This is a genomic window from Cobetia sp. BMC6 (genome assembly GCF_029991385.1).
Taxonomy (GTDB): domain Bacteria; phylum Pseudomonadota; class Gammaproteobacteria; order Pseudomonadales; family Halomonadaceae; genus Cobetia.
In genome coordinates, this window is the sequence record NZ_JAKUMF010000004.1 from 57672 (window position 1) to 113584 (window position 55913).

A 55913-nucleotide genomic window follows, 5' to 3' on the forward strand; every position below is an offset into this window, starting at 1 on the left:
GTCTATCGCCTCAAGAAAGCGGATGGCGAAATCATCAACAAGCGTGTGACGTTGACCTTCGCAGGCGATTCACTCTCCAACATCGACAAGAGTGGCGACATCGACCAGGAAACCGTCATCGTGCCGGACCTGGACATCGACCCTCGCGCGGCACAGCCTAACCGTGCTGAATCCAAGGCAGGCGCAGCCGACCTGCCTGAAGAGCGCTGATCACTGTCCTATTCACTCAGTGACAAGCCGGAAAAACAGCGGGGCACCTCTCAAGGTGCCCCGCTGTTTTTGATTCTCGCCGGCCATCGTCTTACTGGCCGGCGCGAGCAGCCTTGTCGGCGCGCCGTTTGCGCGCAAGCTTGGGGTCGGTGATCAAGGCACGATAGACCTCGACACGATCCCCGGCGTCCAGCACATGCTCATCGGGCTTGCGCAGCGCCTTGCCGAAGATACCCAGGTCCGCCTCGAGAAACACCTCGGCGGAAATCGTCGGAAAGTGCTGCTCCAGGCGCGCCATGCGCACGGCCTCGCGCGCCGTGGTGCCGGGGGCGACCGCCAGCGAGACGATCTTCTGCTTGTCGGGCAGCGCATAGGCCACCTCGACCGTGATTCTGTCTGTCATGTCTGCTCCTTTGCTCTCGCCACCTTATATACACCTCCTGCGCGGCGTTCCACCCTGGCCAACGGCCATGTGTCAGCGCTGGGTATAGATCTGGTCAGCGCGGCGCGTGAAGGCCTCGACCATCTGAGCGGCGACCTGGCTGAACAGCTTGCCGAACGCCATGCCCAGCAGACGATTGCTGAACTCGAAGTCCATCTCCAGTGAAACCTTGCAGGCGTCTTCGCCCAGTGGCGTGAACAGCCAGGTCCCCTGCAGACGCTTGAAGGGGCCATCGACCAGATTCAGCTCTATCCGCTCGGGGGCATACAGGTCATTGCGCGTGACGAAGCTCTGCTGCATGCCTGCCTTGGACAGGGTGAGCCTGCCCTTGAGATGGTCCTCATCACGTTCCAGCAATTCCGCGTTGCTGCAGCCGGACAGGAATTCGGGATAACGCTCGAAATCATTGACCAGATCGAACATTGCCCGGGCCGAATGCCGCACCAGGGCAGACCGGTTGACCGTAGGCATCTAGCTCTCCGCTGACTTGGATACGCAGCATGCGTATCATGAACAATGGGCCGGCGCACGAAGTGCCGTCTGGCCTTGAATGGTAACACGCCTCCCCCCATCCAGAAGGATGTGCCATATCCACACTGGATGACGGCAGGCGCACACGACAAATGAGGCAACATGGGCAAGAAAAAGAAACCCGAACAGGGCGGCAACCTGATCGCCCAGAACAAGAAGGCACGCCACGAGTACCACATCGAGGAAACCTTCGAAGCGGGTCTGGTACTGGCAGGCTGGGAAGTGAAGGCGCTGCGCGCAGGCAAGGGCCAGCTGACCGATACCTATATCGTGATCAAGAATGCCGAAGCCTGGCTGCTGGGTTGCCACATCCATCCGCTGGAAACCGCCAATACCCACGCGGTGGCGGACCCGCAGCGCACGCGCAAATTGCTGTTGCACAAGAAGCAGATTGCACGCATCTTCTCGCGCACCCAGGACAAGGGCCACACCTGTGTGCCGGTCAAGCTGTACTGGAAGAATGCGATCGTGAAGTGCGAGATCGCGCTGGTGGAAGGCAAGAAGCTGCACGACAAGCGTGCCACCGAGAAGGACCGCGACTGGAACCGTCAGAAAGCCCGTATCCTGCGCGACCGCTGAGGGCAGCGTGAGGGAGCTCACGCCAGCAAGCTACTGTCAGGCCAGAAATTTTCCTGAACACTTGAACTGGCGTAGCACAGTCCCCACCTGTTATGATGAAGACGTAGCAACGCAGTAAAGTGGTAACACTGTTATGGGGGCGTTCTGGCATTCGACGCTGGTGGCAAACCCTGAGGTGCATGCCGAGATCGTAACGTATCTCGTAAATAAAACGTTGCAAATATATAGTCGCAAACGACGACAACTACGCTCTAGCTGCATAAGCTGCTCCTGAAACCGTTGCGCCTGTTCAAGGTGGATGGAGAACGAGCCCGTATAAACAGGATCGTCTTGGCCGACGTCTCTAAGGTCGAGATTAAAACTCAGAGAATCGCATCGCTGTAGCCTGTTCATTGGCGGCAGTGGTGTTAAATCAAAAAATGAAACTAAGCATGTAGAGCCGAAGGCGGAGTGCCGGCGGACACGGGTTCGACTCCCGTCGCCTCCACCATATCCGTGACAGAAAGGCCTCCCTTCGGGGAGGCCTTTCTGTTTGTGGGCGATCTGTTCTGGTTGGCATTTTCCGTCAGAGGCAGAACGCCCTCTCAAGTCACCCTCTCAAGCCGCCCTCTCAGTCCTTCTCAAGCCCCTCTTTCAGGCCTGCACAAGGCCCGGCAGCGAGCTACGCAGGCGTCACAGCGTCCGCCGCCCCCGGGCTCAGGTCGCGCTGCCGCTCAGGCGCTCGCTGGTGCGCCGCACGCCAATCAGCAGCGGCGTGCCGGTGTCCGGATCGGGAATCAGGCGACACTCGACCCCATAGAGCTTGCGCACCAGCTCCGGCGTCACCACCTCGGCGGGCGCGCCGCTGGCGATCACCTGGCCTGCGTGCATGGCCACGATGTGGTCGGCATAGCGGCAGGCGCTGGCCAGGTCATGCACCACCATCACGATGGTCTTGCCCTCTTCATGGGCCAGACGCTGGATCAGCTCGAAGACTTCGATCTGGTGACCGAGATCCAGCGCCGAGGTCGGCTCATCCAGCAGCAGCAAGGGTGTCTGCTGCGCCAGCGCCATGGCGATCCAGGCGCGCTGACGCTGCCCACCGGACATCGAGGCAAGCTCACGGTCCGCCAGGCTTTCGATATCAGCGGCTGCCATTGCCTCGGCCACCAGACGCTGATCCTCCTCAGACCACTGGCTCAGCGCGCCCTGATAGGGCTGGCGGCCAAAGCGCACCAGCTCATGCACCGTCACCCCCTCGGGCGAATGCGTCTCCTGGGGCAGCAGGGCGATGCGCTGCGCCACCTCGCGCCGCTTGTAGGCGTGAATGTCCTTGCCCTCCAGCAACACCGCGCCTGACTCAGGCAGTTGCAGACGAGCCAGCCCTGCCAGCAGTGTCGACTTGCCACAGCCGTTGGGCCCGACGATCGCCGTCACCTTGCCGTCGGGCAACCCCAGGGTCAGCGAATCGATCACGGTGACATGCCGCTGGCGCGCGCCATAGCCGAGCGACAGCTCATTCGCTCGCAGGGTGTCGGTGGTAGCCGCGTCGTGGCGATCGGCCGGGGAATTCATCGCTCGCGGATCAAGCATCGTCTCAGCGCTCATGGCGCACTCTCCTGAAACATCATCGGCCGCTGGAACATCATCAGCCGCTGAAACATGTCGTGCGACGCTGAGCGGCAAGGGCTGGCCCTGAGCCGCTCAGCAGGATAATAGGGGCAACGGCTAGCGCGGGCTGCGCAGCAGTATCCACAGCAGATAAGGGCTGCCGACCACGGCCATCACGATACCGACCGGGATTTCCAGCGGCGACAGCAGGGTACGCCCGGCGAGGTCTGCCAGCACCATCACCAGCGCGCCGGCCAGCGCCGAGGCCAGCAGCGGTACGCCCTTGTGGCGCGACAGGTAGCGTGCGATCTCGGGGCCCACCAGCGCCACCATGCCTACCGGCCCGGCCACTGCGACGGCCGCCGCCGTCAGCACGACCGACAGCCACAGCGTGATCAGGCGCACACGCGACACCGGCTGTCCCAGTCCGATCGCCACGCGGTCGGTGAAGCGCAGCGTATTCAGCCCGCGCCCCAACCAGAGAGCGATCGACACGCCGATCAGCAAGGTCAGCCCTAGCCAGGTGAGCGAATCGGCATCACGCGCATTGAGGCTGCCAACCGTCCACGGATAGGCACTGTTGGCGACATCGATGGAGACTCTTGCCAACATCAGCTGCGTCCCGGCACCGAACAGCGCCCCGACCCCGATGCCGGCGACCAGGAAGCGATACCCGCGCGTGCCGATGCCGCCGGAGAGCCCGAAAGCCAGCGCAGTGGCGATCACGGCACCGCTCAGCGCCATGACCGGCGGCGCCAGCGAGATCCCCATCCCGACCACGGAGGCCACCGCGAAGGCGGTCGCGCCATTGTCGATACCGATGATGCCCGGCGTCGCCAGACGGTTACCGGCCAGGGTCTGCATCAGACAGCCCGCCAGCGAGAAGGCAGCACCCGTGGAGATGCCGGCCAGCAGTCGTGGCAGACGCAGCTCCTGCACCACGAAGACGGTAGCGAACTCGCCGTGCCCGAAGGCCGCCTTGAAGGCATCCCACGGCCCAAGGCCGGCACTGCCCAGCATCAGCGAGGCGACACTGGCCATCAGCAGTGCCAGCAACAGTATCCCGGCCGCCAGCAACGGCGCACGCAACAGCAGCAGGGACAGCTTGCCATGTCGCCACCAGAGCGTGCCGGTGGGGGCCGAGCGAAGGAGATCAAGCGGTGAAAGTCTAGACATCAGCGATTCCAAACAAGGCCCTGTCAGGACAACGCCTGACAGGGCCGGTCGATTCAAGCAATGAGGCGATGGCGCCGGCATGCGCACCAGCCTGGCCTCCATCATCGTTCACGCCGCAAGCGCCAGAGGCACCAGCCACTACAGGGTGGGCAGACGACGGGCACGCACCACGGCAATCAGCACGGGCGCGCCCATCAGGGTCGTCAGTACCCCAAGCGGCAGCTCCGAAGGCGGCACGACCAGTCGCGAGACCACATCGGCGCTCAGCAGCATGGTCACCCCAAGCGGCAGGCACAGCCACAGCGTACGCCGGACATCGGCGCCGCACAGCGCACGCGCCACATAGGGCACGGCGAGGCCAACGAAGGCCACTGGTCCGGCCAGTGCCGTCGCGGCACCGACCAGCAGAGCCACCACCAGGATCGCGACCTTGCGCACGCACTTGGGATGATGGCCCAGGCCACTGGCGACCTGCTCACCCAGCACCATCGCGGAGAGCGGCCGCGCCAGCCACAGCGTCAGCAGCAGCGAGATCAGGATACTGGGCATGCTGCTGTAAAGCGCCTCCAGCGAGCGTCCGGCCAGACTGCCGATCACCCAGAAGCGGATCTCATCGGCCGCGCGCTGATCGATCAGCAAGGCCAGAGACGTCAGCGCCACCAGCAGGCTCGACAACGCCGCACCGGCCAGCACCAGTCGTACCGGGTCCTGACGTGCGCCGCTCATTCTCACGGTGCTCATCACGAACAGACACCCCATCAGCGCACCACTCTGCGCCACCATCACGTGCATGCCGGCCGCTTCCATCCCCAGCAGCAACGCCACGGCCACGGCAAAGGAGGCCCCGGCACTCACGCCCAGCAAGCCCGGCTCCGCCAGCGGGTTGCGTGCTACCACCTGCATCAGGGCGCCGCCACAGGCGAGCATCATGCCGACCACCATGCCAATCAGGGTACGCGGCGCGCGCAGCTCGAGCACCACGAAGCGCGCCTGATCACTGCCCTGTCCGGCCAGCACCTGCAGTGCCTGCCAGGGGCCGATATCGCCAGCCCCCCACAGCAGGCTGGCCAGACAGGTCAGCAGGGCACTCAGGCAGGCCAGCGGCATCGCCTGACGCAACGCAAGACGCCCGGAGACCTTGTGGGTCATCCGGGCGGCATGTGCGCGTGGCCTGCGGACCTGTGGAGAGGTCTCTTCAGCCTGCATATCCCCTCCCGCGTCGCGGTTGCGGGTGGTCCCCTGCCTGCGCAGGGGTCAAACGTCGTGCACCGACATGACTGCGACTAGCCATCATCGCGCGCCCGGTCGATATCCTTCAGCAACGCTTCCGCTGCCAACGGGCCGCTGGCGCTGGTCCACAGCTGGCCATTCACGCCGACCAGGCTGTCGCGGTCCGCTGTCTCGAGGCGCTGGAAGGCCGGTTGTGCCGCCAGGGCGTCGACCGCGGCATCAGAGGAGTCGTCCAGGGTGGCGAGGAAGATGGTCTGCGCATCGATGCGTGCCATGTTCTCGTCACTGAGCGGATCGGAATGCGGACGACCCGGCTTGACCAGATCACCGCCGACCAGCTCATAGCCGCTGGCCGCCATCAGGCCGGTCGCGAACAGCTGATCGGACATCGCCATCAGGCCACCCGGCATGCGACGCACCAGACTGGCGGTTTCCGGGGTGGTCATCTCGGCCTTCAGACGCGCGGTGTGCGCGTCGATGGCGGCCAGACGTGTCTCGAGTTCCGCTTCGGCCGTCTCGCCCAGCGCCTCGGCATAGACGCGACTCTGCTCCTTCCAGCCCTGCTGGCTCAGCGCCGAAGCGCTCGGCACGATGGTCGGTGCCAGACGCGACATCAGCTGGTATTGGGTCTTGTCGAGGCCCGGCGGTGCCAGGATCAGGTCCGGCTTGAGCGCCACGATCGACTCGAGATTGAATTCACGCGGCGTGCCGACGATCTTGATGTCCGGCACCTGCGGCTGGATATAGCTCGCCACGCCATCACCGCCGCGCGTGGTCACGGCACCCAGCGGCGTCACCTGACTGGCGACGGCCACATCCAGCGCGCCTTCGTACAGGGTGACGACACGCTGCGGCGTGCCCTCGATATCCAGCTCACCGTAGGCCGTCTCGACACTGCGTGCCTCGGCAGACAGGGAAGCCCCCATCAGCGCTACCGCCAAGGTCGCCATCAGGCCCTGTTTGAACCATGCAGGACGGGTCATGCCACGAGCAGTAAAAGCAGTCGACGAGACGGTCATGCAGTACTCCGAAATGAAGAAAAGGATCTCGCACTCAAGCGAAGGCAGACGTGACCCTGCGCAGGACGATACCGCAAGGCCCTCTGTGCGCATGACGATCACACCTGAACGACGAATAATAATCAATCGCAACAATACCGACTCGCCTTGCGACTCACCACACCAGTTCATGCAACGCGACATTGCAATATCCTGCGTGGCAGCAGGTCACGCCTCTCCTCCGAGGAGTGCCTGAAGACCTTGAAGGTTGGCGGCGCCTGCCGCAGGCTGGGCGCAAGAATGTCTCTGGCGGAGTCCCCACAGGGGTTGGGATAGCACCAAGTGCCCCGATAACTGAAGGATGGACTCTCGCTCGGCGTGCGCGCAGGACGTGCGAGACGCCCCTTCAACATCTATCTGACAGAACCTCGCGTTATCGATGGGATGCTTGCGAGCCTCTGATGTACCTCCGGAGCCTGCTCTCACTTTCTACCCCGATGCCTCACACACTCACCGACATGGAGAAGCCATCTGTGGCGATTCCGACACCCCCGCACTCCCCTCCCGCCCTTGCTGCCTCGCGCCAACCGGACTCATGGCGACCTGCCTGGCTGATGTCCGGCCTGATGATGCTGTTGATGGTGCTGAGCCTCGGGTTCAGCAGCCTGTCCCTTGCCGCCCCGTCCGAAGACGGCAGCGGCGAAGGCGCGACATCCTCCTATGAGAGCCTGGCCACGCTGCTGGAAGACCCCAGTCAGCGCGAGGCCCTGATCGAAGGCCTGCGGCAGCTGGACAGCAAGGCGAGTGAACAAGCCGTCGAGGTGGCGGGGGAAGACGTCACCCTGAGCGAGGACTCGCCGTCACTGTCGCGCCAGCTGGCCGCCATCAGCCAGGACCTGGTCGCGGATCTCTCCGCCACGCTGGACCGCATGCTGGGCACCCTCGATGGCCTGGCCAACGAGGACGCCGACGAGTTCGACTGGAGTCGCTTCACCAGCGAGGCCATCAGCCTCGGGCTGGTCGTCATCTCGACCATCGCGCTGTTCCTCGTGCTGCGCAGACTCGCCAAGCCGCTGTTCTCGCGCGTCGGCCAGTGGTCACTGGATGGCCAGCACCGCAGCCCGCTGCTGCGCACCCTGCTGGCGGTGCTCGTCGCGGCGGTGGTGGACATCGCGGTCATCGGTCTCGCCTTCCTCGGCGGTTATCTGCTCGCCATCTTCGCCTATGGCGAACAGGGCGTGATCGGTCAGCGCGAGTCGATGTTCCTGAACGCCTACCTGGTGATCGAGCTGTTCAAGGCCCTGATGCGCATGCTGTTCTCCTCCGGCTACAAGGGGCTGCGTCTGCTGCCGATGCCAGATGACGTGGCGCGTTACTGGAACCGCTCACTGGCCATGCTGGCCGGCTTCATCGGCTACGGCATCCTGGTCGTGGTGCCGATGGTCAACAACAACCTGGCACCGGCCGTCGGCAGCTTCGTCAATCTGCTGATCATGGCCATCACCCTCATCTGGGCCATCGTGGTGATCTCGCGCAATCGCATCATTCTGCGTGACCGCCTGCTCACTCAAGCCCGCGAGGCGAACAACGCGCTCATCGCCGTGTGTCTGCGCATTCTGGCACGCACCTGGCACCTGATCGCACTGGCCTACTTCGCCACCCTGTTCATCATCTCTCAGACCACGCCGGAAGAGGCGCTGCCGTTCATGATGGGAGCGACGCTCAAGACGCTGCTCGCCATCGGCGGCGGTGCTCTGCTGTCGCGCGTGGTGACGCAGCTGATCGGCAAGCGCATCCAGATCTCCGACAAGCTGCGCGGCCAGCTGCCGCTGCTCGAGAAGCGTCTCAACTCCTACATTCCCACCGCGCTGCGCATCATGCGCGCCATCATTCTGATCGTGGTAATCGGCATGGTGCTGAATGCCTGGCACATCGTGGCGCTCGGCGAGTGGCTGGCGACCGATGCCGGTGCCCTGCTGCTGTCGCGCATCTTCCATGTGCTGTTCATTCTCGCCTTCGCCATCGCGATCTGGGTCGGTATCGCCAGCCTGATCGAGCACAAGCTCAATCCGGACACCGGCAAGGGCAAGCCGTCCTCGCGGGTGGAGACCCTGCTGGCGCTGTTCCGCAATGCCATCGCCATCGCGATGATCGTCTTCACCGCGATGATCGTGCTGTCCGAGATCGGCATCGACATCGCGCCGCTGCTGGCCGGCGCCGGGGTACTGGGTCTGGCGATCGGCTTCGGCGCCCAGAAGATGGTGCAGGACATCATCACCGGGGTGTTCATCCAGCTGGAGAACGCCATCAACACCGGCGATGTGGTCACCGCCGGTGGCGTGACCGGCACCGCGGAACGCCTGACCATTCGCTCAGTGGGTATCCGCGACCTGTCCGGCACCTTCCATATCGTGCCGTTCTCGTCGGTGGATACCGTCTCCAACTACATGCGTGACTTCGCCTACCATGTCGGCGAATACGGCATCTCCTATCGCGAGAATGTCGACCACGCCATCGTGCACCTGCGTGCGGCCTTCGATGAGCTCGAGGCAAGCAGCTATGGTCCGGAGATCCTCGAGCCGGTCACCATCGCCGGCGTCTCGGCCCTGGCCGACAGCTCGGTCAACATCCGCGTGATGATCAAGACCACCCCGGGCAACCAGTGGGCCATCGGCCGCGAGTACAACAAGCTCGTGAAGCAGCACTTCGACGCTGCTGGCATCGAGATCCCGTTCCCGCACATGACCATGTACTTCGGGCAGGACAAGGACGGTGGCGCGCCGCCGGCCAACGTGCGCACCATGCAGGCGCCGTTCGTGATCGATGGCTCCGCTGCCGGTCAACCGAAGACCCCCGAGCAGCGCGAGGCAGCCGCCAAGGTCGCCAAGCGTCGCGAGGAGAAGCCGCTGACGCGTCATGCCACCGAAGACGGCGAAGTCGTGGATGCCGAGGAACAGCGCATCCGTCAGACCACCCAACCGGATGCCGACGGCGACTGATCGAGCGCCTGCACTATCCCGACACGGCTATCCCGACACGGCTGCCTGCGCAGGCAGCCGTACTGAAACGAAAACGCCCCCGAGCCACTGGCTCGGGGGCGTTTTCATGTGTGGGCATGAAACGCTGCCTCACACCTCATGCAAGGCGCTGGCTCAGGAGCCGGTGCCCCACACGCTGGACAGCGAGCTCAGCAGCGTCGAGCTGACGCCTTCACCGCCCATGTAGCTGAGCAGCACCGGCGCGAACTGGGAGACCATGCTGCTGTCCATGCCCAGCGCGGAGAAGGCGCTGTCCAGAGACGCGCTGTCATCGACATTGCCGACGGTGCTGGCCAATGCCGTGGCATTGTCGTTGCCGCTCAGGCTCGCCAGGCTGGAGAGCGTGGACAGCGAGCTGCTGCTGGTCAAGCTGGACAGCTGCGGCACATCAGTGGACAGCTCGGAGGTCGCGCTGGTACCAAGCTGGGACTGGGCCAGAGCCAGCATGGCAGCGGAGCCACCCAGCGCCTGAGTGGAGGACACACCCAGCTGGGAGGTCAGGCTGGACATCAGGTCGGCCGCCGGCAGGGACTGGCCGGTCTGGCTGCTCAGCATGCTGCTGGCGAGGCTCATCATGGAGCTGGACGAGCTGGAAGAGCTGGCGGCGTTGCTGGAAGAGCTGTTACCGGTAGCGGCACAACCGGCCAGTGACACGGCCAGTACAGAGGCGCCCATCAGGGCCAGGGACTTATGCAACATGCAGACTCCATCATCGCTTGGGGAAACGGACCGGACCCGGCCCGTAGATGCGCCACGTGCATGGGCGCATCCGACACGCAGAATCATCGCACGGAGGAAACGCTTCCAGCCAGCGCCACACGCTCACGCTCTGGCCGTGAGGGCCCGGACGCATCGTTGCCGGGTCAGCAACGAGAAATCCGGAGCCGTCCATGCCCATGCCCGCATGCACCCACCGACACTTCACAGCGACGTGCTGGAAGGGCGACAACCTGGATGAGAATGTCCACAGCGCCCGTCATGCGGGCAAAAAGAAGGGCATCCCGTCACACGGCGTGTGAACCAGGATACCCCGGAGAGAAACCTGCATCACCGGCCGACAGCGCGGCCGGTGCAATTGGGCAATAGCTTTCATCAAACAAGGAAACATCGTGCAAGCCGCCGAGTGTCTTGTCCGCCAGCCTGCATGACGCCTGTCATGCCTTGGTTGGCACCAGGCGGCCGGCACTCGACGGCCGCTCCTCAGACGTTGTCCTTGCTCGGCTGCGGCAGGGCCGGCAGTGAGCGATCCAGCAGCTCGACGCTCTGACGGTAGTAGAGCTGACTCTTGTTGTGCTCGCCCAGGTTGGCGAACAGACGCGCGAGTTCAGCACACACCGTACCGCTCGGACGCTGGCGCTGGCTAGCCTCGAAGTACTCCTGAGCCTTGCCCCAGCTGGCGTTGCGCAGGGCCAGTCGGCCCAGCGACAGCAGCAGATCCGGATCATTCGGACGCTCCTGCAGCCACTTCTCGGCATACACCAGCTGACGCGGTGCATCCACGTCCAGCAGGCCGTAACGCAGCACCAGACGCGAATCCCAGCACTCCTTGAGGGAGTGACGCAGCAGACGCTCGGCCAGGCCTTCCTGGCCACCGGCGATCAGCGCCTCGGCGTAGAGCGCGACCAGATTCACGTCGGTGCGCAGGTGGTCCGGCATGTCGGCCCACAGGTTGCGCACGCGCTCGATGTCCTCCGGATTGCGCGCGGCCTGCTGGATCAGCGCCACATAGGCACGCTGTTCCAGCTCCTTCTTCTCCTCGGGGGAGATGAGGTCCTGCTTGTCGAGACGCGGCATCAGACGACGTAGACCATCCCAGTCATTGACCGCCAGATAGGCCTGCTTGAGCAGCTTGAGCACCTGCGGGTGCTCGCCCAGCTGCTTGTCGAGACGCGTCAGGGTCGCCAGCGCCTGTTCATGCTGCTGGCGGTCCAGCATCAGCTGCGCCTGCACCAGACCCACTGCGCTCTCGGAGCCCTGGGTGGACTCATGCGCCCGCTTGAGCAGCGTATCCGCCTGCTCGAAACGTCCCTGATAGTGCGCGGCCAGGGCAGCGGACAGGTAGTTGACCAGCGGCGTGCTGGAATCTTCCGCCGAGTGGGTCAGCGACTTCTCGGCCCGCTTCCAGCGGCCTTCGGCCAGCGCCACCAGGCCCCGTACGGTCTTGCGCGTGGCATTGCGGTGCCGGGTACGGCTGTTCCATACCTTGAGGCGGGAGAACGGATGCGCGAAGCGCGACAGCAGGCGCAGACCGAAGTGCAGCACCACGAAGCCCGCGAACAGCAGGATCAAGCCGAACCAGAAGGAAGTCTGGACCGAGGTATCGCCGACGCGAATCAGCCAGTAGCCCGGGAAGGCCTGCATCAGTTGCCCGAACAGGGCACCGATGGCCAGCCCGATGATGATCAGCAGTATCAGGACTCTCATGCGTTGCCACCCCCTTGCTGGGCGCGACGCTCGATCAGCTCACGCAGCTTGCTCAGAGAGGCGGAGATGTCAGGCAGCTCCGGACGGATGGTCTTGCTCTTGAGCTCTTCCAGCTTGGCGACGGCATTCTGCACGCCATCGGTCTTGGTGTCGTAGTAGCCATTGACCAGCGTGATGGCCTTGTCGATGGCGGCCTGGTAGAGCTTCGGCTCTTCCTTGAGCAGCGCCAGCTGCGCCTGCTCCAGCACCAGACGCACGTTCTGACGCAGGTAGGATTCCTGCTCCGGCGTGATCAGGGCTTCCAGTGCCTCGTCATGACGACGCACCGTGACCAGATCCTTCAGCTCGTTGCCGAAGCGGGCCAGCTGCTGCTGCCAACCGCCTGTCGGCGCTGCGTCGTTCTCGACCTTGGCGGCGATCTCGGCCACGTCCTGCTTGAGCGGCAGACGCGCCAGCTGTTCCTGCTCGGCAAGCAGCGCAAGATAGATACCGCTGCGATCGACGCGCGGCACGCTGTCCAGGCTGGCCAGTTCGGACTGGATGGCCTTGCGCACCGGCAGCAGCGCCGGGTTGTTGGCCGCCGCGATGCGCGCATCGGCGTTCTCGAGCAGCGCATCGGCACCGTTCACGTCACGCTCCAGCTGCAGACGCTGGTTGGCGAGGCGCAGCAGGTACTCGGCTTCCGCATAGTGCCAGTCACGCGCGTCGGTCTGCTGGGACTTGCTGAGCTCCTCGAGCACCTTGTTGAGGGCCTGCTCGGTGTCCTGGCTTTCGCTGGACAGACGCTTGTCGAGCTCGCTGACGCGGGATTCGTTCTTCTCAAGCGTGCTCGACAGACCCTCGACCTTGCTGGAGACCTGACCGACCTGCTGGGTCACGCTCTCGCTGACCTGCTTGTCGAGGCCCTGGGCATCCGGCAGCGCATTCAGACGCTGCCAGCCGAACCACGCCAGCACCGCGACCACGATGGCCAGCAGGATGACGAGAACCAGCGCGATGCTGCCGGCCTTGCTCTTCTTGCCCTGAGACTCGCCGGGCGGCGGCGTGCCGGGAGCCGCCGTGGCACCCAGGCCTGCACCACCGGCGCTGGCCGTCTTGCCAGCCGGCGCGGAGGACTTGCCGGGAGACGCCTTGCTGGAAGAGGCCTTGCCAGCACTCGGCTTGGCGGCAGACGCCTCCTTGGCGGGTTCGCTACGCTCCGGAAGCGGCGATTTTGCGCCGGAAGGCGTCGATGCGTTGTCGTCTGAAGTCTGGCTCACGGGCGTGGACTCACTGGCAGTGGAGGATGAGGTTGAAGAGGAGGAGCTGCCCTGCCCCTTGCTACGCCCACGACGATTGCGCCCACTTCGCGAGCGGCGCTCGCGCGGGGCATCAGCCGTGTCGGATGACGAGGGAGAGGACGAACGGGAGGCCTCGGCGCCAGGGCGGCCAGAGGCAGTGTCATCGGCGGAAACGCCGGAAACGGAAGAAGCATCTGATGCGCGAGCGGCAGCATCCTTGTCGCCCGACTTGCCGGGCGTCATGCCGGCAGAGCCGTTATCTTCCTGATCGTGTTCTCGGTTGCTCATCTACGCTTGCCCTTTTCCGGATTCTTGGGAATCGATGGCCTCACGCGGACCAGGCGCAGTGGCGCCGGTCACTGCATGGCGAGTCTTGCTGATGGGGGCGCAGGCGCGAAGTACTGCCTGCGTCAGGGCCCCGGGTGAAGCGTCCTCGGCGACCGTCACGCGCTCGAAACCATGAGCGTGTGCCAGTGTAGCCAAACGGTGGCTCGACACGATTAGCGGTTGGTGCAAGGCCTGCGGCGTCACCGACGCCATCACCGTCTCGAGCAGTTCATTGCTGGTCACCACCATTGCATCATACGCGCCCGCCGCCAGACGGCCAGCCTGTTGCGGCGACAAAGCCAACGGAAGGCGTCGATAAAGTGCCAGACGCGTGACCTGAGCGCCCCGTGCCACCAGCGTTTCTTCCAGCAACGGACGCCCGCCTTCACCGGCCACCAGCAACCAGCGCTGACCCGCAAGCGCTCTGAGCGACGGCAGCGACAGCAAGGCTTCGCTGGTGGTACCGACCGGCGCATCGCGTTCGGCATGCTCACCGCGCGTGGCGCGCGGCGGGACACGCACCGACACGCCCAACCGCGAATGCAGCACTTCGGCAGTGGCCGCGCCGACGGCATAGAAGCTGATGCCTTCGGGCAGCTGCGGCCACCACTCCTCCAGCCAATCGGCCAGATAACCGGCGGCCTGGGGCGAGATCACGATCACGCCGCGATACAGATCGACATCGATGATAGCCTGGCGCGCAGCGGGTTCCAGTGGCAAGGCCTCGAGCGCCATCAGCTTGAGGCACTCCACCTCGCAGCCGGCCTCGCTCAGCATCGCATCGAGAACCGCTCCGCGCGAGCCCGGCCGCGTCGTCAACACCTCAAGACGCGACGCCTTTGCCATCGCTGGCACCTCAGCCACGAGCGTCGCCGTAGACCGCCGCCAGAATCTCGCCGGCGCCCTGGGAGAGCAGGTCTTCGGCAACGGCGACGCCCAGCGCTTCCGGTGCATCGGACGGGCCACGCGCCTCGGCGCGCAGAATGACCGTTCCGTCGGGATTGCCGACCAGCGCACGCAGCCACAGCTGACTGCCGCCTTCCTCGAGCACGGCATAGCCGCCGATCGGCACCTGACAGCCACCTTCCAGATGCGTGTTCATGGCGCGCTCGGCCAGCACGCAACGGCTGGAGTCTTCATGGGCCAGCGGCTCGAGCAGCGCAAGAATCTCCTCGTCCTGCAGGTTGCACTCGATGCCGAGCGCGCCCTGACCACAGGCTGGCAGGCAGGTCTCGGCGTCCATCTCGGCGGTGATGCGCGCATCCAGCTCGAGGCGCTGCAGGCCGGAAGTGGCCAGGATGATGGCGTCGAACTCGCCGGCATCCAGCTTGCCGAGACGCGTCTGGACATTGCCGCGCAGGCTCAGCACTTCCAGGTCCGGGCGTGCCGCCTTGGCCTGCAGACCACGACGCAGGCTGGAGGTGCCCAGGCGCGCGCCCTGCGGCAGGGCATCGAAGTTGGCACAGGTGTTGGACACGAAGGCGTCTGTCGGGGCGTGACGCTCGAGAATCACCGCCAGTCCCAGCGACTCCGGGAAGTGCATCGGCACGTCCTTCATGGAGTGCACGGCGATATCGGCGCGACCGTCGAGCATCGCCTCTTCCAGCTCCTTCACGAACAGGCCCTTGCCACCGATCTTGGCCAGCGGGGTATCGAGAATCTTGTCACCACGCGTCGACATCGGCACCAACTCGACGCTCAAGCCAGGATGCAGGGCCTCGAGTCGCGCCTTGACGTGTTCGGCCTGCCACAGGGCGAGCAGGCTCTTGCGGGTCGCGATACGCAGAATCTCACGGCGGGGCACGGCATTCTCCTTGCTGGCGCGCAACGCACGCCATCTGATTCGAAGTTGTTGAGCAAACCTGACTGACGGACAGCGCTGCCCTCTGATGACACTTATCATAAAGCCAGTCACCTCAGGGGGAAAATCCGTGGCACGCTTTCCTGCGATCCGCCGGACTGGCCGCGGCCCCTCGCCCACGCGCAGGAGTCTGGTACACTCCAAGGTCAACGATACCGGCTGCGCGACCGTGCACCGGACGCCGAACTCTGGACACGTCACCACAATTCGAGATCCCGATGAGCGAATCTACCAATCAGTCCTGGGGCGGCCGCTTCAGCGAGCCGACCGATGCCTTCGTGGCACGTTTCACCGCCTCCGTCGATTTTGACCAGCGCATGGCGCAGCACGACATCCAGGGCTCCATCGCCCATGCCACCATGCTGGCCGGTGTCGGCGTGCTGAGCGAAGAAGAACGCGACGTCATCATCGCGGGACTGAAGGAAATCAGTGAAGAGATCGCGCGGGGCGAATTCGAGTGGTCCGTGGCGCTGGAAGACGTGCACATGAACATCGAGGCACGCCTGACCGCCAAGATCGGCATCACCGGCAAGAAGCTGCACACCGGCCGTTCACGCAACGACCAGGTCGCCACCGATATCCGCCTCTATCTGCGTGACGAGATCGACGCCATCGACGCCGAACTGACGCGTCTGCGCGAAGGCATGCTGGGACTGGCCGAGCAGGAAGCCGACACCATCATGCCGGGCTTCACTCACCTGCAGAGCGCCCAGCCGGTCACCTTCGGCCACCACCTGCTGGCCTGGCAGGAAATGGTCGCGCGCGACCAGGACCGCCTGCGTGACTGCCGCGTGCGCATGAACGTGCTGCCGCTGGGCGCCGCGGCGCTGGCCGGCACCACCTTCCCCATCGACCGTCATGTCACCAGCGAGCTGCTCGGCTTCGACCGTCCGACCGAGAACAGCCTCGATTCGGTCAGCGACCGTGACTTCGCCATCGAATTCACCAGCTTCGCCAGCCTGTTGATGATGCACCTGTCACGCATGAGCGAAGAGCTGGTGCTGTGGACCAGCGCCCAGTTCGACTTCATCGACCTGCCGGACCGCTTCTGCACCGGCTCCTCCATCATGCCGCAGAAGAAGAACCCGGACGTGCCGGAGCTGGTACGCGGCAAGACCGGCCGTGTCTATGGCCACCTGATGAGCCTGCTGACCCTGATGAAGTCCCAGCCGCTGGCGTACAACAAGGACAATCAGGAAGACAAGGAGCCGCTGTTCGATACCATCGATACCGTGCGCGGCAGCCTGCGCGCCTTCGCCGACATGATCCCGGCGATCCGCGCCAAGTCCGAGAACATGTACGCCTCGGCCAGCAAGGGCTTCGCTACCGCGACCGACCTGGCGGATTACCTGGTGCGCAAGGGCGTCGCCTTCCGTGATGCCCACGAGATCGTCGGCAAGTCCGTCGCCTTCGGCATCGAACAGCAGCGCGACCTGTCCGAGATGACCCTGGAAGAGCTCCAGCAGTTCTCCGACACCATCGAGCAGGACGTCTTCGACGTGCTGACGCTGGAAGGCTCCGTCGCGGCGCGCAATCACATCGGTGGCACCGCGCCGAACCAGGTCCGCGCTGCCGTACAGCGTGCGCGTGACGCCCTGGCCTCGCGCGCCTGATCATCCTCTTTCGGGCCTGGTCGCCACCCATGGCAACCGGGCCTGCATCGCTCTATCGCTTGCTGCCAGGAGGCCGCCCGATGCGTCATCTGATGAGCCAGTCCGCCCGTCATACACTTCGCACCTTCGCGGCGCTGCTGCTGGGCGCTGGCCTGCTGGCCGGTTGCGGCCAGAAAGGCCCGCTCTATCTGCCGGCGGACGCTGACGCCGGTGGCCAGCGCGCCGAAGCTCCCGCGCCGGCACCAGACGCCTCCGAGGCAGAGAACACCGCCGCTGCCGGGATTTCCGGCAGCGACGCCTGAGCCCCCTTATTCATCTCCGGCGGGTGATGCCCGCCGGCGCGACATCTTGCAGGCCGGACCATGGATCACTTCGTTTATCAGGATGGCGTGCTGCACGCCGAAGACGTCTCGCTCGCCACGCTGGCCGAGCAGTTCGGCACGCCGTGCTACGTCTACAGCCGTGCCACGCTCGAGCGCCACTTCAAGGCCTATCAGGATGCGCTGGGCGACCACCCGCATCTCATCTGCTATGCCGTGAAGGCCAATTCCAACCTGGCGGTGCTCAATGTACTGGCACGTCTGGGCGCCGGCTTCGACATCGTCTCCGCCGGAGAGCTGGAGCGCGTCATCAAGGCCGGCGGCGACCCCGCCAAGGTGGTGTTCTCCGGCGTTGCCAAGCAGGCAGGCGAGATGGAGCGTGCGCTGGAGCTGGGCATCAAGTGCTTCAATGTCGAGTCGCTGCCGGAGCTTGAGCGCCTCAACGCTGTCGCGGGCCGTCTCGGACGCGTCGCGCCGGTATCACTGCGCATCAATCCCGACGTCGATGCCGGCACCCACCCGTACATCTCCACTGGCCTCAAGGCCAACAAGTTCGGCATTCCGGTCGAGCAGGCGCTGGAGGTCTACGAGATCGCCAACGCCATGGAGCACGTGCAGGTAGTCGGTGCCGACTGCCATATCGGCTCCCAGTTGACCGAGCTGGCGCCCTTCCTCGATTCCCTCGAACGCCTGCTGGTGCTGCTGGATCGCCTGCGCGAACGCGGCATCGTCATAGAGCACCTCGACCTCGGCGGCGGCCTCGGCGTGCCCTACCAGAGCGAGACCCCGCCGGAGCCCTTCGCCTACGCCAGCGCCCTGCTGGAGCGTCTGGCCCGCTATGAGCACGGCAGCGAGATGACCCTGCTGTTCGAACCGGGTCGCTCCATCGCCGCCAACGCCGGCGTGCTGCTGACCCGCGTCGAGTACCTCAAGCCCGGAGAAGAGAAGAACTTCGCCATCATCGATGCCGGCATGAATGACCTGATCCGCCCGTCGCTGTATCAGGCGTGGCAGAACATCGTCACCGTCGACACGCGTGAGACGCGCAAGACCGCCAGCTACGATGTGGTCGGCCCGGTCTGCGAGACCGGTGACTTCCTCGGCAAGGACCGCGAACTGGCCATCGCGCCGGGCGACCTGCTCGCCGTGCGCTCTTCCGGTGCCTACGGCTTCGTGATGGCCTCGAGCTACAACAGCCGCTGTCGCCCTGCCGAGGTGATGGTCGATGGCCCCGAGATGCACCTGGTGCGTCGTCGTGAGCGCCTCGAAGAACTGTGGACCGGCGAGCAACTGCTGCCGGAAGGTGATGCCTGATGCTGGTAAACTTCACCAAGATGCACGGACTGGGCAATGACTTCATGGTCATTGACCTGATCTCGCAGCGCAGTCGCCTGCGCGATGCCGATATCCGCCGTCTGGCGGACCGCAACTTCGGCATCGGCTTCGACCAGCTGCTGGTGGTCGAGCCGCCCCGCGACCCGGACATGGACTTCCGCTATCGCATCTACAATGCCGATGGCAGTGAAGTCGAGAACTGCGGCAACGGGGCGCGCTGCTTCGCGCGCTTCGTGCGTGAACAGCGCCTGACCACCAAGCGCGAGATTCGCGTCGAGACGGCCGGCGGCCCGCTGACTCTGGTCGTCGCCGAGGATGGGCGGGTGCGCGTCGACATGGGCGCGCCGCGCTTCGCCCCCGCCGCGCTGCCCTTCGAGGCCGAGGCCGACCTGCCGGTGCACACCCTGGACGTCGACGGCGAGACGCTGGAAATCGGCGTCGTCTCGATGGGCAACCCCCACGCGGTGCTGCTGGTCGACAGCGTCGAACAGGCCCCGGTGCTGACGCTCGGCCCGCTGATCGAGGCGCATCCGCGCTTCGCCAAGCGCGTCAATGCCGGTTTCCTCGAGGTCGTCACGCCGCACGAAGCGCGCTTGCGTGTCTTCGAACGCGGTGTCGGCGAGACGCTGGCCTGTGGCACCGGCGCCTGTGCGGCGGTCGCTTCCGGCATTCGCCGTGGTCTGCTGGCAAGTCCGGTCAATGTCACGCTGCCAGGCGGCACCCTGAGCATCGAATGGGCTGGCGACGGCCAGCCGGTGTTCATGACCGGTCCCGCCGAGACCGTCTTCGAAGGCCGCATCATCCTGTAGATCGCCAGCCCCAGCCGAGTGACGCTGCCGACGACATGGCCGACAGCGTCTCGCTACCAACCGTCCGCAAGGAGCCCCACATGGCCGAGTCACCCGTGTCACGTCGCCCGCGCACGCTGGACCCGGATCGGGTCGCCGAATGGCTGGCCACGCACCCCGACTTCTTCGAGGGGCGTGAAGGGTTGCTGCAACGCATGCGGGTGCCACACCCGGAAGCGCGCGGCGGCAGCATCTCGTTGCTGGAGCGGCTGGTACATGATCTGCGCGGGCGGACCGATCAGGCAGAAGAGCGCCTCGAGGAGCTGTTGACCGCTGCGCGCGACAACGAGAGTCGCTATCAACGTCTGCGTCAGCTGGTGCTGGATCTGCTCGATGCCGAGTCCGATGATGCGCTGGCCGAGACGCTGTCTACACGCCTCAGCGAGCTGTTCGACATCGCGGCCGTCTGCCTGTGGCAGCGCGATGCCGATGCTTCGGCACAGCCGCCGCGCCGAGCGCTTGAGGATGCGCGCGGCGAGCAGTTCGAGCGGCTGCTCGAGGGTCGTGCCAGCCGCTGCCTGGCCATGCCACGCACGCGCTGGGAAGCTTTGCTGCCCGATCATCAGTGGCCACTCGGCACCGACTGTGCAGACCTCGTCGATGCAAGCCAGGCCGATGCCACGCGCGGCTCCGCCGTCATCGTGCGCCTGACCCGTGGTGAGTGCCTGGGCTATCTGGTGGTGGCGAGTGCCGACGCCGAGCAGTTCCGTGCCGGTCTCGACACCCTGTTTCCCGAATACCTCGGTGACGTGCTGGCCCGCTGCCTGGGCCGCGATGCCCCGGGCCAGCCGCCTCTGCGCTCCTCGAGCCGTGACGACCAGGCCAGCCGATGAGCCGCCTCAAGTCAGCCCACGGCGCTTCAGCCGTCGATATATCCACCGATGGCACCTCAGCGAGCGACGCCGAGCGCCTTGCCGCCGAGCAGACGCTGTCCGCGACCTGCCGGGAATTTCTGGCAGAGCTTGCCCTCGACAGCAGCCACGCGACCGTCAGCGCCTACGCGCGTGATCTGCAGGCGTTGACCGCCTTCATGCTGCGCCCCGCAGCGGACAGCAGCGCCGCTGGTGAAAAGGACGCGGCGCCCCTGCCGAAGGATTGGCAGGCGCTGGACGTACCGACACTCAGGCGTTTTCTGGGTGCCGAGCGCAGTCGTGGCCTCGCGCCACGCTCATTGGCGCGGCGGCGCGCGGCGATCAGCCGCTTCTGTGGCTGGCTGGTCGAGCAGGATGTGCTGCCACACAACCCGGCGGGGCTGGTGCAGACCCCGCGCCTGCCGGACCACCTGCCACGCCCGGTGGATATCGACAGCCTGGCACGCTTTCTCGACTGCCCACATGACGGCACGCCACTGGCGATCCGCGATCAGGCGATGCTGGAACTGCTCTACGGCGCGGGCTTGCGTCTCTCGGAGCTGGTCAGCCTCGACCTCGACATGCTGGAAACCCGCCGCCTGCGCGTGCGCGGCAAGGGCGACAAGCCCCGCCAGCTGCCGATCGGCTCACGCGCCCGCCAGGCGCTGGATGCCTGGCTGATGGTGCGCGGCCAGCTCGCCGCCCAGGACGAGCCGGCATTGTTCGTCGGCCAGCAGGGCCGCCGCCTCGGCCAGCGTGGGGTTCAGCTCAGGCTGGTGGCGCAGGCGAAAGAACGCGGCCTGCCCGAGCATCTGCACCCACACCGCCTGCGCCACTCCTTCGCCAGTCATCTGCTCGAATCCAGCGGCGACCTGCGCGCCGTGCAGGAACTGCTGGGACACGCCCACCTCTCGACCACCCAGGTCTATACCCGCCTCGACTGGCAGCAACTGGCCAGTGCCTATGATCAGGCCCACCCTCGCGCCCGCCGCCAGCGCGGATCAGAGACGGCAACATCAGACACTGCCACCACCTTCCCCACTGATGCCCCGCTCAAGGATGACACCCTGTGACGCCTGCCAACGCACCTCGTCTGACGGCCTTGACCTTTGATCTCGATGACACCCTTTGGGCGAATCGCGCGGTGATGGAGCGCGCCGAGGCCGAGCATTACGCCTGGCTGGATGGCGAGATCGGCCATGCCAACGACTTCCCCCTCGAGGAATACACCCGCCGCCGCATGGCGCTGGGGCTGGAGCACCCGCTACGCCGCGGTGATTTCACCTGGCTGCGCCGCGAGGCCATGCACGCCATGCTGCGTGATGCCGGGCATGATGATGAGCAGGCGGGCCACTGGTCACGCGCCGCCATCGAGCGCTTCCTGGCGCTGCGTCACGAATTGACGCCCTTCCCGGAAGCCAGCGAACTGCTCGACTCCCTCGCCCACGATTACCGCCTTGGTGCCATCACCAATGGCAATGTCGACTTGGCTCGCCTCGCGCTGGACCATCACTTCGAGTTCAGCATCGCCGCCGGCGAATGGCTGGCGCCCAAGCCGGATGCACGTCCCTTTCTCGCCGCCATGGCACGCCTGGGCAGCCGCCCCTCCACCACCCTGCATGTCGGTGACTCATGGAAAGAGGATGCATTGCCTGCCGCGCGCCTGGGTATGCAGGCCGCCTGGATCGACGTCAAGGGTCAGGGTGCCCCGGGCCCCGTCCCGGCAGGTGTACATGTCATCTCGCACGTTCGCGAGCTGCCGGCGCTGATTGCGCGCCTGAATGACTGAGTGAGGGAGTAACTGAGTGGCAGAGCAAGTAGCGGAATGACTGAGTGAATTAAAACTTGTACAAAAATGACGCTTCAACCATATTTCATGTACAAGTTTCCCGCCGTCGTCGATGTTGAATCCTGTCTGAGATTCCTGAGACTGCGCCGGGAGATGCCTGCCACCTCGACGTCAACAGGAGAGGCCAGCATGAGCACCCACTCACTCCCGCGCTACCGTGTGTCATCTTCCTCTCCCCAGAGGCCACCCCTGCATGGTGAAGGGGAGCAGCATGCGCCGATCATGACGCCCTCACGGCAGTCCAGCCGCGCTCTGCTGAAAGGCGTGGCCATCGTACTGGTATCCGCATTGCTGGTCATCGTGGCGGTCTACAGTGGTCGTGCCAGCCTCGCGACGTTGCAATCCAGCGCGCAAGAGGCGCCGGCAGCCTCACCACAGGAGGCCATGCGCAGCCTGCTCGCCCCCAGCGAGGCCGTGACGATGCCGGAAGTCGTCGAGCCTACGGTGAAGGCCCCGCATATTCTCTCGGCGCCCAGGGAAACGAGCTCTCTGACCCGTCTTGACCCCATTCCCAGCGCACCGCGCAGCCTGTTCATGTGATGGGCCCCGGGGGAAGCGCAAACATCAGTGACAGCGTGCCTGTCGTAACGCAAACGGCCACCCCAAGGGGTGGCCGTTTCGTCATGCAAGGTGGCGTAGTTCGAGGCTTCGCCCCAGATCGTCTTGCACCTTCAGTCGTCGAAGGGGTCCTGCGGTGCCTCGTCGCCCGCCATCTCTTCCACGCCGTCCATCACCGACGGGTCCGCCAGCCACTCGTCGAGCTTGGCATGCACCTGCTCCACACCTGAATACTTCAGCGACGAGAACAGCTGCACGGTGACCAGGTCTTCCCACTCCTTGAGCGCGTGACGCACCTTCTGCAGGCTTGCCGCCGCCGGCCCGCGCTTCAGCTTGTCCGCCTTGGTCAGCAGGATATGCACCGGCATCTTGGCCTCATCGGCCCAGCCCAGCATCATCTGGTCGAATTCGGACAGCGGATGGCGTACATCCATCAGCAGCACCAGGCCCCGCAGCGACTGGCGGTTGCGCAGGTAGTTGGACAGATGTGACTGCCACTCGCGCTTCACCTTGTCCGGCACCTTGGCATAGCCATAGCCGGGCAGGTCGACCAGATGGCGGCCCGTTTCACCGATGGTGAAATAGTTGATCAGCTGGGTGCGGCCGGGGGTCTTGGAGGTACGGGCCAACGCCTTCTGCGAGGTCAGCGCATTGATGGCGCTGGACTTGCCGGCATTGGAGCGACCCGCGAAGGCCACTTCGGCACCCACGTCCGTCGGGCACTGGGCCAGAGTCGCGGCACTGATCAGGAAGCGCGCCTGACGATAATGGAGCTTGGGGGTCGAAGGAGCTGATTCGGCCATGGGAGTTCTGAATACCTGTTGAAGGCGGACGTCTCGCCCGCGCGACATCACGAGAGAGCAGAAGAAACGACCGGTGTAACGAAAAGAGTGCCGCCTGCCCTGCCATCGGCGCTGCAACTTGCCGGCGACAGCGGGAAGATGCACTGGATTGCTGCGATGACACGACTGACGACAGGCACGCTCACGCGCCCTGAGGGGATTCGCTATACTGCCTGCAAGGTCAGCATGACGATCATGATGCCTAGTGTACCACCCTGCTCTCACGGGCTGCGAGAGCGGGGGAGCACTTCTCACCGCGCGCAGCACGGCGCGGGCTCCGGGGAAATGACAGAGGCCACCATCCACGCCGGATGATACAAGCCCCGAACGGGCCTCTTCGTGAACAGGGACCAGTGAAATGGATGAGCTGATGAGACCAAGGCAGATCCCCGAGCGCCCCTTGCGCCTGCTGCTGGCACTTGCTGCCACGACATTGGCCGCCACCTTGCCGACGGGAGCCGCCGCCGAATCGCTGGTCGGCGATGCTTCGGCAGGCAAGGCCAAGACTGCCGTCTGTGCTGCCTGTCACGGCGCCCAGGGCATCTCGCCGACCCCGGCCTTCCCCCATCTTGCTGGCCAGCAGGCCCACTACCTGCGCAAGCAGACGGCCGACATTCGGGATGGCCGCCGCTCGGTACCACAGATGGCCGGTATCGCCGACAACCTGAGCGATCAGGACATCGCCGATATCGCGGCCCACTACGCCGCGCAGCCCGCCAATCGCGGTCAGGCCGAGCCAGAGGCGGCCCGTGCAGGCGAAGTGCTGTATCGGGCTGGCTCGCTCGAGCGCGGCATCGCGGCCTGCACAGCCTGTCATGGCCCGCGAGGTGAAGGCATCGACTCGGCAGGCTACCCGGCGCTGGCCGGACAATTCCCCGCCTACACCGTGTCAGCACTCAAGGCCTTCCGCGACGGTAGCCGCGACAATGACCCGAACGCCATCATGAGCAGCATCGCCGCGCGCATGAGTGACAGCGACATGCAGCAGGTGGCCGAATATCTCCACGGCCTGCGCTGAGGCATCCGTACAGCCGGGTGTCGCGTACGACTGACTTGATGACGACCAGCACCAGCACGCCGTTCACGGCGCGTGATCGAGCGACGCCTTGTACGGGGCGTGATCGAACGGCGTTCATCCAGCGGTCAACCTTGTCGCGCTAGGCTGGCCCGACAGTGATCCGCCGTGTCCCGCTCGGCAGTCTCGACAGCAGTGGTGGCTGACACGCATACTCGATGCATCACTAATGTTGCCGGGTATCATGCCCGGGCATGCCTCAATCCGATGGAGATGTTCCATGAAGTGGAAACCCCTACTGACTCTGGTGGCGGGCCTTGGCCTGTCAGCAAGCGTGTTCGCCGCTGAAGCCGGCAAGGACTATCAGGTACTCGACGAGCCGGTGAAGACCGACGCGCCGGCGGGCAATGTCGAAGTGGTCGAAGCGTTCTGGTATGGCTGCCCGCACTGCTACAAGCTGGAATCCAGCCTCGAGCCGTGGGTCGATGAGCTGCCGAGTGACGTGACCTTCAACCGTCTGCCGGCCACCATGGGGCAGGACTGGGTCAAGCACGCCTATGCCTTCTATGCCGCCAAGGACCTGGGCATCCTCGACGAGACCCACAAGGCCTTCTTCGATGCCATCCATCAGGACCACCAGCGTCTGACCGACCCGGATGATATCGCCAAGTTCTACAGCGACTACGGCGTCAGCGAAGAAGACGCCAAGAAGTCGCTGACCTCCTTCGGCGTGAAGAGCCAGGTCAATCAGGCCCACGCCCAGATGCGCGCCTACAAGATCATGGGCGTACCGGCACTGATCGTGGATGGCCGTTATGTCATCTCGCCGAGCACGGCAGGCTCACTGCAGAACATGCTCAAGATCACCGACGAGCTGGTCGAGCAGGTGCGTGAAGAGAAAGCCGGCAGCAAGGACGCCGCTTGATGGCAGCGGCTGCTGACTCAGTGGCCGCCAGCGCCACGGAAGGTGCCGGACTCGACGAGACGGCACCTCCCCTGCGTCTGCTGACCTTCAACATGCAGGTCGGTATCCATACCGCGGCGTGGCATCACTATGTCACCCGCGGTTGGCAGCATGTGCTGCCCCACCCGATGCGCCGCAAGCGTCTGGAGCTGATCGCCGCCGCCATCACGCCCTACGACATCGTCGGACTGCAGGAGGTGGACGGTGGCAGTTTCCGCTCCGGCAACGTCAATCAGGTCGATTCACTGGCCGAGACGGCCGAATTCCCGCATCGCTATCAGCAGCTCAACCGCAACCTGGGCCGCCTGGCTCAGCACAGCAACGGCCTGCTGTCGCGCCTGCCGATCAGTCATCTCGAAGAGCACAGCCTGCCCGGCACTCTGCCGGGGCGCGGGGCCATCCATGCCCGCTTCGGCGAGGGCGAACACGCTCTGCATGTCTTCGTCACCCACCTGGCACTCGGTGCCCGTATCCAGCATCGTCAGCTGCAGTACCTTGGCGAGCTGATCGCGCCCCTCAAGCATGTCATCGTGATGGGTGACCTCAATTGCACGCTGGCCCAGCTTCGTCAGCACAAGGCGTTCAGCGAGGCTCTCGATTCCCGCCCCAGCAAGGCCATCAACAGCTACCCGGCCTGGCAGCCACGCCGTGGGCTCGACCATATCCTGGTCTCCTCGACGCTGCGCTTGAGCCACCCGACCACGCTGTCACACCTGTTCTCCGACCATCTGCCGCTTGCGGTAGAAGTCCATCTGCCAGCCGCATGCCGCAAGGCGATCGGGCTCGCCTGACGCCTGTCTCTCTTGCATAGGCATCCCTGACGTCTGCCTCTCCCTCTCTGACGCCCGGTTCTCACGACTCAAGCTTCCGCCAGCTATCCATGGCTTGCCAGCGGCTGTCTGTGCCATGACGCTTGCGCCCGCCGCCGCGTCTGCGGCGCATCGCTTGCTATCTGTTGGATGCGCATAACGCGACCTGCCGCGACCTTTCTTGCCCTATCACTCGCCTGCCTGCCGGCATTGCTTCGCCTATCCCACTGTAAGCAAAGGCAAAGTCAGCCTGTCAGACCAATGATCCATTTGTTGTTGTGGCGCCGCTCGCTACTCTTTGTCTGCCAATGACGTGGATTAATCGTTGACTTAGCGATGACTGATGACATACCGCATCCGAGCGACGTCACTTACAGGGATGAAGCGTGGAATAGCGTTGTTCAAAGCAATGCCATCACGGCTTGCTGCACACCGCGACTGACCACAACATGAGCAACATCTGAATTGGCGACCTTGCCAGCAATCGCTTGCAACACAAGCGCTTGGTAAAGACACAGCAAACGCTGTCGGCAAAGCAACAACAACACCAACAATCATCACCTGCTACCCGCAGGCCAAGGGGACTCCATGTCTGCCAATGCCTCTACCCCCGGCTGGCTCACAGGGCTCGACCGCATGACCGAGGGGCTGGGACGCTGCGTATCCTGGCTGGTCGTCATCATGATGCTGGTCGAATTCACCATCGTGATGCTGCGCTACGCCTTCAATATCAACAGCATCCCCATGCAGGAATCCGTGATGTACATGCACGCGGCCGTCTTCCTGCTCGCCGCCAGCTACACGCTCAAGCACGACGGCCATGTGCGGGTGGATATCTTCTATCAGCGCATGTCGCACCGCGGAAAGTCGTGGGTCGATCTCGGCGGCACCCTGTTCCTGCTGTTCCCGGTGATGACATTCATCCTGCTCTCCAGCCTCGGTTACGTGGGCGATTCCTGGGGCATCAAGGAAGCCTCCCCCGAATCCGGCGGCCTGCCGGGCGTCTACCTGCTCAAGACCCTGATTCCAGCCATCGCCATCCTGATGATGTTGCAAGGCGTGGCGGAAGCCGGCCGCCACCTGCTGTTCCTGATGGGCCGCCTGCCCTCCCCGCATGCGAGCGATGACACCCCTGACCACGATGAGGAGCTGGTGTAATGCTCGAGATCATGCCACTGCTGCTGTTCGTGTGTATCTGTATCGTCCTGATGCTGGGCTATCCGGTGGCGCTGTCACTGGCCGGTACCGCGCTTGCCTTCGCCGGACTCGGCATGGGGCTGGACGCACTGGGCATTACCCAGGGCGTATTCGATGCCAGCTTCCTGTCCGCGATGCCCAACCGCCTCTACGGCACCATGACCAACCAGACCCTGCTGGCCGTGCCATTGTTCGTGTTGATGGGCGTGCTGCTGGAGAAGTCCAAGGTCGCCGAAACGCTGCTCGACGCCATGGCACTGATGTTCGGCTCGCTGCGCGGCGGGCTGGGAATTTCCGTGACCATCGTCGGCATGCTGCTGGCCGCCTCCACCGGTATCGTCGGCGCGACCGTCGTCACCATGGGCCTGTTGTCTTTGCCGACCATGCTCAAACGCGGCTATGACCCGTCACTGGCCACCGGCGCCATCTGTGCCACCGGCACCCTGGGACAGATCATCCCGCCGTCCATCGCGCTGGTCCTGCTGGGCGACGTGCTGTCTTCGGCCTATCAGCAGGCCCAGCTGTCGATGGGCATCTGGAGCCCGAAGACCGTCTCGGTGGGTGACCTGTTCATCGGCGCGCTGATTCCGGGCCTGATCCTGGTGCTCGCCTATATCGTCTACATCGCCATGGTCGCCTGGCTGAAACCGGAAAAGGCGCCGGCCGTCGACCGTGATGCGCTGATGGAAGAGCTGGGGCATACCGGCAGCATCTTCTGGCTGATGATGAAGGGGCTGGTGCCGCCGATCGTGTTGATCGTCTGTGTGCTCGGCTCGATTCTCGGCGGTCTCGCGACCCCGACAGAAGCCTCTGCCGTGGGCGCCTTCGGTGCACTGATGCTGGCCCTCGCCAACCGCAAGCTGAGCCTGAAGACCCTGACGGAAGTGGTGCGCTCCACCACCAACGTCACCTCGATGGTGTTCCTGATCCTGATCGGTGCCGCGCTGTTCTCTCTGGTATTCCGCGGCTTCGGCGGCGAAGAGGTCGTCACCGAGATCTTCGAGAACATGCCCGGCGGCGTCATCGGAGCCACCCTGGTGGTGATGCTGGTGATCTTCCTGCTCGGCTTCATCCTCGACTTCATCGAGATCACCTTCGTGGTGGTGCCGATCGTCGGCCCGGTGCTGCTGGCCATGGGCCTCGACCCGATCTGGCTGGGCATCATGATCGCCATCAACCTGCAGACTTCCTTCCTGACGCCGCCGTTCGGTTTCGCGCTGTTCTACCTGCGCGGCGTGGCCCCCAAGGAAGTCAGCACCAAGCAGATCTACAAGGGTGTCATTCCGTTCATCCTGATCCAGCTGTGCATGCTGGGGGCGCTGGCCGCCTTCCCGGACCTGGCGACCTGGCTGCCGGCCCAGTTCTAGGCCACGACTGACGAGACAGCACAAAGACAGAATACGGACAGAACAACACAGAGCAGCAACTGAATTGGCGGGGCCTGCCCCGTCAGCTGATGGGAGAGCCGCCAGTCGGCTCATACAGATGCACGGGAGCCGTTCGCGGCCCACCTCTTGCCCAGCGCCGGTCACTGACCGGTGCACAACAACAATCGGGCACTTCAAGGAGCATGCCATGCAACTCAACAAACTCGCCTTCGGTATCGCCGTCGGCACCATGACCGCCATGGGCACCCTGCCGGCCGTTGCCAACGCCGCCGATACCTTCACCTGGAAGATGGTCACCTCATGGCCGAAGAACTTCCCGGGGGTGGGCCAGGGGCCGGAACGCCTCGCACGTCTGGTCGATGAGATGTCCGACGGCCGTCTCAAGATCAAGGTCTATGGCGCAGGCCAGCTGGTGCCGGGCTTCGAGGTACTCGATACCGTCTCTTCCGGTACCGCGCAGATCGGTCACTCGGCTTCCTACTACTGGAAAGGCAAGGCGCCGGAAGCCCAGTTCTTCGCCGCCGTCCCCTTCGGCATGACCGCGCAGGAAATGAACGCCTGGCTGCATTACGGCGGCGGCCTGGAGCTGTGGAACGAGGTCTACGACAAGTTCGGCGTCGAAGTCATGGCCGGTGGCGCCTCGGGCGTGCAGATGGGCGGCTGGTTCAACAAGGAGATCAACTCGGTCGCCGACCTCGATGGCCTGAAGATGCGTATCCCGGGGCTGGGTGGCGATGTCATGCAGCAGATGGGCGTGGCGACGGTCAGCATGCCGGGCGGCGAGATCTTCACCTCGCTGCAGTCCGGTGCCATCGATGCCACCGAGTGGATCGGTCCGTACAACGACCTGGCCTTCGGTCTCTATCAGGCCGCCAAGTACTACTACTACCCGGGCTGGCACGAGCCGACCGTCACCTTCGAGGCCATCGTCAACGACGACGCCATGGCCGAGCTGCCCAAGGACCTGCAGGCCATCCTGCGTTCCGCGGTACGTGACGTGAACCAGGACATGCTCGACGAGTACACCGCGCGCAACAACGATGCCCTCGAGACACTGCTCAACGAGCACAAGGTCGAGCTGCGCCGTTACCCGCAGGACGTGCTCGACAAGGCGCGCGAGCTGTCCGGCGACGTGGTCAAGAAACTCGGCGAGTCCAACGATCTGGCCGGCCGCATCTACGAGTCCTATACCACCTTCGAAGGCAAGGTCGAGAAGTGGCATGAGGTCTCTGAACAGGCCTACCTGAACGCACGTAATCCGGAAGGCGTGCAGTAAAACTGCGTTACCTGCGCCGCACTCCCGCGAGGCGGCGCAGTCCTGTCATCCAATGCTTGCAGCCGCCCCCTCGGGGGGCGGCTTTTTCGTGTCTGTGCGATCAGCTTTCGAGCAGGAAGGTCACCGGCCCGTCATTGAGTAACGAGACCTGCATGTTGGCGCCGAAGCGTCCGGTCTCGATTCCCACCCCGAGCTCTCTCCCGCGCTCACGCGCCTTGTCGACCAGATAGGTGAACAACCGCTCGCCCTCCGCCGGTGGCGCCGCCGAGGAGAAGCTGGGACGCATGCCGCTGCCGGTGTCCGCCGCCAGCGTGAACTGCGAGACCAGCAGCAGACTGCCGCCCGCCTGCTGGACGTTGAGGTTCATCTTGTCGTTCTCGTCAGCGAAGACTCGGTAATGCAGCATCTTGTGCAGCAGCTTGTCGGCACGAGCCTCATCATCGCCCTTCTCGACGCCCACCAGTACCAGCAAGCCGCCCTCGATGGCGCCGACGCTCTCCTCCTCCACCACGACTTCTGCCCGTGTGACGCGCTGGATCAATGCTCGCATGCCGCTTGCTCCTTCAAGAGATGGATGATGGTTCATGACATTGGGTGCTCGGGAGCATACCAGACGCGAACGCCCCGCAGACTGAGCCTGCGGGGCGCGACAGGTGTTACTTGAGAGGATGGGAGGCGCTGCTAGTTGGCGAGGCTGGGCAGGAACAGCGCGATCTGCGGGAACAGCATCAGCAGCACCGTCGCCAGCAACAGCAGGGCAATGAAGGGCGGCGTCCCCCGGATGACCTCCATGTACGGTTTTCGAAATACCGCCACCGCCGTGAAGATGTCGCAGCCAAAGGGCGGAGTCGCCGAGCCTATCGCCGCCTGCAGGGTGACCAGGGTGCCGACCAGCACCGGGTCCAGTCCGGCGGCATCGACTGCCGGCGCAAACACCGGCGCCAGAATCAGGATCACCACGATGGGGTCCACGAACATGCAGCCGACGAAGTAGGCCGCCGCGATCACTGCCAAGAGCGCCAGCGCGTGCTCCGACAGGTAGGGGATGTAGCCGCCGAGGATGGCATCCGGAATCTTGGCGAAGGAGATCATCCACGAGAAGCCCGCGCCCGCTGCCACCAGGATGAACACCACCGCGGTGATCAGTCCCGTGGAAAAGGCCACACCGGGCAGGTCCTTCAGGGTCACGCCGCGATAGATCAGCATCTCGAGAATCAGCGCGTAGATCACCGATACCGTGGCGGCCTCGGTCGGCGAGAACATGCCCGAGTAGATGCCGCCGATGATGATCACCGGGAAGCCCGCCGGCAGGCTGGCGCGCTTCAAGGCCTTGAAGCGTGCGGGCCAGTCCGCCTTGGGCTGCGGAGCAATGCCCAGCTTCCATGACTTCCACATGCAGTAGAGCGAGAACAGTACCAGGATCATCAACCCCGGGCCGATACCGGCGATGAACAGGTCACCCACCGAGGTACCGGTCGCGACACCATAGATGATCATGCCGATGGAGGGGGGAATCAGCAGCGCGATATCGGAGGCATTGATGATCAACGCGATGGTGAACTTGTCACTGTAACCGGCTTCCAGCAACCGCGGGCGCAGCGGGCGCCCCATCGCCACCACCGTGGCCTGGGTGGAGCCGGATACCGCCCCGAACAGAGTGCAGCCCAGCGCGGTGGTCACCGGCAGGCCACCGCGCCAGTGACCGACGAAACGCTCGACAAGGTCCAGCAGGCGCTGGGCAGTGGAACCCTTGAGCATGATATCGGCCGCCAGAATGAACATCGGCACCGCCGTCAGCACCACTGGCTGCAGGCCACCGATCATCTGCTGGATCACCAGCTCCGGCTTGAGGAAGGGAAAATCGCTGAACAACAAGAAAAAGGTGCCGACGCTCAATGGCACCATCATGGGTACCCCAAGCAACAGCAGCCCCACCATCACGAGCAGAATCCACATCGCAGCTTCCGTCCCTGGGTCAATGAAGTGTGATCAATCGTCTATCGAGGCTCGAGAAGACATTCCAGACGCAGTGGCTAGAGCGCGCCGCTGCCGTCGACTTCCTCGTTCTCGTCCATCTCCGCCGTACGCCATGACAACCAGGCGCCCTGCGCCAGCAGATTGCGCAGAATCGCCATCAGGTACTGGAGAGCCCCGAGCGCCAGTCCCAGCGGGACCACGGCATAGAGCGCCGCCAGCGACCAGCGCAGCGACGGCGTGACACGCCCGGACTTGGCCAGGCTCTGCAGATAATCCACCGCCAGCCAAGCGAGGTAGGCCAACAAGGCACAGGTGATGACCTGCCCGACGATCAGCAGCACCTTGCGCAACCATGGCGGCATGAAGTCCAGCAGCGCCGTCACGCGGATATGTCGCCCGGCGCGCGCGCCGTAGCTGATGCCGAGGAAGGTCAGCCACAGCTGCAGGATCTGCATCAGCTCTTCGGTGAACGGCAGGCTGTAGTTGAAGATGTTGCGCCCGATGACGTTGGCGATGCTGGCCGTCGCCATGCCCAGCACACACAGGGCGATCAACCAGCGCTCGACGTGCGCCAGTCCCTGGTCACCACGTTCGAACCAGGCGGCCAGACGGCGCAGCGGCGCAGGCAGATGTGCGAAGGGGTCCTGACCGCCATTCGTCTCGGCCGGGCTGGGGCGGGTCTCATCAGCGGAGGGAGACTTGGAGGGGGGCGAGTTCATGAAGCGGTTTCCTGTTGATGTGGCATCCTGCCAGATAGGCTTTCTACCAGACGTCATGCGCGCAGTGGTTTGCGCCAGACGACCAGCATTTGCCAGTACGATCCATTGAAATTTTCCTCGGCGCCGTCGTGATTTTCACTTTGGCTACTCTTGTTCTAGCTTTATTAGCGGCGCTTGAAATCAGTATGCAGCCGACGCACGGCATGTCGCTCCGGCGCCGGGGGCCGATTGTGAAGCCCTGGTGAGCAATGAGCAGAGCCTCGAGTACCAGAGACTCATGCGCACAAGCTCAGCTTGTTCATAATAAATTCTAATCACACTATCCAATTTGGTAATTTTTTTATTATATTAAGAATGGCAATATTATCTGAATGATGCAAGTTGCACGCCGGGTATGCCCAGAGCCGCCCGACGCTGATGGAAATCACACAAGGAGAACAAGATGACGATGCAATGGAACCCGTCACCCGAGCAGAATCGCGAGACGTCCAGGACTCCTGTTCCCCTTTCTCGTCTCGCCGCGCTCATCAAGGGAGGCGCCCTCACCGCTGGATTGGGCATGGCGGCGCTGGCCTCCGCGGGCGTGCAGGCGGACACCTGGCGTTTCGCGCTGGAGGAGGTCTCCGGCAGTGTGCAGGATGCCTACGCCCAGGAATTCAAGAAGCGCATCGAAGAGGCTTCCGGTGGTGACATCGATGTCGAGATCTACCCCTATGGGGCACTGGGTACCTCCTCACAGCTCACCGAACTGGTGCAGAGCGATGCCATCCAGCTGACCTTTGCCTCACCGGGTCACCTGGCCTCGGTGATTCCGGAGTCGGGCGTCTTCACGCTGCACTTCCTGTTCTCCGACGACAATGCCGTCAATGAAGAGGTGCTCGGCAGCTCCAAGGCCATCGACATGCTTTCCGAGGCCTACACCGAGCAGAACCTCCAGCTGCTGGGCGTGATTCCGGAAGGCTGGATGGTGTGGACCGGCAACCGCGACATCAAGACACCTGAGGACATGGAAGGCTTCAAGATCCGCACCATGACCTCGCCGATTCTGGTCGAGAGCTACCGCGGCTACGGGGCCAACCCGACGCCGATGCCCTATTCCGAGGTCTACTCCGGCCTGCAGCTGGGTCAGATCGACGGCCAGGTGAACCCGGTGTTCGCCATCCAGGAAATGAGCTTCTACGAAGTTCAGGACTACATGATCCAGGCCAAGCAGGCGCAGTTCATCACCACGCTGGTGGCCTCCAGTGACTTCTATTCCGGACTGGATGACGAGCAGCAGCAGATGCTCGACAAGATCACCAACGAGATGCGTCCGTACATCTTCGAGAAGCAGGAGGAGTACAACGCTGACCGTCTGGAGAAGATCAAGGAAGACAGCGACATCGAGATCATCACGCTGACCGATGAGCAGCGCGAAGCCTTCCGCCCGGTCGGCGAGAAGGGCTGGGAAGTCTATCGTGAGCAATCCGGTGAGCGCGGCAGCAAGATCCTCGACACCCTGCAGGCCGACATCAAGGCTGCCGAAGGCAAGTAAGCCCCAGGCAAGCGCGTCAGCCCCGCCAGGCGGATAGCAAAGAGCGAAAGAGTGATAGAAAGATAAAAAGTTGGAATGTTAGAAAGACGCGCACGAAAAACGCCCCTGCCGGGACTCCCGGCGGGGGCGTTTTTCGTGGTGTCTCGGTCCAGACGCAAGACGAGAGCGATGCCGCTGCAGATGAACCAGATAGGCTAGAGGGACCAGATAGACTAGAGAAGCCAGATGGAGAGCACGCGCTACTGCCCCAGCAGCTGGGTACGGAAATCCTGCTGAGCCGGCTCGTCGCCAAGCCAGATCGCAAACAGGCCATTGGCCAGCGCCAGCGAATCGCTTTCGAAGATGACCTGCCCGTTCAGCACCAGCGACAGCGTGCCTCTGCCCCCACCGGCGGGCAACCATTGCAGTGCATAGCGGTCCCCCGGCACGACGTCCTGATAGGCACGATTGAAGCGCGTCAATTCAGGCTCGATCGCCGCAAAATCCGCCGAGGACAGGTTCTTGCGCACGCCCTTGGTGGTCGCCTTGGCGAAGTCCTCGGCGTCGATGGCATGGAAGTACTCCAGCACCAGGCGGCGCGAGACATCCTTGAGCGGCGCCGGGCGCGGGCGACGCGCATCCTGATAATAGGCGCCGACATAGGCATCCCATAGCAGGTAGGTGAAGAGCCCACTGCCGATCAGCGTCAACGGCTGTCCGGACTGCGTGGTCACCTGATCCGCGAAGGTCACCCCCTTGATCTCGACGGCGAGCGCAGCCGGGCTGGTGGTGGCAAGCAGCGCCCCCATCACGCCCGCGGCCAGCCAGCGCGGCGCACTCGCCACCGGCGAACTGACGACACGCCAGGCGGTGTTCAGGTAGCAAACGGCGCCACGGACAGCTGACACGGACAAGCGATACAGCGATATAGGCATGGCATCTACTCGTTGGCTGGCAGGGATCAAGGGGAGCCTGCGGGGTTCATCACTCCTGCAGACTTTCACGGGCCTGGCTCTCGCTGACTTACCACAGGGCGTGGAAATGATGCACCGGCCCACGACCCTTGCCGACGTTGAGCTGGTCGGAGGCGCGCAGCGCGCCCAGCAGCCATTCGCGCGCCTCGACCACCGCCTGCGACAACGGCAGACCGTTCGCCAGTCGCGCCGTGATGGCAGAAGACATCGAGCAGCCGGTGCCGTGCAGGTTGTCGGTCTCGATACGTGGCGCGCACAGCCATTGCTCGCCGGCATCACTGACCAGCAGGTCATCACAGGCCTGCCCCTCAAGCGCCCCGCCCTTGATCAATACCGCCTTCGCGCCTCGGGCGCGCAGCTCGCGGGCGACCTCAGGCATGTCGGAGCGGCCGATCAGGCGACGCTCGCCCAGCAGTACCGCGGCTTCATGCAGGTTGGGCGTGATGATGTCGGCCAGCGGCACCAGGTGCTCGGCCACCGACTGGATGGCAGCATCATTGACCAGCGCATCACCACTCTTGGCGACCAGCACCGGGTCTAGCACGACCCAGCGCGGGCGACGCTGCTGAAGGCGGTCGGCGAGCATTTCCACCACCAGCGGATCGGCCACCATGCCGATCTTGGCGGCGCGGATATCGAGATCATCCAGCACGGCGTCCAGCTGTGCGGCGATGAATTCCCGCGAGACCGCCTCCACGCTGCGCACACCACAGGTATTCTGCGCCGTCAGCGCCGTGATCACGCTGGCCCCGTAGGCGCCCAGCGCAGAGAATGTCTTGAGGTCCGCCTGAATGCCGGCTCCCCCGGAGGGGTCTGAGCCCGCTATCGTCAGGACGCACGGAATATGCATGCAGGAAGCTCCCGAAATATGGCTTTGACGTGCCAACAGCATACCCGAGCTGAGGAGGGAAGAAAGCCACCCCCAGCGCCCTGACACCGTGAAAGACAGAAGAAAGTGATATGGATGAAGCGGCCTTACTGTCATTGCCGGGATTGACCTCGCTCGCCGTGATCTCGCTGGCCAGCGCCACCCTGCTGCCCGGTGGATCGGAAGCGGCCTTCGCGGGACTGTGGTGCCAGGGACACGCGCCCTGGGCGCTGTGGATCGCGGCGACGCTGGGCAACACGCTCGGCAGCCTGATCAACGTCGCCCTGGGGCGTGGCGCCCGCCGCCTGCGCACACGGCGCTGGTTTCCGGTCTCGCGGCGCGCATTGGCGCGCGGCACTCTGTGGTATCGCCGCTTCGGCGCCTGGAGCCTGCTGCTGAGCTGGGCCCCGCTGATCGGCGACCCGCTGACGGTGCTGGCGGGGGTCTTCCGGCTGGCGTGGTGGAAAAGCATCGTCCTGATCGTGATCGCCAAGGGCGGACGCTATGCATTGCTGCTGCTGGCAGCCGACCTGTGGCTGACGCCCTGGTGTCAATGACCGGCGCACGGCTGCTGCTCCTGTCTTCCTCCTTGTCTCTGCCCATGCCACTGCCCCTGCCGCCTCAGTCAGTCGCTTGAATGAGATCGCAGACACGCAAGGCGAGGATGCGTGCTATGCTGACAGGCGCCATGCTGCACTGCACAATAAAAGCGCTTCCATTGCTTGGGCCCAGTGCCTCATTGCCTGGATCAGGTGCTTCATTGCCCTTGATATGCACCTCGTCACCCTTTCGCTGCCTCCACGAGCCCACGCCTCCCCCATCACATGGCGTCTCGCTCGCGACGGTCCCCCTGACCTCGGGCATTCCCCGGCGGAGTGCTGCACTACTAGAGAGGAGAAGGTTTCATGCGTGATACATCCTGCGACTTCTGCGCCGATGCGCTCAATATTCTGGTGTTGCAAGGCGGTGGTGCGCTCGGCGCCTACCAGATCGGCATCTTCGAGGCGCTGGCCGAGGCCGGCATCCAGCCCGACTGGGTGGTCGGCACCTCGGTCGGCGCCATCAATGGCGCCCTGATCGCCGGCAATCCGGAGGGCGAGCGCCTCAAGGCCCTCGAGTCATTCTGGTACAGCATCGCCCAACCCGCTGCCAGCATGGGCCCCGCCTTCCATCCGTGGGAACGCAGTGTCGCGCGTACCTCTGCCATGCTGTGGGGCATCCCGGGCTTCTTCCGCCCGCGCCCGCTGTGGACGGTGCCGATCTGGCAGAGCTTCTTCGGCGAGCCACCCAGCCTCTACGACACCGAGCCGCTGGGGGACACGCTCAACCGACTGGTGGACTTCGAGCGACTCGATGCCCGCCACCCGGAGAATGTTCGCCTGTCGGTCGGGGCGGTGAATATCGGCAGCGGCGCACTGCGCTACTTCGACTCCTCGCATGAAGCGCTGGACCACCGCCATATTCTGGCCAGCGGCGCCCTGCCACCGGCCTTCCCGCCGGTGTGGGTCGATGGCGAAGCCTATTGGGATGGCGGTCTTTACTCCAATACGCCCGTCAGCTGGGTGCTGTCGGAGCGCCCGCATGGCGAGACGGTGGTCAACTGCTACGTGATCGACCTGTGGAGTGCCGATGGCAAGGTGCCGGAGACATTGCAGGAGGCGCAGCTGCGCGAGAAGGACATCCAGTATTCCAGCCGTGCCGGCGAGCATCTCCATCTGCTGGAAGAGAATCAGGCGCTGCGCATGGGAATCGAGAATCTCGCCGACCATCTGCCGGAGGAGCTGCGCCAGTCACCGAAGATCCAGCGCATCCTCGCCATGACCCAGCAGCCCTCGATCAACGTGGTGCGCCTGCTGGCCTCGGCGCGCCCGGGCGAGACCTCACTGAAGGATATCGACTTCTCGCGCGCGACCATCGACTCGCGGCGCGACAGTGGCTATCAGGACATGCAGGAAGTGCTGAGCCGCTGCAGCCAGTTTGCGCCGCTGCCGGAGGATATCGGGGTCATCGTGCGCAACTTCACGCGCAACGCCGACGGCGAGCTGGTCAGCCTGTCGACCCCTGATGCCAGCCCCGCCGACGATGACCAGGCGAGTATCTCGGCAGAGGACCTGCCCGGTCAGGCGACCGGCAGCTGAGCAGCGCTGACGACGATTCAGCACGATCCATCCACCCCCCATCGCAGCCGTCACTCGCTGGCGGCGCACCGGGTGGGTGTGGATAACCCGGTGTCGACAAGATGCCACCCGCCGAGTGGCCTCACCCGCGAGGTTGCGCGGCCCCCAGCCGTGAACACTCCTCGCGGGTAAGCTCGCGCCACTCCCCCGGCGCCAGCCCCTCGAGACTCAAGCCCGCCACCGACTCACGGTGCAGCCACACCACGCGATTGCCCAGGCTGCGCCACAGCCGCTTGATGTGATGATGGCGTCCCTCGTGCAGCGTCAGGCGTGCCTGGTCCGCGCTGAGAAACGCAAGCTGTGCCGGCAGTGTCGGGCGCGGATCATGTTCAAGCATCACCCCCTGGCGAACCTGTGCAATGGCGCTTTCCTGTTCGATCTCCGACAGGGGACGCTCCAGCCCCATGCGATAGCGCTTGGCGGGGCCCTCGAGCCCGGCAGCGCTGATGCGCGCCGAGACACCGCCGTCATTGGTCAGCAGCAGGGCGCCGGTCGTCGCACGATCAAGACGCCCGACATGGTGGATGTCGGCCAGCCAGCCACTGTCCTCGCCGCGTGCATTCAGCGTGTCACGCAGCACATCGATCACGGTGGGGTGTTCGGGGTCATGACAGGCCGTCACGACCCCGGCGGGCTTGTTGAGCAGGATATGACGCGGACGCCGCGCGACCTGCAGGCAGACGGTCGCGTCACTCACTGACAGGTGGATGTCATCGAAGGGGCCGACCTCATGCAGCGGGTCGCTGACCGTCGCGCCGTTGACCCGCACGCGCCCCGCCGCCAGCGCCGAGAGCGCATGACGGCGGTTGAGCTGTGGCTGACGTGTCAGCCAGCGGTCCAGCCGCATGGCCTAGTCCGCCGCCTTGAGCTGGGCTTCCATTTCTTCCAGCGCTTCCTGAGCCTCGAGCCACTCGGCTTCGGCCTCATCGAGGCGACTCTTGATCTCGCCCTGGCTGGCCAGCAATTTGGTCAGCTCCGTCTTGCGATCCGCCTCGTAGAGCGTGGCATCGCCCAGCGCTTCCTCGATCTTGTCCAGCTCGCCCTGCGCCTTGCTCATCTTCTGCTCGGCCTTGTCGCTGACCTTCTTGAGCGGGCGCAGCTTCTCGCGCAGTTCGGCCGCCTGACGGCGCGCCTCCTTGCGGTCCGGCGTGCGCGTGCTGCCAGTCCCTGCATCGGCATCCTTCTGGGCGCGCGCTTCCCGCCGCTCGCCCTCGACCCGCGCCTTGAGCCAGGCACGGTAATCATCCAGGTCACCATCGAAGGGCGTCACGCGGCCATCGGCGATGCACCAGAATTCATCGACGCAGGCACGCAGCAGGTGGCGGTCGTGAGAGACCAGGATCACGGTGCCCTCGAAGGTCGCCAGCGCATCGGTGAGCGCCTCGCGCATGTCGAGGTCCAGGTGGTTGGTCGGCTCGTCCAGCAACAGTAGATTGGGCTTCTGCCAGGCGATCAGCGACAGCGCCAGACGCGCCTTCTCACCACCGGAGAACGATTCCACCGTGGCGTAGACCTCATCGCCGTGGAAGCCGAAGCTGCCGAGGAAGGTGCGAATCTCCAGCTCACCCGCCGTCGGTGACAGACGCAGCACATGATTGAAGGGCGTCGAGGACAGGTCGAGCCCGTCCACCTGGTGCTGGGCGAAGTAGCCGATGGCCAGATGCTCGCCGGCGGTCCGCTGGCCCTCGACCAGCGCAAGCTCGCCGGTGAGCGCCTTGATCAGCGTCGACTTGCCGGCGCCGTTGGGGCCGAGCAGACCGATGCGCTGTCCCGGCAGCAGTGAGAAGCGTACCCCGGAAAGTTGCGGCGGCTGCCCGGGATAGCCGATCACCGCGCGGTCCAGCCCCAGCAGCGGATGCGAGATCCTGTCGGAGCACGGGATGGTGAAGTGGAACGGAGAGTCGGCCTTGACCGCCGCCGTCTCTTCCATGCGCTCCAGCATCTTCATGCGGCTCTGGGCCTGACGCGCCTTGGTGGCCTTGGCCTTGAAGCGGCGCACGAAATCCTCGATCTCGGCGCGCCGCGCCATGGTCTTCTCGTGCTCGACCTGCTCGCGCACCAGACGCTCGGAACGCGTGCGCTCGAAGCGGCTGTAGTTGCCCTTGTAGACCACCAGCTTGCGACGATCGAAGTGGATGATGTGATCACACACCGCATCGAGGAAGTCGCGGTCGTGGGAGATCAGCAGCAGCGCGCCGGGATAACGCGCCAGCCATTGCTCCAGCCACAGCAGCGCATCGAGATCCAGGTGGTTGGTCGGCTCATCCAGCAGCAGCAGATCAGACGGCGTGAACAGGGTGCGCGCCAGATTGGCACGCATGCGCCAGCCACCCGAGAAGGCCGCCAGCGGCTGACTGAGCTGCGCCTGGCTGAAGCCGAGGCCGACCAGCAGCTGCTCGGCACGTGCCCGTGCGGTGTAGCCATCAAGGGTATCGAAATGGGCGTGCAGCTCGGCCTGACGCTGGTGCTCGCCGCTCTCTTCGGCGGCCGCCAGGGCGCGCTCGGTCTCGCGCAGCGCGTGGTCCCCGTCCATGACGTAGTCGACGATCGGACGCTCCAGTGCATCGATTTCCTGCGCCATGTGCGCGACACGCACGCCACCGGCCAGCGATACCGTGCCGCTGTCGGGCGTCAGCTCGCCGAGGATCAGGCCGAACAGGCTCGACTTGCCGGCGCCGTTGGGGCCGACGATACCGGCCTTGTGACCGGCATGCAGCGTCAGATCCGCTTCGTCGATCAGCGGTGCTCCGCCGCGTTGCAGGGCGAGCTGGCGCAGTGCAATCATGACAACCTCGATCAGAAAATACGGGGGACGTCGGGCTCCCGTTCACCGCCACCGACACGAGCGCTACAACTCAGCAAGCTGATGAGCGCGACACGTGAAGAGACATCATCGGTGGCACGTGAAGAGACATCATCCGTGACACATGAAGAGACATCATCCGTGACACACGAAGAGGCCGACTTGATGGGCGCATATTCTATCGGATTGTGGGACTACGCGCTGTCTCTGTATGCCCTGCCCGGCGAGGTCGGCTCTGCGGGCAACTCTCAGCCGACGCCGGACATGATGAGTACCTGCCTGCTGCTGCAGGACGAGGCGGGACTCGATGTCTGCGAGCTGCTGTGGATTCACTGGCTGTCCGCCCATGGCATCGCCCTGGCCGCCTCGCCCACTCGCCTGCTGGAAGACGTGCGCGACTGGCAGGGCTGGATGACCGGCATGCTGCGCGAGCGCCGCCGTCAGTTGAAGCAGGAGCTGAAGACACTGCCCGCGACCCAGGACCCGGCCGCGGTGCAACGCCTGGAACGCCTCTATCAGCAGCTCAAGGCCTGCGAGCTTTCCGCCGAGCGGGAGACCCTCGCCCAGCTGGAAGAGCTGAGTCCTGCGCTGTCGTCAGCCGAAGGTGCGGCCGGTCTGCGGGCGCCCTTCGCGCATGTCGCGGACCCGCTGCAGGCCTTTCAACAATCACTGGCTCTGCTGAGTAGCAAGACGACGCTCGCCGTGGGGGATCACCCGACGGCTCGTGCCCTGCGCAGACTGGCACTGGCCCGCGTGCCCGCCGGCGCCTGACAACGCCAGCGAGATGCGGAACTTGTACGCGGCTGGTAGAGTCGGAGTAACACTAGTGCCCGAGGCAGGCCATGCCGCCTCGGTGTCAATTGCGTGTTTCGGGCCCGTCTCAGGCCCATTCCATCCTGAAGGAGTTTTCATGAAAAAGCTGGTCAGTGCCGTCGCGCTCGGCGCCCTCCTGGTCACCCCGTTCAGCTTTGCCGCCGATGACAGCCTCGCAGACGAGCAGGCACAGCTCAGCTATGGCATCGGCGCGACTCTGGGCAAGAGCCTCTCCCAGGACATCACCGATCTGGATCTCGACGCCTTCACTCAAGCCGTGCGTGATGTCTACGCCAAGGGCGACATGAAGATGAGCGACCAGGAAATCGCGGATTCGCTTTCCCGCTTCCAGCAGAAGAAGATGGAAGAGCAGAAGAAGATGGTCGAGCAGGAAGCGACCGACAACAAGGCAGAGGGTGACAAGTTCCTCGCCGACAACGCCAAGAAGGACGGCGTGAAGACACTGGATTCCGGCCTGCAGTACAAGGTGCTGGAATCCGGAGATGGCGCGACCCCGTCCGCTGAAGATACCGTCAAGGTGAACTATGAAGGCAAGCTGCTGGACGGCACCGTCTTCGACAGCTCCTACCAGCGTGGCGAGCCGGTCAGCTTCAAGGTCAACCAGGTCATCAAGGGCTGGCAGGAAGCACTGCAGGAAATGAGCGTCGGCGATACCTGGATGCTCTACGTCCCGGCCGAGCTTGCCTACGGCAAGGCTGGCACTGGCGGCCCGATCGGCCCGAACGAGACGCTGACCTTCAAGGTCGAGCTGCTCGACGTGACCAAGGCCGACGCCAAGCAGTAATGGCGGCGTGAGCCTCCCCTGCTGGTAACCGGCAAGCACTGCTGCCGGTAGCAACGAAAGAGCCGCCCGATGGGCGGCTCTTTGCGTTTCTGGCAATGGCGGATGTCCGCTGATTCTCCCCTCCAGAAATCCCTGTACGGACGCCGCCAGCCTGTGGATAAAACTGTGGGGAAGCTATTGACCACAGGTTGACAACCGGCCTTCATGGTGCCTGTCGCGGCAGTGATGCTGGTTGAACGCAAAGCAACCACTGACTTGACATTTTTAGTCGATATCGCGTAACAGTTTGTTTTTACTAGTTTTTATAAATCAGCTCTTGACGGCACTGCGTTGCGTGTACGAGGCATCATGATTATCCACAAAATTTTCCTTGAGCGCTTGCCAACTTGTGGACAATGTGTATTTCACCTCTTGGCAAGGCCTGAAGGCGCGGCGTATTCAGCGGGTGCACGCAGGGCTCAATCAGCGGTCGCGCTCAGGACGCGCGTCACGCCAGCGCGAACACCCGCCGGCCCCGGCGTGAATGGAATGCGATCGTAGATACGTCCCTGAGCAGAGACGAGATAGAGCGCGGCGCCATGATCGATGGTGTAACCCAGCGCGGAGTCCTGCGCCTCGACACGCCGATAGCTGACCCCATAGCGCCGCGCCACATCGGCGAGTGCCGCCTGGCTGCCGGTAATACCCTGAAAGCGTGGCCCGAAGTGCCCGGTGTACTCGGCCAGCCGGGCAGGCGTGTCGCGCTCGGGGTCCAGCGAGACCATCACCGGCACCACGCGCGCCGCCGCCCGGGGTGGCAGTTCAGACATCACCTGACGCAGCGCCGCCAGCGTCATCGGACAGACATCCGGGCACTGGGTGTAGCCGAAGTAGAGCGCGATGACCGGCGTGGCCTGCGCGTCGGCGGCCTCGCCCATCGTCACCTCCGCCAGCGTGAAGTCACCCTGCTGTGATTCGAGCTGGATGGGGCCGCCCAGACTGGCCCAGGCCTGCATGCCCGCAACCGGCGCCATGTCCTGCTGCGCCTGCTGCCAGGCGACACCGGCTCCGATCACGGCCGCCAGGCCGATGGCGCCCAGCAGCCACCAGCGTCTGGCGACTCCCTTGCCCAACTGATGGCTCTCCTGCTGGCGGGTACCTGACTGTCCATCCTGTGACTTTCGCTCTTCTCCCATCCCCGCCTCCCGGTATTCTCATGCCTGAAACGATGCCCCTGCCGGCCGGGCTCAACGCCAACGGCTAGCTGCCCTGATGCGTCGGGCGGGTATCACTGCGAAACAATTGATCGACCGAGCTTTCGAGCTGCTCCGCCGTGGTGGCCTGCGGATGACTATCGAAATCGAACCAGCTGCCCAGTCGGCCACGCTCGGTGGTCACGATCACCTGCGCGCGCCACGCCATGGTCGCACTGCTGCAGAATCCCAGCTGCCCTTCCCCCTGCCAATGCTGGCGCTCGAGGCTCTGGGCATCGGTGGTGCTCAACACGCTGCGCTTCACGCCCATGTCCATGTGGCGACCGATGAAGTCCACCTCGACCCCCTCCGGTGAGACGCCCTCCGTCATCACGCGGATGCCCAACGGCGTCAGCGGGCTGATATCGCCGTCCAGCGCCAGAGTAATACGCCCGAAGCGGCCCAGTTCGGCAGTGCAGGGGGCATGATTGAGCTCGCAGGACTGATTGGGCGCGAACCAGGTCACCTTGCCGTTGCTGCCATCACGTACCAGGTAATAGTCGATCAGGTAATACAGCGAGACCACGATGGTGATCAGCGTGACGATGATCAGCAGATTGAGCAGCCGCGGGCGGGCATTGTCTTCTTCTACGCGATACATGGCAGTTCCGGCAACGGTCCGGCAGCGCATCGACAGGCAAGGCGCCCCGAATGGGAAAGAAAGTGACGTGATGGGAATGGTCTGCACTCAGACACGGCACGACGGCAACGCGTGACCGGCGAACAAGACCTGAGTCCAAGTGCAGCGCTGAGCGAGTCATGACAAGCTTACCAGCCCGCCTCACCGCGGCAGCAGGCGAGACATCATGTCACGCGCTCGCCACATCGCTCTCAAGGCATTCGCACTCAGCCCCGACAAGGAGTCAGCATGGCAAGTGTACAGCAGGCGCTCGGCCCCCTCTTCCTGTTGATCCTCGCGGGGGCATTGCTGGGGTGGAAGCGATTCCCCGGCGAAGGTTTCTGGAGTGAACTCGAACGCCTGATCTATTACGTGCTGTTCCCCGCCATGCTGGTGTCCACGCTGGCGCGCGCCGACATGGCCAGCGTGCCGGTCGTGACGCTGGCCAGCGTGATGTTGGGCGCGATGCTGCTGTTCGCCGCCGCGCTATGGCTGAGCTGGCGTCACGCGCCGGCCTGGCTGAGCCGTCATATGGGCGACGCCGCCTCCTTTACCTCGCTCTTCCAGGGCAGCATCCGCTTCAACAGCTACGTCGGTGTGGCCGGGGCAGCAGCGCTGCATGGCAGCGCCGGGGCGACCGTCGCGGCCGTGGCGCTGGCGCTGATGGTACCGGCCGCCAACCTGTTGTGCGTGATGGCCTTCATCTGCGCAGGCACCCTGGGCGAAGGCGGCCTGCTGCGCTCGCTCAAGGCGCTGACCCGCAACCCGCTGGTACTGGCGTGTCTGGCCGGCACGGCCCTCAACCTGAGCGGCATCGGCTTGCCGGGCTGGAGTGGCGACGCCATCAGCCTGCTGGGGCGCGCCGCCTTGCCGCTCGGCCTGGTCGCGGTGGGCGTGGCGCTGCGCCCGCGTGTACTGGTAAGTAGTGGCAGCGTGGCGTGGCTGGCAAGCCTGCTGAAGCTGCTGGCGATGCCGGCACTGGTGGTCGTGCTCTGCCGGTGGTTCGGCCTCGAGGGGGTGGCGCGCGATGTGGCGATTCTGTTCGCGGCGCTGCCCACCGCGACCTCCGCCTATATTCTGGCCCGCCAGCTGGGCGGCAATGCCGAGCTGATGGCGGCGTTGATCACCGCCCAGACGCTGCTGGCGATGCTGACCCTGCCCCTGTGGCTGGCGAACTGAGCTCCTGTCGACCCAAGCTGCTGTCGAGCTGTCGATCTGACGACCGCACATCCGAACGCGACGTGAGAGCTCGCAGTGTGCGCAGCGCACAAGAAAAAGGGCATCCCCAGATGAGGATGCCCAAGACCGTGACTAGCTTGATGAGGAGAAACACCGTAGCGGGGGCCTGACTCCGCCGCTACGGCTGGGCTTGCGCCCTGCGATGTCTGCCCGGACACCGCACATACAAGATAATCATTCTCATTTGCTTTTGCAAGGCAAATGCGAAGAATTTCTATTTAAGCTTTGTCTTGTGCATCCTCGAGCGAGAACACCCTCAGCTCCGCATGCAATTCGACCTCCAAGGCCGTCATGGCTTCTGCACGTGCCAGGCCATCACGCTCGGCGCGATAAAGATGCGGCGTCATGGTCAGCAAGTCCCGGATCTGCTCATTGCTGGTCAATGAAAGCCCCGCATGCAGATGCTCGACCTCGCCTCTGATGGCGAAGCCCGCGGACTCGGCAGCGCTCAGTCCGGCCTCGCCACGCGCGGGCTTCAGCTCGCGGTAGAGAATCCTGCGCAACGCCAGCAGGTGCTCGGCCCCCGCCTCCAGCAGCACGACGTGGCCACCGGGCTTGAGGACACGCGCGAATTCCTGCCAGACAGGGAAGCCGAAGGCGCAGATGACGACATCCACACATGCATCCTCCAGCGGCAGGGCGGCGTTGGTGCCCACCAGCCAGGCGGCATCACGTGACTGCTTCGCCGCAGCCAGCACCGCATGTTTGGAGATATCCAACCCCGCCGCCGTCAGCGAGAAATCCCGCTCACCGGCAGCGCACGCCAACTGACGCAGATAGAAGCCTTCGCCGCAACCGGCATCCAGCACGGCCAGCGACGTCTGGGCCGCAGCCAATGCCAGCACACGACAGGCCAAGGCCGCCGCCAGCGGCTGATAGCCGCCGAGGGCGAACAGGCGCTGGCGGGCACTGACCATCGCCTTGCTGTCGCCGGGGTCCAGGCTGCGCTTGCGCTGCACCGGCAGCAGATTGACATGGCCCTGGCGTGCGATATCGAAGCGATGCCCGTCGGCACAGCACCAGCTCTGGCCATCACGTTCCAGCGGCTGGGCATCCAGTGGACAGGTCAGGGCCGTCAGCGGGGTCATGGTCGGGCGATCAGCCGAGTCGGCGGTAGGCGTCGTCATGGTCAGCAACTCTCGGGACGGGAAAAGAAAGGGGCCGCAAATACAGCAAGGGCACAGACAGCCACGCAGGCAAATGGCCTTGGCACGCCAAACCGCGCCATGGCGGTGGGCCTCACACGCAAGCGGCCACCCGAAGGCGGCCGCGATGCAGCGTCATGATGACGCCGCCACTGCGCACGAGGCGCTGATCAGTCCTGCTTGACGAAGATCAGGTCCCACACACCGTGGCCGAGTCGCTCGCCGCGCTGTTCGAACTTGGTCAGCGGACGGAAATCCGGACGCGGCACGTAGGGTGCGGTTTCCGCCGGAGCGGTGTTGGCAAAGCCCGGTGCTTCGGCCATCTCTTCCGCCATCGCTTCGGCGTAGTTGGCCCAGTCGGTCGCCATGTGGAAGTGGCCGCCCGGCTTGAGCACACGACGCACCAGCTCGACGAAGGCCGGCTGAACGATACGGCGCTTGTGGTGCTTCTTCTTCGGCCACGGGTCCGGGAAGAACAGCTGGAAGGTGTCGGCGCATCCGGCCGGCACGCAATCCGCCAGCACTTCCAGTGCGTCGTGACGATAGACACGCAGGTTGGTCAGGCCCAGCTTGTCGACATCATCCAGCAGCTTGCCGACGCCAGGCGCGTGCACTTCGATGCCGATGAAGTCGGTGCCCGGGTTGGCCTGTGCCTGTTCACACAGTGACTTGCCCATGCCGAAGCCGACTTCGATCACCAGCGGCGCCCGCCGCCCGAACAGCGCCTCGAGATCCAGCTCGCCCTGCTCGTGACGCAGACCAAGGCGCGGGAAGACCTCTTCCAGCCCGCGGGTCTGGGCCTGGGTCATGCGGCCACCACGAATCACGTAGCTCTTGATGCCACGCTTGCGGGCGACGGCTTCATCGGCAACGGAAGGGGTCGCTGGCGCGCTTTCGGTCTGCACGCTCTCGGGCTGCGCGTTCTCGTTCTGCACACTTTCTTGCTGCGCATCGTCAGCGGGTGCAGAAGTGGACGTGTCGTCCTGCGGCTTGGAAGTCTCGTCAGTCATGGGGTCGTCTTGGTCTTTGCATGAACGATGCGCGAGCATCGGATTCGAATGTTTCAGGGCTCAGCCGGTGATCAGGCCAGCGCCCGGTGAGGAAGCACGTGCCGTCAGGCGAGTCGGCATGCGACCGGCCAGGAAGGCACCACGGCCGGAAATCACGGCCTGACGCATGGCATCTGCCATCAACAGCGGCTGGCGCGCGTGGGCGATGGCGCTGTTCATCAGCACGCCATCACAGCCCAGCTCCATGGCGAAGGCGGCTTCTGACGCCGTACCCAGACCGGCATCGACCAGCACCGGCACATTGGCGCGCTCGATGATCAGCGATAGGGTGTGCGGGTTGAGAATGCCGAGGCCGGAGCCGATCAGCGAGCCCAGCGGCATGATGGCGCAGCAGCCGATTTCCTCGAGCTGGCGCGCGACGATGGGGTCGTCGGAGGTATACACCATCACGTCGAAACCATCGGCGACCAGTGCTTCAGCGGCCTTGAGCGTCTCGACGATATTGGGATACAGCGTGTCCTGATCACCCAGCACTTCCAGCTTGACCAGGTTGTGGCCGTCCAGCAGTTCACGAGCCAGCTTGCAGGTACGCACCGCATCACGCGCGTTGTAGCAGCCGGCGGTGTTGGGCAGGAAGGTATAGCGATCCGGTGACAGCACGTCGAGCAGATTCGGCTCGTCAGCGTTCTGGCCCAGGTTGGTACGGCGGACCGCAAAGGTGACCACTTCCGCGCCGGACGTCTCGATGGCGGAGCGTGTCTCCTCCATGTCCTTGTACTTGCCGGTACCGACCAGCAGGCGTGAAGAGAACTCACGACCGGCGACGATCAACGGGCTGTCGCCGGCGACCTGGGTGACGGGGGTGTTCAATGTCGGGGCAGAACTGTCTGTCATGATGACCTCATCGAGCTGGACGTGAACGCGCTGAGCGCGAGCGAGTAGTGAAAAGTGTCAATCCTGGAAACAGGACGGATCAGCCACCACCGATGGCATGGACGATCTCGATGCGGTCACCGGCATGCAGACGGGTGTCGGCGTGCGCGCTACGTGGCACGATGTCTTCATTGCGTTCCACTGCCAGTCGGCGGCCCTGGAGACCGAGACTCTCGACCAGAGCGGCAATCGTGGTGGCGTCCTCCACCACGTGGTCTTCACCGTTGAGCTGTATCTGCATGCTGTCCTCCCGCGAAAAGAGGCCGCTATTGTAGCGACTTTACGTGGACAGGCGTAGGCACATCGTGCCGCGCCACCTGCCCTCAAGGAATTATTGTCTATGCGTCACAACGACTCCCACTCCCGCCACTGGTGGCTGGCCATGGGACTGGCCGGCATGTCCACCGTCGCGCTGGGTGCCTTCGCCAGTCATGGCCTGCGCGGCACCCTGAGCGCGGACATGCTGCGCGTGTTCGAGACCGGCGTCCGCTATCAGATGTGGCACGTGCTGGCGGCGGTCGGGGTACTCGCCTGGCGCTCGGTGCAGCCGCTGCGTGGCCAGATGCTGACGCTGGGCCTATGGGCCGCCGGCGTCCTGATGTTCTCAGGGTCGCTGTATGCCCTGGCGACCACGGCGCGCACCCAACTGGGCATCATCACGCCCATCGGCGGGCTGCTGCTGATCGCCGGCTGGCTGAGCCTGGCCGTCACCGGCTGGCGTCAGCGCGGCAGCGAAGAGAAGGATATCAACAAGCTGTAGCGAACTGGCCCGAGGCGTTGCCCACGACCGTTCCGGGGTCAGTCATCACTGTCCGGCAAGGTATAGGTCGCGGTCACGATGGCGACCGGGTCCGTATCACCGTGGCTGAAGAGCTCGATCTCGCCGACGGCCAGCCGCCGGCCCAGCTTGCGGATACGCGCGGTGGCCATCAGGTCGCGGTCGCCGCGCGCACGGCGCAGGAAGTGGATGCTGAGGTCACTGGTGACGGCCATCGGCTCCGGGCCGATCTCGCCGAGTATCGCGACATACAGGCAGACATCCGCCAGCGCCATCATCGTCGGCCCGGACACACAGCTGCCGGGACGCAGGTGCTCGTCCTCGATGGCCAGCCCCATGGTCGCCCAGCGATCGCCGACGGCCTCGATGGTGCCCAGACGCTGGGGGAAGACTTCATCGAGGAAATCCTCGATGGCGGCGGCGCTCATCACGGGCATGACATTCTCCTCGACACACTGGGTCCGATCGCGCGGTTACGCGGTTTCTGGGGCAAGGCTAGCGGCAAAAGCGGTCTCGGGAAACATGCGCCTGGCAAAATAGTGGCCGGGCAATTCCTGCCCGGCGACAGGCGACAACGGCGACCCAGGGTCGCCGTTGTCGTGTTCACTGTTTTCACCAGCCAGTCGGGGGTGTCAGCGCGCCTGCTGCTTCTTCTCGAGGCGACGGCGATGCAGGACCGGCTCGGTATAGCCGCTCGGCTGCACGCGCCCCTGGAAGACCAGTTCGCAGGCGGCCTGGAAGGCGATGGAGCCCTCGAGATCATCCGTCATCGCCTGATAGCTGGGGTCCGCGGCATTCTGACGGTCCACCACGCCGGCCATGCGCTCCAGCGTGTCCTGCACCTGGGCACTGTCGACGATGCCATGATGCAGCCAGTTGGCGATGTGCTGGCTGGAGATGCGCAGCGTGGCGCGGTCTTCCATCAGGCCGACATCGTGGATGTCCGGCACCTTGGAGCAGCCGGTGCCGTGATCGATCCAGCGCACCACATAGCCGAGAATCCCCTGGGCATTGTTGTCCAGCTCGGCCTGGATTTCCTCGGCACTCCACTGAGGATCGAGTTCCAGCGGGATGGTCAGCAGATCATCGAGGCTGGCACGCTGACGGCTGAGCAGATCATGCTGCACGTCCTTCACCGAGACCTGATGATAGTGCAGCGCATGCAGCACGGCGGCGGTAGGTGACGGCACCCAGGCGGTGTTGGCGCCGGCGCGCGGATGGCCGATCTTCTGCTCCAGCATCGCGGCCATCAGGTCGGGCATGGCCCACATGCCCTTGCCGATCTGGGCACGGCCCCGCAGGCCGCACTCCAGGCCGACATCCACGTTCCATTTCTCGTAGGCCTGAATCCAGGTGGCGCCCTTCATGTCTCCCTTGCGCAGCATCGGTCCGGCTTCCATCGAGGTGTGCATCTCGTCACCGGTGCGGTCCAGGAAGCCGGTGTTGATGAAGGCCACGCGGGAACTGGCCGCCGCGATACAGGCCTTGAGGTTGACGGTGGTGCGGCGCTCCTCATCCATGATGCCCATCTTGAGCGTGGAGTCCGGCAGGCCCAGCAGCTGCTCGACCCGCGCGAACAGTTCATCGGCAAAGGCGACTTCCTCGGGACCATGCATCTTGGGCTTGACGATATAGACGGAGCCGGTGCGCGAGTTGCAGATGCCGCCGCGGTCCTGCTTGTCGCCCTTGAGGTCGTGCAGCGCGATCAGGCTGGTGAAGATGGCATCCATGATGCCTTCCGGCGCTTCGCTGCCGTCCTCGAGCAGGATGGCCGGGTTGGTCATCAGGTGGCCGACGTTGCGAATCAGCATCAGCGAGCGACCATGCAGCACACGCGTGGTGCCATCGGCGCCAGTGTATTCGCGGTCTGCATTCAGCTTGCGCGTCATGCTGCGACCATTCTTCTCCAGCGTCTCGGTCAGGTCGCCCTTCATCAGGCCCAGCCAGTTGCGATAGACCGTCACCTTGTCTTCGGCATCGACGGCGGCTACCGAGTCCTCGCAGTCCATGATGGTGGAGAGCGCGGCCTCCATGATCAGATCACTGACGTTGGCGGGATCGGTCTTGCCGATGGGGTGCTCGGCATCGATCACAAGCTCGGCGTGCAGGCCGTTGTGGGCGAAGATGATCGCGCTCGGCGCGCTTTCGTCGCCTCGATAGCCGAGGAAGCGTTCCGGCGACTTGAGGCTGAGGTCACGCCCTCCGGCACGCACCAGCAGATGACCATCACGAATCGTGTAGCCTTCGCTGTCATGGTGGCTGCCGCCGGCCAGCGGCGCGATGGTGTCCAGCACCTGGCGCGCATAGGCGACGACCTTGGCCCCGCGCGCCGGGTTGTAGTCCTTGCCACGCTCGGCGCCATCTTCCTCGCTGATCGCGTCGGTGCCGTAGAGCGCATCATAGAGGGAGCCCCAGCGCGCATTGGCGGCATTCAGGGCGTAGCGGGCATTCATCACCGGCACCACCAGCTGCGGGCCGGCCTGCTGGCAGATCTCGCTATCCACGAAGGCGGTACTGGCTTCGACCGTATTCGGCTCCGGCAGCAGATAGCCGATCCTGTGCAGAAACGCCTTGTAGGCCTCGAGGTCTACCTTGCCCGGATGCTCACGGTGCCAGGCGTCGATCTCGCTCTGCAGCTGCTCGCGGGTTGCCAGCAGTTCGCGGTTGCGCGGTGCCAGCTCGTGCAGCAGTGAATCGACACCCGCCCAGAAGGTCTCCGGCGCGATCCCTGTGCCCGGCAGCGCTTCCTGCTCGATGAAGCGGTGCAGGCTGGCGTCGATGGCCAGGCGCTGAAGTTGAATACGGTCGGTCATGCGTTTGCTCTCCCTGAAAACGAATCGCTGGAAACCCTCAACGGCTGACAACACTGCAAGCAGTGGTGTTCAAAAGGATTTTCGCCAGACGGCACTCACTGGCACGTCGTTCGACGCGGCTGCTGACGCGCGACTGCCCGACAAGCGTGAACCATCATGATGCCGGGCAGGAAGGCGCTGCCCCCTGCCGGGCGAGGACGAATCCCAACACCATACCCGATGGCGAGGCCGGCGAAAGGACTGCTATGACCAATGAACAAGCTCATGGTGCCCGATTACCCGCCCAGCGTTGATTCCGCGTCGCTGTTGTAGCTCGGCGACAGGCGGGGAAAACAGTGAAGAAACACTGTTCCTTGTGTAGCTCGCAGCCGCGCCAGCCGCTAGCATGGCAGCATTATGGAGATGACCATGCCCGATTTCAGTGAACTGCTCGACCACGGCCCCTTTATCCGCCTGCCTGACATGCTGCCGGGCCAGACGTCCAGTCCACTGGAGCGTTACCTGGGCCATTATGGTCTCGATGCGCTGCGCAGCGAGGACATCACCGTGCATGCCGGTCACCTGGAGGCCGGGGGCTTCCGCCTGTGGGCTCAGCTGTGGACACCGCGCAAGCCGCGCGGCACCGTCTTCGTGGTCCACGGCTACTTCGATCACCTCGCCCTCTATCGTCATCTGCTGGCGCACCTGCTGCGCAACGGCTGGCAGGTCGCCTTGTGGGACCTGCCGGGCCATGGCCTGTCATCCGGTGAGCCCGCCTCCATCGATGACTTCGGCGACTATGTCGGCTGCCTGCAGGCCTTCCAGGATTACCTGGAGGATCACAGCCTGGCGCCGCACCCGTGGTTCGGTATCGGCCAGAGCACCGGCGGCTCGGTGCTGGCCACCGACGCTCTGATGCGCGGCGATGAATCGCACTGGCAGGGAATTGCCCTGCTCGCACCACTGGTACGGCCCTGGGGCTGGTCGCAGTCACGCTGGTTGCACAGCATGGCGCGCCCCTTCATCGATTCCATTCCGCGCAAGTACCGCGCGAACACCAACGATGTGGCCTTCTACGAGTTTCTCAGCACCAATGATCCGCTGCAGGCTGATCGCCTCGCGGTGAAGTGGGTGACGGCGATGCGGGAGTGGATTCCCCGGCTGCGCGCCCTGCCTCCTTGCTCACTGCCGGCCCTGATCCTGCAGGGCGAACAGGACACCACCGTCGATTGGCAATGGAATCTCGGCGTACTGGCCAGCAAGTTCCCCAATGCACGCATCTACCGCCACCCCGAGGCCCAACACCATCTGGTCAATGAAGCCGAGCCGATTCGTCAGGAGCTGTTTGCCGAGCTGGACGCCTTTCTCGATGCCCTGTCGCAGCGCCCGTCAGACCTGCCGCAGCAGGGGCGCACGGCATGATGGCCATGCATCGCCTGCGCATGCTGGCCGCGACCCTGCTACTCTCCACGCTGGCGGGCTGCATGAGCCTGGACCAGGTGCCGCGTGCCGAACGCGACCCCATCTATGGTCTCGGCCAGAGCGCGGCGCGCCTGATCGCCGAGCAGCCCTGGACACCCCCGCTCGAGCAACAGGTATTGCTGCTCGCGCCGCCCGAGGTGGATGCCACGCTGCAGGCCAACCCGGGCGCGCTGAACGAGGCGCTGACACGCGCACTGCTGGCGCTCAAGAACGGGCCTCAGGTACTCAACTGGAGCACCGACCGCCCCGCCGTCGATAGCCGTCAGTGGCGTCTCGAGACCACCCTCGAGGCCAGTGGCATCGCGCTTACCTTGTCAGACCGCACGCTTCAGCCGTACCAGCTGCAGCTGACGCTGATTCGCAGCGCCAGTGCCGAGCGCAATGAGACGCGCACCTTCACCCTGAGCGGCGCCTTCGACCAGGCGGCTCTCGAGTCGCTGGCGCGCAATCGCCCTGAGCCCTGAGCTCCAGGCCTTGAGTTCTGAGTCTTGCGCCCAGCTACGCCGTGGCCCCCGCCACCTCTGATACAGCTTTTATCGTTTCTGCTTTTCCGGAGCCAACATGACCACCGCCAGTCCCCGTCGCTTTCTTGCCCACCTCTATCAGGATGGGCCGCATAACCCGTTCCCCGGCATCAAGGCGCTGGAACGCAGACTGGGACACGCGCTGCCGTATCAGTATGGCTCCAACGAAGGGCTCGACATGCCGCACCACACGCTGGGCGGCGCGCTGGGCACCGCCCTGGCCGACCTGAGCCGCAGCTATGCCGACGCCGATGCCTGGCAACTGCGCCAGCAACTGGCTGAGCGTCTGGGAGTCGCGTACGAGAACCTGCTGGTCGATGCCGGGGCCGACAGCCTGCTGGCACTGGTAATGCGTGCCACCGTCTGTGCGGGCGAGCGCGTCATCACCAGCGCCGGCACCTATCCGACCCTGGCGTACTTCGCCCGCGGGCTGGGTGCCGAGGTCATCGAGGTGCCCTACAGCGAGAGCTTCGCCACTACCGATGACGCCTCATCGTCGCGACTGGCACCGGACCTCGCGGCACTGCTAACCGCGGCAAGGCAACATGATGCCCGCGTCGTCTATCTCGCCAACCCTGACAACCCCAGCGGCCACCTGCATTCTGACGCCGATGTGCGCGCTCTGCGCGACGCCCTGCCGGAGAACTGCAGCCTGCTGCTGGACGAGGCCTATCACGACTTCCGCCCGGACGCCGCACACGCCGACCATGCGCCGATGGCGCGCACCTTCCGCCTGCGTACCTTCTCCAAGGCCTATGGGCTGGCGGGCCTGCGCCTCGGCTTCATGATCGCCGAGCCTGACGATATCGGCATGCTGACCAAGGTGCGGATTCACTACGCGGTCAGCGCCCCGGCAATGGCCGCAGGTGAGCTGCTGCTGGCGCACCCTGAAGAGGCGGCAGCGCATATCGCCGGCGTGATCGACTGTCGCGATCGGCTCGCCGAGCACCTACGCTCGC

The 55913-nt window shown here is 64.5% G+C and carries 54 protein-coding genes and 1 other RNA gene (2 of these 55 cut by a window edge); 28 read left to right on the top strand and 27 right to left on the bottom strand.

Annotated features, from left to right (window positions below; genetic code table 11):
• Positions 1 to 210, top strand: partial view of an outer membrane protein assembly factor BamE gene (gene bamE / locus MKZ40_RS09750; RefSeq protein ID WP_166019032.1) — the 3' portion only. 219 nt of this gene lie to the left of the window's left edge; the window shows 210 of its 429 coding nt (coding positions 220-429); its start codon lies beyond the left edge, outside the window; it ends in the stop codon at positions 208 to 210.
• Positions 211 to 301: 91 nt separating this feature from the next.
• On the opposite strand, the gene MKZ40_RS09755 is transcribed toward bamE, so the two are convergent.
• Both MKZ40_RS09755 and MKZ40_RS09760 read right to left on the bottom strand, forming a co-directional pair.
• Complete coding sequence (locus MKZ40_RS09755) at positions 302 to 613, bottom strand: RnfH family protein (protein WP_175089029.1); 312 nt, start codon at positions 611 to 613, stop codon at positions 302 to 304.
• A 72-nt stretch (positions 614 to 685) separates the two neighbouring features.
• Positions 686 to 1123 carry a type II toxin-antitoxin system RatA family toxin gene (locus MKZ40_RS09760; RefSeq protein ID WP_043333347.1) on the bottom strand — a complete coding sequence of 146 codons (438 nt, stop codon included), beginning with the start codon at positions 1121 to 1123 and terminating at the stop codon, positions 686 to 688.
• 162 nt (positions 1124 to 1285) lie between these two features.
• Here MKZ40_RS09760 and smpB point away from each other — a divergent pair, with 162 nt between their 5' ends.
• Positions 1286 to 1762, top strand: a complete 477-nt coding sequence (smpB, locus tag MKZ40_RS09765; protein ID WP_043333345.1) for an SsrA-binding protein SmpB — start codon at positions 1286 to 1288, stop codon at positions 1760 to 1762.
• A 135-nt stretch (positions 1763 to 1897) separates the two neighbouring features.
• Positions 1898 to 2252, top strand: a transfer-messenger RNA (tmRNA) gene (ssrA, locus tag MKZ40_RS09770).
• Between the two features lie 206 nt (positions 2253 to 2458).
• On the opposite strand, the gene MKZ40_RS09775 is transcribed toward ssrA, so the two are convergent.
• The 4 genes from MKZ40_RS09775 to MKZ40_RS09790 all read right to left on the bottom strand — a co-directional run bounded on the left by MKZ40_RS09775 (position 2459) and on the right by MKZ40_RS09790 (position 6777).
• Positions 2459 to 3316: an ABC transporter ATP-binding protein gene (locus MKZ40_RS09775; protein ID WP_175089078.1), complete on the bottom strand. Its 858-nt coding sequence runs from the start codon at positions 3314 to 3316 to the stop codon at positions 2459 to 2461.
• A 153-nt stretch (positions 3317 to 3469) separates the two neighbouring features.
• A complete protein-coding gene (locus tag MKZ40_RS09780; RefSeq protein WP_175089028.1) occupies positions 3470 to 4528 on the bottom strand; it encodes an iron ABC transporter permease in 1059 nt (352 codons plus the stop codon).
• A 138-nt stretch (positions 4529 to 4666) separates the two neighbouring features.
• Complete coding sequence (locus MKZ40_RS09785) at positions 4667 to 5635, bottom strand: iron ABC transporter permease (protein ID WP_254627041.1); 969 nt, start codon at positions 5633 to 5635, stop codon at positions 4667 to 4669.
• Positions 5636 to 5811: 176 nt separating this feature from the next.
• Entirely contained in the window at positions 5812 to 6777 is a 966-nt protein-coding gene (locus MKZ40_RS09790) for an ABC transporter substrate-binding protein (RefSeq protein ID WP_254627032.1), read from the bottom strand.
• Between the two features lie 512 nt (positions 6778 to 7289).
• Here MKZ40_RS09790 and ybiO point away from each other — a divergent pair.
• A complete protein-coding gene (ybiO, locus tag MKZ40_RS09795) occupies positions 7290 to 9755 on the top strand; it encodes a mechanosensitive channel protein (protein WP_175089026.1) in 2466 nt (821 codons plus the stop codon).
• 153 nt (positions 9756 to 9908) lie between these two features.
• On the opposite strand, the gene MKZ40_RS09800 is transcribed toward ybiO, so the two are convergent.
• From MKZ40_RS09800 to hemC, 5 genes are all read right to left on the bottom strand, one after another.
• Complete coding sequence (locus tag MKZ40_RS09800; protein WP_175089025.1) at positions 9909 to 10493, bottom strand: DUF2780 domain-containing protein; 585 nt, start codon at positions 10491 to 10493, stop codon at positions 9909 to 9911.
• Between the two features lie 501 nt (positions 10494 to 10994).
• Positions 10995 to 12218 carry a heme biosynthesis HemY N-terminal domain-containing protein gene (locus tag MKZ40_RS09805; RefSeq protein WP_175089024.1) on the bottom strand — a complete coding sequence of 408 codons (1224 nt, stop codon included), beginning with the start codon at positions 12216 to 12218 and terminating at the stop codon, positions 10995 to 10997.
• The gene (locus MKZ40_RS09810; RefSeq protein WP_282627851.1) at positions 12215 to 13786 is read right to left on the bottom strand and encodes a uroporphyrinogen-III C-methyltransferase; all 1572 of its coding nucleotides are present in this window, start codon (positions 13784 to 13786) and stop codon (positions 12215 to 12217) included. Before MKZ40_RS09810 ends, MKZ40_RS09805 begins: the two co-directional genes overlap by 4 nt.
• Positions 13787 to 14671 carry a uroporphyrinogen-III synthase gene (locus MKZ40_RS09815; RefSeq protein ID WP_175089023.1) on the bottom strand — a complete coding sequence of 295 codons (885 nt, stop codon included), beginning with the start codon at positions 14669 to 14671 and terminating at the stop codon, positions 13787 to 13789. It abuts the gene before it with no gap.
• A gap of 10 nt (positions 14672 to 14681) precedes the next feature.
• On the bottom strand, positions 14682 to 15629 hold the full coding sequence (gene hemC, locus MKZ40_RS09820) for a hydroxymethylbilane synthase (protein ID WP_043333340.1): 948 nt from the start codon (positions 15627 to 15629) through the stop codon (positions 14682 to 14684).
• A 275-nt stretch (positions 15630 to 15904) separates the two neighbouring features.
• Between hemC and argH the strand changes: the two genes are divergently transcribed.
• The 8 genes from argH (at position 15905) to MKZ40_RS09860 (ending at position 23042) form a co-directional block, all read left to right on the top strand.
• Positions 15905 to 17299, top strand: a complete 1395-nt coding sequence (argH, locus tag MKZ40_RS09825; RefSeq protein WP_175089021.1) for an argininosuccinate lyase — start codon at positions 15905 to 15907, stop codon at positions 17297 to 17299.
• 80 nt (positions 17300 to 17379) lie between these two features.
• On the top strand, positions 17380 to 17601 hold the full coding sequence (locus MKZ40_RS17210) for a lipoprotein (RefSeq protein ID WP_348994696.1): 222 nt from the start codon (positions 17380 to 17382) through the stop codon (positions 17599 to 17601).
• Between the two features lie 60 nt (positions 17602 to 17661).
• On the top strand, positions 17662 to 18933 hold the full coding sequence (gene lysA / locus MKZ40_RS09835) for a diaminopimelate decarboxylase (RefSeq protein ID WP_175089020.1): 1272 nt from the start codon (positions 17662 to 17664) through the stop codon (positions 18931 to 18933).
• Positions 18933 to 19763: a diaminopimelate epimerase gene (dapF, locus tag MKZ40_RS09840; protein ID WP_175089019.1), complete on the top strand. Its 831-nt coding sequence runs from the start codon at positions 18933 to 18935 to the stop codon at positions 19761 to 19763. The genes lysA and dapF overlap by 1 nt, the downstream gene beginning before the upstream one ends.
• 80 nt (positions 19764 to 19843) lie before the next feature.
• Positions 19844 to 20635 (top strand): DUF484 family protein, encoded by a 792-nt coding sequence (locus MKZ40_RS09845; protein ID WP_175089018.1) that lies wholly within the window; start codon positions 19844 to 19846, stop codon positions 20633 to 20635.
• Positions 20632 to 21726: a tyrosine recombinase XerC gene (locus MKZ40_RS09850; RefSeq protein WP_175089017.1), complete on the top strand. Its 1095-nt coding sequence runs from the start codon at positions 20632 to 20634 to the stop codon at positions 21724 to 21726. The genes MKZ40_RS09845 and MKZ40_RS09850 overlap by 4 nt, the downstream gene beginning before the upstream one ends.
• Positions 21723 to 22442: an HAD family hydrolase gene (locus MKZ40_RS09855; protein WP_175089016.1), complete on the top strand. Its 720-nt coding sequence runs from the start codon at positions 21723 to 21725 to the stop codon at positions 22440 to 22442. Before MKZ40_RS09850 ends, MKZ40_RS09855 begins: the two co-directional genes overlap by 4 nt.
• 189 nt (positions 22443 to 22631) lie before the next feature.
• Positions 22632 to 23042, top strand: a complete 411-nt coding sequence (locus MKZ40_RS09860) for a hypothetical protein (protein WP_175089015.1) — start codon at positions 22632 to 22634, stop codon at positions 23040 to 23042.
• Between the two features lie 131 nt (positions 23043 to 23173).
• Here the strand turns inward: MKZ40_RS09860 and yihA are convergent, their stop codons facing one another.
• Entirely contained in the window at positions 23174 to 23863 is a 690-nt protein-coding gene (gene yihA, locus MKZ40_RS09865; protein ID WP_054556430.1) for a ribosome biogenesis GTP-binding protein YihA/YsxC, read from the bottom strand.
• A gap of 409 nt (positions 23864 to 24272) precedes the next feature.
• On the opposite strand from yihA, the gene MKZ40_RS09870 reads away from it, so the two are divergent.
• From MKZ40_RS09870 to MKZ40_RS09895, 6 genes are all read left to right on the top strand, one after another.
• On the top strand, positions 24273 to 24920 hold the full coding sequence (locus tag MKZ40_RS09870; protein ID WP_254627031.1) for a c-type cytochrome: 648 nt from the start codon (positions 24273 to 24275) through the stop codon (positions 24918 to 24920).
• 277 nt (positions 24921 to 25197) lie between these two features.
• Positions 25198 to 25842: a thiol:disulfide interchange protein DsbA/DsbL gene (locus MKZ40_RS09875; RefSeq protein ID WP_043333328.1), complete on the top strand. Its 645-nt coding sequence runs from the start codon at positions 25198 to 25200 to the stop codon at positions 25840 to 25842.
• 92 nt (positions 25843 to 25934) lie between these two features.
• Positions 25935 to 26672: an endonuclease/exonuclease/phosphatase family protein gene (locus tag MKZ40_RS09880; protein ID WP_225996620.1), complete on the top strand. Its 738-nt coding sequence runs from the start codon at positions 25935 to 25937 to the stop codon at positions 26670 to 26672.
• Positions 26673 to 27278: 606 nt separating this feature from the next.
• A complete protein-coding gene (locus tag MKZ40_RS09885) occupies positions 27279 to 27848 on the top strand; it encodes a TRAP transporter small permease subunit (RefSeq protein WP_043333327.1) in 570 nt (189 codons plus the stop codon).
• Positions 27848 to 29254 (top strand): TRAP transporter large permease subunit, encoded by a 1407-nt coding sequence (locus tag MKZ40_RS09890; RefSeq protein WP_175089013.1) that lies wholly within the window; start codon positions 27848 to 27850, stop codon positions 29252 to 29254. Before MKZ40_RS09885 ends, MKZ40_RS09890 begins: the two co-directional genes overlap by 1 nt.
• Positions 29255 to 29504: 250 nt before the next feature.
• Positions 29505 to 30551 (top strand): TRAP transporter substrate-binding protein, encoded by a 1047-nt coding sequence (locus tag MKZ40_RS09895; RefSeq protein ID WP_253063601.1) that lies wholly within the window; start codon positions 29505 to 29507, stop codon positions 30549 to 30551.
• Between the two features lie 100 nt (positions 30552 to 30651).
• Here the strand turns inward: MKZ40_RS09895 and dtd are convergent, their stop codons facing one another.
• The 3 genes from dtd to MKZ40_RS09910 all read right to left on the bottom strand — a co-directional run bounded on the left by dtd (position 30652) and on the right by MKZ40_RS09910 (position 33247).
• Complete coding sequence (gene dtd, locus MKZ40_RS09900; RefSeq protein WP_175089011.1) at positions 30652 to 31101, bottom strand: D-aminoacyl-tRNA deacylase; 450 nt, start codon at positions 31099 to 31101, stop codon at positions 30652 to 30654.
• 131 nt (positions 31102 to 31232) lie between these two features.
• Positions 31233 to 32507 carry a TRAP transporter large permease gene (locus tag MKZ40_RS09905; protein ID WP_175089010.1) on the bottom strand — a complete coding sequence of 425 codons (1275 nt, stop codon included), beginning with the start codon at positions 32505 to 32507 and terminating at the stop codon, positions 31233 to 31235.
• Between the two features lie 77 nt (positions 32508 to 32584).
• On the bottom strand, positions 32585 to 33247 hold the full coding sequence (locus MKZ40_RS09910) for a TRAP transporter small permease (protein WP_175089009.1): 663 nt from the start codon (positions 33245 to 33247) through the stop codon (positions 32585 to 32587).
• 442 nt (positions 33248 to 33689) lie between these two features.
• Here MKZ40_RS09910 and dctP point away from each other — a divergent pair, with 442 nt between their 5' ends.
• A complete protein-coding gene (gene dctP / locus MKZ40_RS09915; protein WP_254627030.1) occupies positions 33690 to 34781 on the top strand; it encodes a TRAP transporter substrate-binding protein DctP in 1092 nt (363 codons plus the stop codon).
• 239 nt (positions 34782 to 35020) lie between these two features.
• Here the strand turns inward: dctP and MKZ40_RS09920 are convergent, their stop codons facing one another.
• Together MKZ40_RS09920 and thiD are read right to left on the bottom strand one after the other, a co-directional pair.
• Entirely contained in the window at positions 35021 to 35695 is a 675-nt protein-coding gene (locus MKZ40_RS09920; RefSeq protein WP_175089008.1) for a chalcone isomerase family protein, read from the bottom strand.
• Between the two features lie 88 nt (positions 35696 to 35783).
• Positions 35784 to 36584 (bottom strand): bifunctional hydroxymethylpyrimidine kinase/phosphomethylpyrimidine kinase, encoded by an 801-nt coding sequence (gene thiD, locus MKZ40_RS09925; RefSeq protein ID WP_175089007.1) that lies wholly within the window; start codon positions 36582 to 36584, stop codon positions 35784 to 35786.
• A 143-nt stretch (positions 36585 to 36727) separates the two neighbouring features.
• Between thiD and MKZ40_RS09930 the strand changes: the two genes are divergently transcribed.
• Together MKZ40_RS09930 and MKZ40_RS09935 are read left to right on the top strand one after the other, a co-directional pair.
• Complete coding sequence (locus MKZ40_RS09930) at positions 36728 to 37159, top strand: YqaA family protein (protein WP_054556479.1); 432 nt, start codon at positions 36728 to 36730, stop codon at positions 37157 to 37159.
• Between the two features lie 348 nt (positions 37160 to 37507).
• Complete coding sequence (locus MKZ40_RS09935; protein ID WP_175089006.1) at positions 37508 to 38740, top strand: patatin-like phospholipase family protein; 1233 nt, start codon at positions 37508 to 37510, stop codon at positions 38738 to 38740.
• Positions 38741 to 38861: 121 nt separating this feature from the next.
• Here MKZ40_RS09935 and MKZ40_RS09940 read toward each other — a convergent pair whose 3' ends face one another.
• On the bottom strand, positions 38862 to 39626 hold the full coding sequence (locus MKZ40_RS09940) for a pseudouridine synthase (protein ID WP_175089005.1): 765 nt from the start codon (positions 39624 to 39626) through the stop codon (positions 38862 to 38864).
• 3 nt (positions 39627 to 39629) lie between these two features.
• On the bottom strand, positions 39630 to 41564 hold the full coding sequence (locus MKZ40_RS09945) for an ATP-binding cassette domain-containing protein (protein ID WP_175089004.1): 1935 nt from the start codon (positions 41562 to 41564) through the stop codon (positions 39630 to 39632).
• Positions 41565 to 41747: 183 nt separating this feature from the next.
• On the opposite strand from MKZ40_RS09945, the gene MKZ40_RS09950 reads away from it, so the two are divergent.
• Positions 41748 to 42353, top strand: a complete 606-nt coding sequence (locus MKZ40_RS09950) for a TIGR02444 family protein (protein ID WP_175089003.1) — start codon at positions 41748 to 41750, stop codon at positions 42351 to 42353.
• Between the two features lie 139 nt (positions 42354 to 42492).
• Positions 42493 to 43200, top strand: coding sequence for an FKBP-type peptidyl-prolyl cis-trans isomerase (locus MKZ40_RS09955; protein WP_175089002.1), 708 nt, complete (start codon positions 42493 to 42495; stop codon positions 43198 to 43200).
• A 458-nt stretch (positions 43201 to 43658) separates the two neighbouring features.
• Here the strand turns inward: MKZ40_RS09955 and MKZ40_RS09960 are convergent, their stop codons facing one another.
• Both MKZ40_RS09960 and MKZ40_RS09965 read right to left on the bottom strand, forming a co-directional pair.
• On the bottom strand, positions 43659 to 44375 hold the full coding sequence (locus MKZ40_RS09960) for an SCO family protein (protein WP_175089001.1): 717 nt from the start codon (positions 44373 to 44375) through the stop codon (positions 43659 to 43661).
• 64 nt (positions 44376 to 44439) lie between these two features.
• Positions 44440 to 45033 carry a hypothetical protein gene (locus MKZ40_RS09965; protein WP_175089000.1) on the bottom strand — a complete coding sequence of 198 codons (594 nt, stop codon included), beginning with the start codon at positions 45031 to 45033 and terminating at the stop codon, positions 44440 to 44442.
• A gap of 267 nt (positions 45034 to 45300) precedes the next feature.
• Between MKZ40_RS09965 and MKZ40_RS09970 the strand changes: the two genes are divergently transcribed.
• Positions 45301 to 46230 carry an AEC family transporter gene (locus tag MKZ40_RS09970; RefSeq protein WP_175088999.1) on the top strand — a complete coding sequence of 310 codons (930 nt, stop codon included), beginning with the start codon at positions 45301 to 45303 and terminating at the stop codon, positions 46228 to 46230.
• A gap of 278 nt (positions 46231 to 46508) precedes the next feature.
• Here the strand turns inward: MKZ40_RS09970 and MKZ40_RS09975 are convergent, their stop codons facing one another.
• The 4 genes from MKZ40_RS09975 to thiS all read right to left on the bottom strand — a co-directional run bounded on the left by MKZ40_RS09975 (position 46509) and on the right by thiS (position 49619).
• Entirely contained in the window at positions 46509 to 47417 is a 909-nt protein-coding gene (locus MKZ40_RS09975; RefSeq protein ID WP_254627029.1) for a putative RNA methyltransferase, read from the bottom strand.
• A 188-nt stretch (positions 47418 to 47605) separates the two neighbouring features.
• Complete coding sequence (trmB, locus tag MKZ40_RS09980; RefSeq protein WP_175088998.1) at positions 47606 to 48445, bottom strand: tRNA (guanosine(46)-N7)-methyltransferase TrmB; 840 nt, start codon at positions 48443 to 48445, stop codon at positions 47606 to 47608.
• Positions 48446 to 48505: 60 nt separating this feature from the next.
• Positions 48506 to 49339: a thiazole synthase gene (locus tag MKZ40_RS09985; protein WP_175088997.1), complete on the bottom strand. Its 834-nt coding sequence runs from the start codon at positions 49337 to 49339 to the stop codon at positions 48506 to 48508.
• Positions 49340 to 49418: 79 nt separating this feature from the next.
• Positions 49419 to 49619 (bottom strand): sulfur carrier protein ThiS, encoded by a 201-nt coding sequence (gene thiS, locus MKZ40_RS09990; RefSeq protein ID WP_175088996.1) that lies wholly within the window; start codon positions 49617 to 49619, stop codon positions 49419 to 49421.
• Positions 49620 to 49718: 99 nt separating this feature from the next.
• Between thiS and MKZ40_RS09995 the strand changes: the two genes are divergently transcribed.
• Positions 49719 to 50138 (top strand): DUF423 domain-containing protein, encoded by a 420-nt coding sequence (locus MKZ40_RS09995; RefSeq protein ID WP_175088995.1) that lies wholly within the window; start codon positions 49719 to 49721, stop codon positions 50136 to 50138.
• A gap of 38 nt (positions 50139 to 50176) precedes the next feature.
• Here the strand turns inward: MKZ40_RS09995 and MKZ40_RS10000 are convergent, their stop codons facing one another.
• Positions 50177 to 50593, bottom strand: a complete 417-nt coding sequence (locus MKZ40_RS10000) for a PaaI family thioesterase (protein ID WP_043336979.1) — start codon at positions 50591 to 50593, stop codon at positions 50177 to 50179.
• Between the two features lie 195 nt (positions 50594 to 50788).
• Positions 50789 to 52969, bottom strand: a complete 2181-nt coding sequence (locus tag MKZ40_RS10005; protein WP_175088994.1) for a malate synthase G — start codon at positions 52967 to 52969, stop codon at positions 50789 to 50791.
• Between the two features lie 408 nt (positions 52970 to 53377).
• Between MKZ40_RS10005 and MKZ40_RS10010 the strand changes: the two genes are divergently transcribed.
• The 3 genes from MKZ40_RS10010 to MKZ40_RS10020 all read left to right on the top strand — a co-directional run.
• The gene (locus MKZ40_RS10010; protein WP_175088993.1) at positions 53378 to 54370 is read left to right on the top strand and encodes an alpha/beta hydrolase; all 993 of its coding nucleotides are present in this window, start codon (positions 53378 to 53380) and stop codon (positions 54368 to 54370) included.
• Positions 54367 to 54894 (top strand): hypothetical protein, encoded by a 528-nt coding sequence (locus MKZ40_RS10015; RefSeq protein WP_175088992.1) that lies wholly within the window; start codon positions 54367 to 54369, stop codon positions 54892 to 54894. The genes MKZ40_RS10010 and MKZ40_RS10015 overlap by 4 nt, the downstream gene beginning before the upstream one ends.
• A 97-nt stretch (positions 54895 to 54991) precedes the next feature.
• Positions 54992 to 55913 carry the 5' portion of an aminotransferase class I/II-fold pyridoxal phosphate-dependent enzyme gene (locus tag MKZ40_RS10020; RefSeq protein WP_175088991.1) on the top strand. 230 nt of this gene lie beyond the right edge of the window, so only the first 922 of its 1152 coding nucleotides appear in the window; it begins with the start codon at positions 54992 to 54994; its stop codon lies beyond the right edge, outside the window.

Bases quoted from the DNA above. Each gene is read 5' to 3' on its own strand.
- MKZ40_RS09755 (WP_175089029.1), bottom strand. From the start codon at position 613: ATGACAGACAGAATCACGGTCGAGGTGGCCTATGCGCTGCCCGACAAG.
- MKZ40_RS09985 (WP_175088997.1), bottom strand. From the start codon at position 49,339: ATGACAGACAGTTCTGCCCCGACATTGAACACCCCCGTCACCCAGGTC.
- MKZ40_RS09860 (WP_175089015.1), top strand. From the start codon at position 22,632: ATGAGCACCCACTCACTCCCGCGCTACCGTGTGTCATCTTCCTCTCCC.
- MKZ40_RS09960 (WP_175089001.1), bottom strand. From the start codon at position 44,375: ATGGGAGAAGAGCGAAAGTCACAGGATGGACAGTCAGGTACCCGCCAG.
- dctP (WP_254627030.1), top strand. From the start codon at position 33,690: ATGACGATGCAATGGAACCCGTCACCCGAGCAGAATCGCGAGACGTCC.
- MKZ40_RS09870 (WP_254627031.1), top strand. From the start codon at position 24,273: ATGAGACCAAGGCAGATCCCCGAGCGCCCCTTGCGCCTGCTGCTGGCA.
- MKZ40_RS09955 (WP_175089002.1), top strand. From the start codon at position 42,493: ATGAAAAAGCTGGTCAGTGCCGTCGCGCTCGGCGCCCTCCTGGTCACC.
- MKZ40_RS09940 (WP_175089005.1), bottom strand. From the start codon at position 39,626: ATGCGGCTGGACCGCTGGCTGACACGTCAGCCACAGCTCAACCGCCGT.
- lysA (WP_175089020.1), top strand. From the start codon at position 17,662: ATGGATCACTTCGTTTATCAGGATGGCGTGCTGCACGCCGAAGACGTC.
- MKZ40_RS10005 (WP_175088994.1), bottom strand. From the start codon at position 52,969: ATGACCGACCGTATTCAACTTCAGCGCCTGGCCATCGACGCCAGCCTG.
- MKZ40_RS09790 (WP_254627032.1), bottom strand. From the start codon at position 6,777: ATGACCGTCTCGTCGACTGCTTTTACTGCTCGTGGCATGACCCGTCCT.
- MKZ40_RS09850 (WP_175089017.1), top strand. From the start codon at position 20,632: ATGAGCCGCCTCAAGTCAGCCCACGGCGCTTCAGCCGTCGATATATCC.
- MKZ40_RS09995 (WP_175088995.1), top strand. From the start codon at position 49,719: ATGCGTCACAACGACTCCCACTCCCGCCACTGGTGGCTGGCCATGGGA.
- MKZ40_RS09845 (WP_175089018.1), top strand. From the start codon at position 19,844: ATGGCCGAGTCACCCGTGTCACGTCGCCCGCGCACGCTGGACCCGGAT.
- MKZ40_RS09815 (WP_175089023.1), bottom strand. From the start codon at position 14,671: ATGGCAAAGGCGTCGCGTCTTGAGGTGTTGACGACGCGGCCGGGCTCG.
- MKZ40_RS09910 (WP_175089009.1), bottom strand. From the start codon at position 33,247: ATGAACTCGCCCCCCTCCAAGTCTCCCTCCGCTGATGAGACCCGCCCC.
- MKZ40_RS09905 (WP_175089010.1), bottom strand. From the start codon at position 32,507: ATGTGGATTCTGCTCGTGATGGTGGGGCTGCTGTTGCTTGGGGTACCC.
- yihA (WP_054556430.1), bottom strand. From the start codon at position 23,863: ATGGCCGAATCAGCTCCTTCGACCCCCAAGCTCCATTATCGTCAGGCG.
- MKZ40_RS09975 (WP_254627029.1), bottom strand. From the start codon at position 47,417: ATGACGACGCCTACCGCCGACTCGGCTGATCGCCCGACCATGACCCCG.
- MKZ40_RS09880 (WP_225996620.1), top strand. From the start codon at position 25,935: ATGCAGGTCGGTATCCATACCGCGGCGTGGCATCACTATGTCACCCGC.
- MKZ40_RS09935 (WP_175089006.1), top strand. From the start codon at position 37,508: ATGCGTGATACATCCTGCGACTTCTGCGCCGATGCGCTCAATATTCTG.
- dapF (WP_175089019.1), top strand. From the start codon at position 18,933: ATGCTGGTAAACTTCACCAAGATGCACGGACTGGGCAATGACTTCATG.
- trmB (WP_175088998.1), bottom strand. From the start codon at position 48,445: ATGACTGACGAGACTTCCAAGCCGCAGGACGACACGTCCACTTCTGCA.
- MKZ40_RS10015 (WP_175088992.1), top strand. From the start codon at position 54,367: ATGATGGCCATGCATCGCCTGCGCATGCTGGCCGCGACCCTGCTACTC.
- MKZ40_RS09810 (WP_282627851.1), bottom strand. From the start codon at position 13,786: ATGAGCAACCGAGAACACGATCAGGAAGATAACGGCTCTGCCGGCATG.
- MKZ40_RS09760 (WP_043333347.1), bottom strand. From the start codon at position 1,123: ATGCCTACGGTCAACCGGTCTGCCCTGGTGCGGCATTCGGCCCGGGCA.
- MKZ40_RS17210 (WP_348994696.1), top strand. From the start codon at position 17,380: ATGCGTCATCTGATGAGCCAGTCCGCCCGTCATACACTTCGCACCTTC.
- MKZ40_RS09885 (WP_043333327.1), top strand. From the start codon at position 27,279: ATGTCTGCCAATGCCTCTACCCCCGGCTGGCTCACAGGGCTCGACCGC.
- MKZ40_RS09805 (WP_175089024.1), bottom strand. From the start codon at position 12,218: ATGAGAGTCCTGATACTGCTGATCATCATCGGGCTGGCCATCGGTGCC.
- argH (WP_175089021.1), top strand. From the start codon at position 15,905: ATGAGCGAATCTACCAATCAGTCCTGGGGCGGCCGCTTCAGCGAGCCG.
- MKZ40_RS09970 (WP_175088999.1), top strand. From the start codon at position 45,301: ATGGCAAGTGTACAGCAGGCGCTCGGCCCCCTCTTCCTGTTGATCCTC.
- MKZ40_RS10000 (WP_043336979.1), bottom strand. From the start codon at position 50,593: ATGCCCGTGATGAGCGCCGCCGCCATCGAGGATTTCCTCGATGAAGTC.
- MKZ40_RS09875 (WP_043333328.1), top strand. From the start codon at position 25,198: ATGAAGTGGAAACCCCTACTGACTCTGGTGGCGGGCCTTGGCCTGTCA.
- dtd (WP_175089011.1), bottom strand. From the start codon at position 31,101: ATGCGAGCATTGATCCAGCGCGTCACACGGGCAGAAGTCGTGGTGGAG.
- MKZ40_RS09965 (WP_175089000.1), bottom strand. From the start codon at position 45,033: ATGTATCGCGTAGAAGAAGACAATGCCCGCCCGCGGCTGCTCAATCTG.
- MKZ40_RS09780 (WP_175089028.1), bottom strand. From the start codon at position 4,528: ATGTCTAGACTTTCACCGCTTGATCTCCTTCGCTCGGCCCCCACCGGC.
- MKZ40_RS09950 (WP_175089003.1), top strand. From the start codon at position 41,748: ATGGGCGCATATTCTATCGGATTGTGGGACTACGCGCTGTCTCTGTAT.
- MKZ40_RS09920 (WP_175089008.1), bottom strand. From the start codon at position 35,695: ATGCCTATATCGCTGTATCGCTTGTCCGTGTCAGCTGTCCGTGGCGCC.
- MKZ40_RS09785 (WP_254627041.1), bottom strand. From the start codon at position 5,635: ATGCCGCTGGCCTGCCTGAGTGCCCTGCTGACCTGTCTGGCCAGCCTG.
- MKZ40_RS09895 (WP_253063601.1), top strand. From the start codon at position 29,505: ATGACCGCCATGGGCACCCTGCCGGCCGTTGCCAACGCCGCCGATACC.
- MKZ40_RS09890 (WP_175089013.1), top strand. From the start codon at position 27,848: ATGCTCGAGATCATGCCACTGCTGCTGTTCGTGTGTATCTGTATCGTC.
- thiD (WP_175089007.1), bottom strand. From the start codon at position 36,584: ATGCATATTCCGTGCGTCCTGACGATAGCGGGCTCAGACCCCTCCGGG.
- MKZ40_RS09775 (WP_175089078.1), bottom strand. From the start codon at position 3,316: ATGAATTCCCCGGCCGATCGCCACGACGCGGCTACCACCGACACCCTG.
- thiS (WP_175088996.1), bottom strand. From the start codon at position 49,619: ATGCAGATACAGCTCAACGGTGAAGACCACGTGGTGGAGGACGCCACC.
- MKZ40_RS09945 (WP_175089004.1), bottom strand. From the start codon at position 41,564: ATGATTGCACTGCGCCAGCTCGCCCTGCAACGCGGCGGAGCACCGCTG.
- smpB (WP_043333345.1), top strand. From the start codon at position 1,286: ATGGGCAAGAAAAAGAAACCCGAACAGGGCGGCAACCTGATCGCCCAG.
- MKZ40_RS09800 (WP_175089025.1), bottom strand. From the start codon at position 10,493: ATGTTGCATAAGTCCCTGGCCCTGATGGGCGCCTCTGTACTGGCCGTG.
- MKZ40_RS10010 (WP_175088993.1), top strand. From the start codon at position 53,378: ATGCCCGATTTCAGTGAACTGCTCGACCACGGCCCCTTTATCCGCCTG.